47 protein-coding genes (2 of these 47 running past the window's edge) are annotated in these 57,671 nt (G+C 63.0%); 14 read left to right on the forward strand and 33 right to left on the reverse strand.

Features of this window, described 5'->3' with window-relative positions; translation table 11 throughout:
• The 5 genes from AC57B6_RS36150 to AC57B6_RS36170 all read right to left on the reverse strand — a co-directional run.
• On the reverse strand, window positions 1-417 hold the 5' portion of the coding sequence (locus AC57B6_RS36150; protein WP_030102609.1) for an MFS transporter. The gene continues 825 nt to the left of window position 1, outside the view; only the first 417 of its 1,242 coding nucleotides appear in the window; it begins with the start codon at window positions 415-417; its stop codon lies beyond the left edge, outside the window.
• Between the two features lie 458 nt (window positions 418-875).
• Window positions 876-2,090 (reverse strand): alkene reductase, encoded by a 1,215-nt coding sequence (locus tag AC57B6_RS36155; RefSeq protein ID WP_025495877.1) that lies wholly within the window; start codon window positions 2,088-2,090, stop codon window positions 876-878.
• Window positions 2,091-2,463: 373 nt separating this feature from the next.
• A complete protein-coding gene (locus tag AC57B6_RS36160) occupies window positions 2,464-3,291 on the reverse strand; it encodes an AraC family transcriptional regulator (RefSeq protein WP_030102608.1) in 828 nt (275 codons plus the stop codon).
• A gap of 163 nt (window positions 3,292-3,454) precedes the next feature.
• Complete coding sequence (locus AC57B6_RS36165; protein ID WP_127837912.1) at window positions 3,455-3,652, reverse strand: hypothetical protein; 198 nt, start codon at window positions 3,650-3,652, stop codon at window positions 3,455-3,457.
• A gap of 215 nt (window positions 3,653-3,867) precedes the next feature.
• On the reverse strand, window positions 3,868-4,302 hold the full coding sequence (locus AC57B6_RS36170) for a PRC-barrel domain-containing protein (RefSeq protein WP_496423120.1): 435 nt from the start codon (window positions 4,300-4,302) through the stop codon (window positions 3,868-3,870).
• Window positions 4,303-4,597: 295 nt separating this feature from the next.
• On the opposite strand from AC57B6_RS36170, the gene AC57B6_RS36175 reads away from it, so the two are divergent.
• The 3 genes from AC57B6_RS36175 (at window position 4,598) to AC57B6_RS36185 (ending at window position 9,012) form a co-directional block, all read left to right on the forward strand.
• Window positions 4,598-5,173 carry an HdeD family acid-resistance protein gene (locus AC57B6_RS36175; RefSeq protein ID WP_025495873.1) on the forward strand — a complete coding sequence of 192 codons (576 nt, stop codon included), beginning with the start codon at window positions 4,598-4,600 and terminating at the stop codon, window positions 5,171-5,173.
• A 150-nt stretch (window positions 5,174-5,323) separates the two neighbouring features.
• Entirely contained in the window at window positions 5,324-5,956 is a 633-nt protein-coding gene (locus tag AC57B6_RS36180; RefSeq protein WP_025495872.1) for an Hsp20/alpha crystallin family protein, read from the forward strand.
• A gap of 224 nt (window positions 5,957-6,180) precedes the next feature.
• The gene (locus tag AC57B6_RS36185; protein WP_496423121.1) at window positions 6,181-9,012 is read left to right on the forward strand and encodes an ATP-dependent Clp protease ATP-binding subunit; all 2,832 of its coding nucleotides are present in this window, start codon (window positions 6,181-6,183) and stop codon (window positions 9,010-9,012) included.
• A gap of 51 nt (window positions 9,013-9,063) precedes the next feature.
• On the opposite strand, the gene AC57B6_RS36190 is transcribed toward AC57B6_RS36185, so the two are convergent.
• The 3 genes from AC57B6_RS36190 to AC57B6_RS36200 form a co-directional block, all read right to left on the reverse strand.
• Window positions 9,064-9,336, reverse strand: coding sequence for a UBP-type zinc finger domain-containing protein (locus AC57B6_RS36190; protein WP_025495870.1), 273 nt, complete (start codon window positions 9,334-9,336; stop codon window positions 9,064-9,066).
• Between the two features lie 58 nt (window positions 9,337-9,394).
• Window positions 9,395-10,630 carry an NAD(P)/FAD-dependent oxidoreductase gene (locus tag AC57B6_RS36195; RefSeq protein ID WP_102857488.1) on the reverse strand — a complete coding sequence of 412 codons (1,236 nt, stop codon included), beginning with the start codon at window positions 10,628-10,630 and terminating at the stop codon, window positions 9,395-9,397.
• A gap of 187 nt (window positions 10,631-10,817) precedes the next feature.
• Window positions 10,818-11,060 (reverse strand): hypothetical protein, encoded by a 243-nt coding sequence (locus tag AC57B6_RS36200; protein WP_030102603.1) that lies wholly within the window; start codon window positions 11,058-11,060, stop codon window positions 10,818-10,820.
• A gap of 473 nt (window positions 11,061-11,533) precedes the next feature.
• On the opposite strand from AC57B6_RS36200, the gene AC57B6_RS36205 reads away from it, so the two are divergent.
• The 6 genes from AC57B6_RS36205 to AC57B6_RS36230 all read left to right on the forward strand — a co-directional run bounded on the left by AC57B6_RS36205 (window position 11,534) and on the right by AC57B6_RS36230 (window position 22,586).
• Entirely contained in the window at window positions 11,534-12,100 is a 567-nt protein-coding gene (locus AC57B6_RS36205; protein ID WP_025495867.1) for a phosphate-starvation-inducible PsiE family protein, read from the forward strand.
• Window positions 12,101-12,346: 246 nt separating this feature from the next.
• Window positions 12,347-13,000 (forward strand): BON domain-containing protein, encoded by a 654-nt coding sequence (locus tag AC57B6_RS36210; protein WP_102857402.1) that lies wholly within the window; start codon window positions 12,347-12,349, stop codon window positions 12,998-13,000.
• 496 nt (window positions 13,001-13,496) lie between these two features.
• Window positions 13,497-14,345, forward strand: a complete 849-nt coding sequence (locus AC57B6_RS36215; protein ID WP_046565819.1) for an IclR family transcriptional regulator — start codon at window positions 13,497-13,499, stop codon at window positions 14,343-14,345.
• 375 nt (window positions 14,346-14,720) lie between these two features.
• Window positions 14,721-16,130, forward strand: a complete 1,410-nt coding sequence (locus AC57B6_RS36220) for an MdtA/MuxA family multidrug efflux RND transporter periplasmic adaptor subunit (RefSeq protein ID WP_252888970.1) — start codon at window positions 14,721-14,723, stop codon at window positions 16,128-16,130.
• 18 nt (window positions 16,131-16,148) lie between these two features.
• Entirely contained in the window at window positions 16,149-19,271 is a 3,123-nt protein-coding gene (locus AC57B6_RS36225; protein WP_144193605.1) for an MdtB/MuxB family multidrug efflux RND transporter permease subunit, read from the forward strand.
• A gap of 3 nt (window positions 19,272-19,274) precedes the next feature.
• Window positions 19,275-22,586, forward strand: coding sequence for an efflux RND transporter permease subunit (locus AC57B6_RS36230; protein WP_496423122.1), 3,312 nt, complete (start codon window positions 19,275-19,277; stop codon window positions 22,584-22,586).
• 943 nt (window positions 22,587-23,529) lie between these two features.
• On the opposite strand, the gene AC57B6_RS36235 is transcribed toward AC57B6_RS36230, so the two are convergent.
• The 3 genes from AC57B6_RS36235 to AC57B6_RS36245 form a co-directional block, all read right to left on the reverse strand.
• On the reverse strand, window positions 23,530-23,994 hold the full coding sequence (locus AC57B6_RS36235; RefSeq protein ID WP_252888969.1) for a hypothetical protein: 465 nt from the start codon (window positions 23,992-23,994) through the stop codon (window positions 23,530-23,532).
• Window positions 23,995-24,131: 137 nt separating this feature from the next.
• A complete protein-coding gene (locus AC57B6_RS36240) occupies window positions 24,132-24,695 on the reverse strand; it encodes a peroxiredoxin (RefSeq protein WP_030102597.1) in 564 nt (187 codons plus the stop codon).
• A 146-nt stretch (window positions 24,696-24,841) separates the two neighbouring features.
• Window positions 24,842-26,176: an EAL and HDOD domain-containing protein gene (locus tag AC57B6_RS36245; RefSeq protein ID WP_030102596.1), complete on the reverse strand. Its 1,335-nt coding sequence runs from the start codon at window positions 26,174-26,176 to the stop codon at window positions 24,842-24,844.
• Between the two features lie 297 nt (window positions 26,177-26,473).
• On the opposite strand from AC57B6_RS36245, the gene AC57B6_RS36250 reads away from it, so the two are divergent.
• Window positions 26,474-28,288 carry a putative bifunctional diguanylate cyclase/phosphodiesterase gene (locus tag AC57B6_RS36250; RefSeq protein WP_216752813.1) on the forward strand — a complete coding sequence of 605 codons (1,815 nt, stop codon included), beginning with the start codon at window positions 26,474-26,476 and terminating at the stop codon, window positions 28,286-28,288.
• A gap of 91 nt (window positions 28,289-28,379) precedes the next feature.
• Entirely contained in the window at window positions 28,380-29,837 is a 1,458-nt protein-coding gene (locus tag AC57B6_RS36255; RefSeq protein WP_030102594.1) for an HDOD domain-containing protein, read from the forward strand.
• A 155-nt stretch (window positions 29,838-29,992) separates the two neighbouring features.
• Here the strand turns inward: AC57B6_RS36255 and AC57B6_RS36260 are convergent, their stop codons facing one another.
• A complete protein-coding gene (locus AC57B6_RS36260; protein WP_106353511.1) occupies window positions 29,993-31,369 on the reverse strand; it encodes an EAL and HDOD domain-containing protein in 1,377 nt (458 codons plus the stop codon).
• A gap of 298 nt (window positions 31,370-31,667) precedes the next feature.
• On the opposite strand from AC57B6_RS36260, the gene AC57B6_RS36265 reads away from it, so the two are divergent.
• Window positions 31,668-32,426 carry an acetoacetate decarboxylase gene (locus AC57B6_RS36265; protein ID WP_496423123.1) on the forward strand — a complete coding sequence of 253 codons (759 nt, stop codon included), beginning with the start codon at window positions 31,668-31,670 and terminating at the stop codon, window positions 32,424-32,426.
• 112 nt (window positions 32,427-32,538) lie between these two features.
• Here the strand turns inward: AC57B6_RS36265 and AC57B6_RS36270 are convergent, their stop codons facing one another.
• On the reverse strand, window positions 32,539-33,333 hold the full coding sequence (locus AC57B6_RS36270) for an ABC transporter substrate-binding protein (RefSeq protein ID WP_046565831.1): 795 nt from the start codon (window positions 33,331-33,333) through the stop codon (window positions 32,539-32,541).
• 257 nt (window positions 33,334-33,590) lie between these two features.
• Window positions 33,591-34,499, reverse strand: coding sequence for a LysR family transcriptional regulator (locus AC57B6_RS36275; protein WP_496423124.1), 909 nt, complete (start codon window positions 34,497-34,499; stop codon window positions 33,591-33,593).
• 126 nt (window positions 34,500-34,625) lie between these two features.
• On the opposite strand from AC57B6_RS36275, the gene gstA reads away from it, so the two are divergent.
• Complete coding sequence (gene gstA, locus AC57B6_RS36280) at window positions 34,626-35,246, forward strand: glutathione transferase GstA (protein ID WP_496423125.1); 621 nt, start codon at window positions 34,626-34,628, stop codon at window positions 35,244-35,246.
• Between the two features lie 69 nt (window positions 35,247-35,315).
• Here the strand turns inward: gstA and astE are convergent, their stop codons facing one another.
• The 14 genes from astE to AC57B6_RS36350 all read right to left on the reverse strand — a co-directional run bounded on the left by astE (window position 35,316) and on the right by AC57B6_RS36350 (window position 51,357).
• Window positions 35,316-36,380: a succinylglutamate desuccinylase gene (gene astE / locus AC57B6_RS36285; RefSeq protein ID WP_496423126.1), complete on the reverse strand. Its 1,065-nt coding sequence runs from the start codon at window positions 36,378-36,380 to the stop codon at window positions 35,316-35,318.
• On the reverse strand, window positions 36,364-37,704 hold the full coding sequence (gene astB, locus AC57B6_RS36290; protein WP_496423127.1) for an N-succinylarginine dihydrolase: 1,341 nt from the start codon (window positions 37,702-37,704) through the stop codon (window positions 36,364-36,366). The genes astE and astB overlap by 17 nt, the downstream gene beginning before the upstream one ends.
• 9 nt (window positions 37,705-37,713) lie before the next feature.
• The gene (gene astD / locus AC57B6_RS36295; protein WP_496423128.1) at window positions 37,714-39,177 is read right to left on the reverse strand and encodes a succinylglutamate-semialdehyde dehydrogenase; all 1,464 of its coding nucleotides are present in this window, start codon (window positions 39,175-39,177) and stop codon (window positions 37,714-37,716) included.
• A gap of 2 nt (window positions 39,178-39,179) precedes the next feature.
• Window positions 39,180-40,217 carry an arginine N-succinyltransferase gene (astA, locus tag AC57B6_RS36300; RefSeq protein WP_030102585.1) on the reverse strand — a complete coding sequence of 346 codons (1,038 nt, stop codon included), beginning with the start codon at window positions 40,215-40,217 and terminating at the stop codon, window positions 39,180-39,182.
• Window positions 40,214-41,272 (reverse strand): arginine/ornithine succinyltransferase subunit alpha, encoded by a 1,059-nt coding sequence (aruF, locus tag AC57B6_RS36305; protein ID WP_030102584.1) that lies wholly within the window; start codon window positions 41,270-41,272, stop codon window positions 40,214-40,216. Before aruF ends, astA begins: the two co-directional genes overlap by 4 nt.
• 28 nt (window positions 41,273-41,300) lie before the next feature.
• On the reverse strand, window positions 41,301-42,536 hold the full coding sequence (locus tag AC57B6_RS36310) for an aspartate aminotransferase family protein (protein WP_496423129.1): 1,236 nt from the start codon (window positions 42,534-42,536) through the stop codon (window positions 41,301-41,303).
• Between the two features lie 155 nt (window positions 42,537-42,691).
• Window positions 42,692-43,741, reverse strand: coding sequence for a GlxA family transcriptional regulator (locus AC57B6_RS36315; RefSeq protein ID WP_178368716.1), 1,050 nt, complete (start codon window positions 43,739-43,741; stop codon window positions 42,692-42,694).
• 37 nt (window positions 43,742-43,778) lie between these two features.
• The gene (locus AC57B6_RS36320; protein ID WP_046565842.1) at window positions 43,779-44,570 is read right to left on the reverse strand and encodes an ABC transporter ATP-binding protein; all 792 of its coding nucleotides are present in this window, start codon (window positions 44,568-44,570) and stop codon (window positions 43,779-43,781) included.
• Between the two features lie 80 nt (window positions 44,571-44,650).
• Window positions 44,651-45,364 (reverse strand): ABC transporter permease, encoded by a 714-nt coding sequence (locus AC57B6_RS36325; protein ID WP_030102580.1) that lies wholly within the window; start codon window positions 45,362-45,364, stop codon window positions 44,651-44,653.
• 4 nt (window positions 45,365-45,368) lie between these two features.
• A complete protein-coding gene (locus AC57B6_RS36330; RefSeq protein WP_496423130.1) occupies window positions 45,369-46,058 on the reverse strand; it encodes an ABC transporter permease in 690 nt (229 codons plus the stop codon).
• A gap of 1,101 nt (window positions 46,059-47,159) precedes the next feature.
• On the reverse strand, window positions 47,160-48,113 hold the full coding sequence (locus AC57B6_RS36335) for a patatin-like phospholipase family protein (RefSeq protein ID WP_030102578.1): 954 nt from the start codon (window positions 48,111-48,113) through the stop codon (window positions 47,160-47,162).
• A gap of 21 nt (window positions 48,114-48,134) precedes the next feature.
• Window positions 48,135-48,686: an outer membrane protein assembly factor BamE domain-containing protein gene (gene bamE / locus AC57B6_RS36340; RefSeq protein WP_496423131.1), complete on the reverse strand. Its 552-nt coding sequence runs from the start codon at window positions 48,684-48,686 to the stop codon at window positions 48,135-48,137.
• A gap of 540 nt (window positions 48,687-49,226) precedes the next feature.
• Entirely contained in the window at window positions 49,227-50,417 is a 1,191-nt protein-coding gene (locus AC57B6_RS36345) for an acyl-CoA dehydrogenase family protein (RefSeq protein WP_496423132.1), read from the reverse strand.
• Between the two features lie 28 nt (window positions 50,418-50,445).
• Window positions 50,446-51,357: an ABC transporter substrate-binding protein gene (locus AC57B6_RS36350; protein WP_253959034.1), complete on the reverse strand. Its 912-nt coding sequence runs from the start codon at window positions 51,355-51,357 to the stop codon at window positions 50,446-50,448.
• Between the two features lie 271 nt (window positions 51,358-51,628).
• On the opposite strand from AC57B6_RS36350, the gene AC57B6_RS36355 reads away from it, so the two are divergent.
• Window positions 51,629-52,540, forward strand: coding sequence for a LysR family transcriptional regulator (locus AC57B6_RS36355; protein WP_496423133.1), 912 nt, complete (start codon window positions 51,629-51,631; stop codon window positions 52,538-52,540).
• Window positions 52,541-52,549: 9 nt separating this feature from the next.
• Here the strand turns inward: AC57B6_RS36355 and AC57B6_RS36360 are convergent, their stop codons facing one another.
• The 5 genes in view from AC57B6_RS36360 to AC57B6_RS36380 are tightly spaced (at most 33 nt apart) and all read right to left on the reverse strand, a layout consistent with a single transcriptional unit that may run on beyond the window.
• The gene (locus AC57B6_RS36360; RefSeq protein ID WP_178368720.1) at window positions 52,550-54,151 is read right to left on the reverse strand and encodes a rhodanese-related sulfurtransferase; all 1,602 of its coding nucleotides are present in this window, start codon (window positions 54,149-54,151) and stop codon (window positions 52,550-52,552) included.
• Window positions 54,148-54,756 carry a cysteine dioxygenase family protein gene (locus AC57B6_RS36365; protein WP_030102572.1) on the reverse strand — a complete coding sequence of 203 codons (609 nt, stop codon included), beginning with the start codon at window positions 54,754-54,756 and terminating at the stop codon, window positions 54,148-54,150. Before AC57B6_RS36365 ends, AC57B6_RS36360 begins: the two co-directional genes overlap by 4 nt.
• A 33-nt stretch (window positions 54,757-54,789) precedes the next feature.
• Window positions 54,790-55,842 carry an ABC transporter substrate-binding protein gene (locus tag AC57B6_RS36370; protein ID WP_496423134.1) on the reverse strand — a complete coding sequence of 351 codons (1,053 nt, stop codon included), beginning with the start codon at window positions 55,840-55,842 and terminating at the stop codon, window positions 54,790-54,792.
• Between the two features lie 14 nt (window positions 55,843-55,856).
• A complete protein-coding gene (locus tag AC57B6_RS36375) occupies window positions 55,857-56,720 on the reverse strand; it encodes a class II aldolase/adducin family protein (RefSeq protein WP_256737765.1) in 864 nt (287 codons plus the stop codon).
• Between the two features lie 11 nt (window positions 56,721-56,731).
• Window positions 56,732-57,671, reverse strand: the 3' portion of a protein-coding gene (locus AC57B6_RS36380) for an LLM class flavin-dependent oxidoreductase (protein ID WP_106353533.1). 140 nt of this gene lie beyond the right edge of the window; only the last 940 of its 1,080 coding nucleotides appear in the window; its start codon lies off the right edge, out of view — the gene reads right to left on this strand; it ends in the stop codon at window positions 56,732-56,734.

Consider the following 57,671-nt stretch of genomic DNA (forward strand, 5'->3'; position numbering starts at 1 on the left):
GAGATTCAAACCGCGTCTGCGTGGGTGCGATGCATCGGCAGTGGCCGCGAAACTCGTGGGGCAGAAGGAACCTTCGGCGACCCCCATCAAGCCGCGAATCGCTATCAGGCTGAACAACCCGCCAGCGAGCCCCGAGAAGCCGGAGAGGAGCGAGAACGCGAGGATTGCCGGGATGAGTACCTTCCGGCGCCCTATCTTGTCCGAGATGCCGCCCATCAATGCGGCGAAGACACCCCACGAAAGACCAAGCACGCCAATGCAGTTACCGACGTCCTGGGCATTCAGATTGAGGTCCTTCATGATGGATGGAAAAAGTGGCGCGATAAGCCAGCGGTCCAGTCCAACCAGGCCGAAGCCGAGCGCGAGTAGCGTGACCGCTTTCCATTCGTAGGAAGTATCCCACTTGTCTGCATTCATTTCCGTCTCCGTTGACGTTGGCTCACCTGTGCGCGCCGAAGCGTTAGCGCACGGTCCAACTCCAATCTTTTTGTGCGACCTCGGTCGCGAAGGATGGGGGCATCGCTTTGATTCGCGACATTCTTTCGAATGTCACCCGGCGACGCCCCAAAGATAGGTGCAAGAAGCACAACTCGGTATTGGGGAACGGGCGAACGCCTCATTCGCGAAAGACGAATAATCAGCGTCGGCAAGCGGGAAGCGTCTACGGGAAAGCGCAGCGCGATATGGAAGGCAAGGGAACCACGCGGTATGGGCAGTCCCAGGGGATTCCCTCGTAGACGCGCGCGCGGCTGCCGTCTGCAACGACACGGCAGGTACTGACAACCATCGTGATCCTCACAGCGCGATCGGCCGCCGGCGCGGCGGCCATCGCAAACCGTCGTGTGACGCCAGCGAGCGCGCCGGCCGGCGACAGGCTATCTCCAACGCCCGTCGATGACGGACCGTGGCGCCTCCCCGCGCTCCTGTGCGAGCGACGGATAGTCGGTATATCCTCGCTCGCCGCCTCCATAGAACGTGGACGGATCCGGCGAATTGAGCGGAGCGTGCGACCGGAAGCGTTCCGGCAGGTCGGGATTGGCGATGAACAGGCGTCCGAAGGCGATCAGGTCCGCGTTGCCGTCCTCGAGCCATCTTTCGGCACTGCCGGCGTCGAAGCCCCCCGCGACCATCAGCACACCGCGATAAGTGCGCCGTATCATCTCGTTCATGCGTGTCGCGCGCTCCATGAAAGCGACATCCTCACCGGTCGCCGCGAGCGTGGGATTGACGATGTGCAAATAAGCCAGCCCGTATTGGTTGAGCTTCTCGATGACGTAAGAAAAGGTCGCCTCGGCATCGTCGTCATGCATGTCGTTGAAGGTGCCGAGAGGCGAGAGCCGTACGCCGACCTTTTCCGGCCCCCACACTTCGCAAACCGTTTCGATCACCTCGAACAGCAGCTTGGCCCGACGCTCGCTCGATCCGCCGTATTCGTCCGTGCGGCGGTTCGTGCCGGACAACAGAAACTGATCGAGCAGATACCCGTTTGCTCCGTGCACTTCGACGCCGTCCATACCGGCAGCCTTCGCGTTTCGCGCACCCCGGAAGTATTGGCGCACGAGATACGGCATCTCTTCACCCTGCAGCGCACGAGGCGCGATGCAGGGCGCGAGGACGCCTTCGCCGCGCTCGTTCTCGATGAAGGCCTCCGCTTCTGGCCGGATCGCGGACGGCGCAACGGGCAGCATTTCGTCGGGTTGCAAGGAGGGATGCGATATACGTCCGACGTGCCATAGCTGCATGAACATCAAGCCACCCGCCTCGTGCACGGTGTCCGCCACGAGCCGCCAGCCCTGGACCTGCTCGCGACTATGAATTCCAGGCGTCCATGCGTAGCCCTGCCCTTGCATCGACACCTGCGTCGCCTCGCTGATGATGAGCGCGGCCGCTGCGCGCTGCGCGTAATAGCAGGCGTTGAGCTGCGACGGTATGTTGCCTGGCTGGCTCGCACGCGAACGCGTCAGCGGCGCCATCACGACACGATGACGCAGGTTGTACGGTCCCACCTTCAGGGGTTCGAAGAGCTTGCGCAGCGGGCTTTGTTCCTCGTGCTGCCCGGCTTCCCCGGGCGCGATTTCCGTATCAGGCATAAATTCCCTCCTTATGGTTTCGACCGGGACCGAAAAGCATCGCATAGCCGCTTAGCCGCGTCGGTGTCGATCGCATCGGCAGAATCCCGGTTTCCGCCCAGTCTAGCCAAGACCCGGTTGCGCTTCTTTCCGGTTTCTGCCCGGACATGTCAGGATCCTGCGCTCACCCGGCGCATCGCTCCATCGGCTTCGATGCGGCCCGTCATGCCCTTGGCTCCGGGATTCGTCAAACGGGGGCAAAGTCAAAGTGTCGGAATCATTGTTCTGATCAACCCCCGGCAGTATCAACTTCGCGATACTCGTATCGCTCTGATCTGATCGCGTGCGCGCCAGTCCCGCGGTCATTGTTTTGCTCGCAGTTTCGCCAAATGAATCAGCTACCGACGTTCCGGTGGGCAAGCCGGAATGCGCGCGGCGTCGCACCGGTGTACCGATGAAACACTTCGGTGAAGTGCTGCTGGGTCTGAAACCCCGCGCGTGCGCCAACGTCGACGAGCGGAATGGTCTCCTCGCACAACATCGTCCTCGCAAATTTCACCCGTTCGAGGGTCACGTACAGATGGGGCGGCGTACCTGTCGCCGTTTTGAAAACACGCGCGAAGTTTGATGCACTCATGTGCACCAGCACTGCGAGTTGCTCGACCAGAATGGTTTCGGCTATGTGCTCATGAACGAAAGCTTCAATGCGAGTCAGCAGTTGACGCGTAAGAGGCATGTCCGGCTCGGCCGCACCAGCACAGTGCCCGCGGCGCAGAGCGATGTGCACCGAGATGACATCTGCAAAAGCGTCGGCGCAGGCCGCGTCGATCAGATCCGCATGATGCAAGGCAGCCAGGGTGTCCGCCGCCTCGCGCAGGAATGGATCCCAGGACCTGGACCATTTCGGGACCGCGTCAAACGCTTCTTGCGAGACTTGCCCAAGTACGCCCGCTTTGAGTGCGATAACCCATCCTGAGGGATCGCCGTCAGCGACTGTGGCCAACTGCGCCCCCGCCGGAATAACTGCGACGAATGGTGCACCTATCAGGATGACATGACTCGTTCCGAGGTCGTCGCAGCCCGCAGCCTGCACAACGGTGCCACCTGTCGGCATGACGAGCCGAAGTCCCTGCACCAGATGCAGGCCGCCATCGGCGACAGCAGCGTTCATTGCCTGGCAGCGTAACCCGTGTTTCGGGGTCGATCCTGTTTCTTGCTTCATGGTGAGCAGAGGTTTCCTCGTCTCGTCGCATGCCTAAGTTTACGTCGAATTCAGGGCTGCTTAAGGCGGATTCGTAATATGGGCCCAGGCAATTCCGACCACGTTGACGGCGTTGCTGCCAAGCTAAATTGCCGGACAACCTGGGGCGACGCTCGACACGCTATTAGCCGGGACTCAACGCAACCCAGGGTTCCTGAAGGCTTTCTGCAAGCTGACGCTTACGCCGGATATTGCGCAGCGTCAGCAAGCAGTCAGGTTCGTCGTATGCACCGCACTCGTGTCCGCGATCCGGGAACATCGACTGGACGTTGCTGCGGTAAAGCTTCGCGCTCGAATGGAGCCTGCCGATCATCGCGATCACGACCCGGTATGCGGGCTCAGAGATGAATTGCCGCTTCAACCTGTCGCACGCGACGTGCGTTGCACCGGCGCTGGTTAAGAACGTCGCCCGAAGAGCAGGCGGCAAGCGTGCGACATGAAGAATAGTCACGCGCGGTGGCGCACTAAACGGCGCTGCCCGTGGAGTGAACGTGCCGCGCGTCAAATGCATCGATCACGGACGATCGAGGACAGATATCAGTGATGCTCGCTGTAGTCGGACCTCGGCTTAGGTGTCGCGCGCACCTTTGTGTATTGAAACTCGGGCAGCGCCTTGATCGCATCTTTCGTCGCACCGGCAAGCACCAGTTTGCCCTCGGAAAAATCGAGCTGCTCGATCGGGATGGCCACGTCGTGATGTGACACCCCCAAAAACTGATTTGCGGCGACGATTGCAAACGATACCGATCGGTCCGGTGCCACGATAATGTCATGAATGACGCCGACACGTTCACCCTTCTCGTTGAAGACCGGCTTGTCCATGATCGACTTTCTCACGCTCCAGCCCGCCACGATCGCGGCCGACTCTTCCACGCTGACACCAAGCGGCTGGGCGCCGGCCACCTGGGCGCGCGCGTCTGGAGCAAGTGCGAGCGACGACGCAAGCAAGCATACAAGCAGATTCGCTTTCATGAGATTCCCTTCGTTCTGACGTTGACGGTACGACACCGGGCCAGCAATGATCGGGCTAACGCCAGACCGTGCGCGGCGTAAATTCATGTTAGAACGCCTCACGGCGAGGCGCTATAAAAAAGCGGCGATGGATCGGGTTATTTTGATGCGTCTGGAATGCCAGTCTGGATGCCATTCAGCACGCGCACTGAATGAACGCAGAATCGCGAAACGCATGGCAGAAACGCGAAAGAATCGCAGATGCGTAGTGCCTAGACTATAGCTGATCACCTGACGGTACAGCTTGGAGTCCCACATGGATGAACTGCTTGGACGCGCTTGGTGGATGCTCATTCTGCGCGGCACGGTTGCGCTGCTGTTCGGCATTCTGGCGCTATTCTGGCCTGGTCTCACTCTGCTACTGCTTATCACCCTCTTCAGCGCCTACGCAATCGCCGGCGGCATTGTCGCGATCGGTGCGGCCATCCGCTACCGCGCAACGCACGGCGGCTGGTGGGTGCCCTTGCTGCTCGGGATCTGCAGCATCGGCGCCGGTGCGATAGCCATCCTGGTGCCGGGCATTACCGCGCTCGTGCTGGTCGCCGTGATCGGCGCAAACGCGATTCTCACCGGCGTTTTCGATCTGATCGCAGCAACGCGGCTGCACAGGCGCCTGCGCAATGCGTGGATGCTGGTGCTGACCGGAGTGCTGTCCGTCATGTTCGGTATTTTCGTGCTGCTCTTTCCGGGCGCCGGCGCATTAGCGCTCGTGTGGCTGATCGGCGTGTACGCGTTGTTCACGGGAGCACTGCTGTTCGTACTCGGCATCACTGCGCGTGCCTGGCACCACGGCGGCCCGATCGACGAGCCACACGCGCCGCTGCATCCGTAAGCACACCGCTCACGGGCACTCGCGGGTTACAGGATCAAGCCCGCGGCCAGACCCGCGCCGCTCGCATCCGGAGGTCGAATGGACCACCCGTCAACTCAAGTGGTCAAACCTCAGGTCTGGCACTGGCGTATCTCACGTAAGGAGAATCACATGCCTCTGGATCTCGACAAATGGAATCCGTTCCGGTTCTTACGCTCGCACCCCGCGCAACAAAGCGCATCCAGCCGCGCCGATGCGTCGCGCACCGGTCAGCAAAACGCCCCGAAAAACGGGCAGCCGTCGGGCGGCACGCAAACGGGTAACGGGGCACCGATGGCGGCGGCTGCACCGGTACCCCTTGCGCCCGCCAGTTGGCCGCTACCTGATCCGATTCATCTGTTCGCCGAATTGATCCGCGATCCGTTCGGCGGCCGCGGGCCACTTGGAAGCTGGTTCGGCGACTTCAGCGCGAGCGAGTTTCAACCGCGAATCGACGTCACGGACGAAGGTGATGCGCTGCGTATCGTCGCCGAATTGCCGGGCATGACCCGCGACGACATCGAACTCGAAGTGATTGACGACATGCTGATCGTCAGCGGCGACAAGCGCTTCGAATCGACCAGCGAAGAACAGGGATGCTATCGGGTCGAGCGGTCGTTTGGACACTTTCAGCGCGCGGTGCCGCTGCCCGCGGGCATCGATCTCGACCGGGCAGAAGCCAGATTTGAAAACGGCATGCTGACGCTGCGCGTGCCCAAAGCGGCCGGAGAACCGTCAGCGAAGCGGCGCATCGAGATCAAATAGCACCGTCCTAACTCCGCGCTCGAGCCTACCGTGAAACAACTCGTCCGCTTCCGCAGTCCGGGTGATTAGGCTCACGCCGCAAGCGGACGTTATGCCACGTTTCGAGTGCAGCGAGCCCAGCGCGCAAACACGGCGACCTCGGCATAAGCAGCGGAACAGATATTTCCACCCACCCATTACCCGCCCCGGGAAGCAATGCCCTCGCGGACGAAAAGGAGTTCATCATGGCCGAGTGCAGTGTTTGTGGAAGGCCCGCAACCTCGCAGATCACGATCACCGAAAACGGCCAACGCCGTCAGCTCATGCTGTGCGATGAGCACTACATGGAGTTCATGGCGCGCAATCAGCGCCGCCTGTCGCCGCTCGAGTCCCTCTTTCACGGGGGACTGTTCGACAGTCTGTTCGATGACATGTGGCCACAGATGGAAAGCGGCCGCGGCAGCCGGTCACGCATCGGACGCACGCCTGGACAACCAGGCGGCGCGAGTCAGGGCACAGGCGCCGGTAACGGGCAAATGGGCGAATCAGCGGGCGGACAGCCAGGCGGCCGCCCACGCCGGCATCGCCGGGCCCGTGAAGCGGTGGACCTGCAGACGTACCTGAGCCAGAGCGGTCTGGACCGCCTGCAGGCCGCGGCGCAGGCAGCGGTCGAATATGGCAAGAACGAAGTCGATACGGAACACCTGTTGCTAGCGCTCACCGATAACAACGTGGTGCAGGAAATCCTGCGTGAATTCAAGCTCGATCCCGAAGAGATCAGGAAAACCATCGATCAGACCGCGCCGCGCGGCACCCGCAAGGGGCCGGCTGACAACGAGCAGATCGGCGTGTCGCCACGCGCCAAGAGTACGCTGGAAAATGCGTTGAAGTCGTCGCTCGAACTGGGTCACAGCTATGTCGGACCAGAGCACATTCTGATTGGGCTCGTCGAGGAAGAAGACGGCTTTGCCGGCGAATTGCTGCGCAAGCTCGGACTGTCGCCGCAATCGCTGCGGCAAAAGGCCGTCAAGGTGGTCGGCAAGGGCGCCGAAGACGGCAAGATGGAGGACCGCTCCACCACGCCCACGCTCGATAAGTACGCGCGCGATCTCAGCGCGCTTGCGCGTCAAAGCAAGCTCGACCCGGTGATCGGCCGTGACAGGGAAATCGAAACCACCATTGAAGTGCTCGCGCGGCGGCGCAAGAACAATCCGGTGCTGATTGGCGAACCCGGTGTCGGCAAGACCGCTATCGTCGAGGGCCTCGCGCAACGCATTGCTCAGGACCAGGTGCCGGAAGTGCTGCGCGGCAAGCGCGTGGTCGAACTGAATATCAATAGCGTCGTGGCAGGTGCGAAGTATCGTGGCGAGTTCGAGGAACGCGTCAAGCAGGTGCTGGATGAGATCATCGAAAACCAGGACCGTCTGGTGGTGTTCATCGATGAACTGCATACGATTGTCGGCGCAGGCCAGGGCGGCGGCGAAGGCGGCCTCGATATCGGCAATGTCTTCAAGCCCGCGCTCGCTCGCGGTGAACTGCACCTCGTGGGTGCGACCACGTTGAACGAATACCAGAAGTACATTGAAAAAGACTCGGCATTGGAGCGGCGTTTTCAGCCCGTCATGGTGCCTGAACCCAGCGTCGAGGAAACGATCGAGATTCTGCGTGGCCTGCGTGACCGGCTGGAAGCGCATCACAAGGTGAAAATCAGTGAAGAGGCGATCGCTGCCGCGGCAAGACTATCGGACCGCTACATCGCCGCGCGTTTTTTACCCGATAAGGCAATCGACTTGCTCGATCAGGCCGCCGCCCGCGTGCGCATTTCATCGAATTCGCGTCCGCAGCCATTGCACGACATCGAGGCGAGCATCCGCCGCATCAGGCAGGAACAGGACTCAGCCAGCGCTGCAAAGCAATTCGATAAAGCCAAGGAGCTGGAAGAGCGGCTCGTCGCGGAACAGAAACGGTTGCATGAAACGACTGAAACGTGGAAGAAGGAACGCGGCACCCACTCGCAGGAAGTGACGGCGGAAGATATTGCGCAGATCGTTTCGTCGCTCACGGGCGTACCGGTATCCGAACTGACTGCCGAAGACCGGGAAAAACTGTTGCGGCTGGAAGACCGCCTGAAGGAGCGCGTGGTCGGCCAGGATGCGGCCGTCTCCGCGGTCGCCAAAGCGGTGCGGCTTTCGCGCGCCGGTTTGACGGAGGCCGGCAAGCCGACCGCGAGTTTCCTCTTTCTGGGACCTACGGGTGTGGGGAAAACCGAACTCGCGAAGGCGCTGGCCGCTTCGGTGTTCGGCGACGAAAACGCGCTGGTACGCATCGACATGAGCGAGTATTCCGAGCGTCATACGGTGGCGCGGCTGGTTGGCGCGCCACCCGGATATGTCGGCTACGAAGAAGGCGGACAACTCACCGAGCGCGTGCGGCGCAGGCCATATTGCGTGGTGCTGCTCGACGAAATCGAAAAGGCGCACTCGGAAGTGCACAACCTCTTGCTGCAGCTGTTCGACGAAGGGCGGCTCACCGACGGCAAGGGGCGCCTGGTGGATTTCACCAATACGATCATCATCGCGACCAGCAACATCGGCTCACAACTGATCCAGGACAACATGAAAGCCGACTCGAAGCAGCTCGACTATCCTGAGTTGCGCGACCGGTTGATGGAGATCCTGCGGCACCATTTCAGGCCGGAGTTTCTCAATCGCGTCGACGAGGTGGTCGTGTTTCGTGCGCTCGGCAAGGAGCAGATTCGCACCATCGTCGATCTGCAACTTGCGCGCGTACGGCGTACGGCGCTGGCCCAAGGCATTGACCTTTCGTTCGACGACGGGTTGCGCGATCACCTGGCGCAGATCGGCTATGACCCCGAGTTCGGCGCGCGGATGCTCAAGCGCAAGATCCGCCTCGAAGTGGAATCGCAACTCGCCGACGCGCTGTTGGGAGGCGACGTGCGCGACGGCGACAAGGTCACAATGACCTACGACCCGGGTACGCACTCTGTGCGCGTGCAGAAAGGAGCATCGCTGACAACAGAGGCGCCCAGCGAGGCATCGGAGCCGGCGCATGCGTGACGCCGGCATGGTGAAGAACGCGGCGCCGCCCGCACGTGCGGGGCGGCGCCGTCAGGATTCGAGTTCACCGGCGACGATCTCGTCGCGATAGCACCAGATCCACGTTTCGCCGGGCTCGATTGAACGCACCAGCGGATGGCCGGTCGCGTGAAAATGCCTGCTTGCATGCCGGTTGGGCGACGAATCGCAACAGCCGACGTATCCACACGAAAGACAGAGCCTCAAATGCACCCACGGCTGGCCAAGCTTCACGCAGTCCTCGCAATAGTTTATGGACGTGTGGAGAATGCGGGCCGCGCCCAGGTGCGTGCAACCAGGGGTCATCATCGTACTCCTCGGACAGGTGCGCGCAGACGTGCGCGGATCAAGATTGCGCTTGCGCTCAAGCGCTAGTCAGATAGCGATGCACCAGCGCCACAGCCATCGCACCCTCGCCGACCGCCGACGCCACGCGTTTGATCGACGCGTGGCGCACATCGCCCGCGGCGAATACGCCAGGCACACAGGTTTCCAGATGCAGCGGCGCGCGTTCGAGCGGCCACTTCAGGTTCGCCCGATAATCCTGCAGGTCGGGACCGGTCACGAGATAGCCGCCTTCATCGCGCACGATGCCAACCTCCTGCGCCCATTCGGTCTGCGGCACACCGCCAATGCAGACGAAAAGCCAGTTCGTTCCTATTGTGCGTTGCCGGCCGGTGCGCAGATCGGTCAGCGTGATCTCCTGCAACACGTCACTGCCTGCGAGCGCGGTAACTTCCGTGCACGTGCGCACTTCAATGTTCGGCGCCGACGTGATGCGATCCACCAGGTATTGGGACAACGTGTTCTTAAGCGATGCGTCACGCACCAGCATATAGACGCGGTTGGCGGACTGCGAAAAATGCATGGCTGCCTGTCCCGCCGAATTGCCGCCGCCCACCACATAGACGTCTTCGCCATGGATCAGCGCGGCCTCGCTCGCGCCGGCGCCGTAATAGAGGCCGGCGCCGAGAAAACGCTCTTCATCCGCCAGGCCTAGCGTGCGATAAGCCACGCCGGTCGCGCAGATAGACGTGCGCGCCGTGATACGTGTGCCGTCTTCCAGATACACGATGCCCTGCCCGGGCAGAAATTCCGCGCGCACGCCGGCGCGAGCCAGCAGGATTTCGGCGCCGAACTTGACTGCCTGGGCGCGCGCCCGTTCAGCGAGCTCCGCGCCGCTCACGCCCTGCGGAAAGCCCAGATAGTTCTCGATTTTCGAACTGCTGCCGGCCTGGCCGCCCAGTGCCAAACGCTCCACCAGTACGGTGTGCAGCCCCTCCGACGCACCGTACACCGCCGCGCTCAGCCCTGCCGGTCCAGCGCCGTAAATCGCCAGATCGTAGGCCTCACGGGATGGGCTCGCAAACCAGCCGAGCTTCTCTGTGATTTGCCGGACGGTGGGACATTCGAGCCGCGTTCCGTCGTGGAAAACGCAGACCGGCAGGCGCGAATCGGAAAGATGCTGCACGTGCGCCAGTTCCTTCGCTTCCTTATCGCTGCCCAGCTCGATCCATTCGAACGGTATGTCGCAGCGATGCAGGAAGTCGCGTATCGCATAGCCATTCGCGCTGCGCATGCGTCCATAGATCCTGACCATGAATATGCTATCCGCCATTGAGGAGGTTCAGAACAGTCTTTCGTTTCTCGCGCTTCACAAGCAGACGGCCCCGCCAGGATAACGGCGGCAGGCCGTCTGCGTTCTGCGCAGGCTGTACCACGATCTCGTAGCCTCGATGTTCAAACACGTGCGTTTGCATGACCCGCTCCGGTTTCGTATCAAGGCGTCAATCGGGAAGCACGAACTCGGTACGCATGTCTTCGATCACCTTCTGGAGATGATGTGCGCAATCCGCGCCGGGGTCATTGAGCGGCACTATGTTCCAGTTGCGGCCGGATGCGTCCGGCGGGTGCCGCTCCGGCAGCGGTATGCGCATGCGCAGAACGCCCGGCGTGTCAGCGGCGATTTTCGCCATGCGGTTCTGCAGTTCATCGCGAATCTGCTCAGCGCTTCGAACGGTCTTCGGCATCGGTCTGCCTCCCTCGGTCGCTCGTCCGGATCGTGACTGAACGGCGCATGCGTTCCTCTTGCACAAGCATGCGCCAACGATGCTTTAAGTCTAGTCGCTAATCCGGATTTGTTTGGACAATCGGTCGCTTCCGCGGACTGCATCACGGGAGGGCGAGCCGCGAGGCATCGGTCGTATGAACGATTGATGACCGTGACCGGTCGGCGCGTCCTGTGCGGGCCTGGGTGCGAGCGGTTAGTGACGTTGTCCCCGATGAGCGCTGCCCAAATGGCGTCTTCCATATTGCGCTCGTCGGGGTACAGTGCATGGAACTGCTGCTTCGGGCAACTTGCCGCGAAGAACCCGCGCAAACGCATAGGGCCGTAGCGTGTGTGCGTCACGCGCCCGTCGAATGAACTGGGCACGGTGCATGTGCAATCGATGCACACGCACGGTGCGTACGCGGCGCAGCAACGGCCGCCCGGGAGCTAATCATGGAAACGAAGAAAAGCTGGCTGCGCAAGGACCTCGATGCATTGCGTCTGCAGTGGGACATGCTCACCTTTTATGAACGATTCGAGCAGCTTGTCGCGCATGTGCTGAGCGTCGTGATTTCCGTCATCACCCTGGTGTCGCTCTGGCAATTGATCCGCGCGGTGATTGCATTGCTGGTTGCGGACGCGCTGAACCCGCTGGATCACGCGGTGTATCAGACCATCTTCGGCATGGTCATGACGCTGCTGATCGCTATGGAATTCAAACATTCGATTACGCGCGTGATGGCGCGGCGCGATCACATCGTGCAGGTCAAAACGGTGCTTCTGGTTGCACTGCTGGCTATTGCCCGCAAATTCATCATTCTCGACCCCGCCAGTGCGCCCGCCCAGATCGCGGCGCTTGCGTTTGCGCTGGTGGCGCTAGGGAGCGTCTACTGGCTGATGCGGCAGCGTGATGACCCGGCCGACGCGACAGCCGCCGAGCGAGCGGAGCGCGATCGCGTGGCCCTGGCGCAGCGACAGCAAGGGGTACGGCCCGGCGAAGGCGGGCAGCGCGACACGTGACCCGACTCGCCATGCCCGTCACGTAATGACAGCGTACGCGTCGGGGTAGCGGACGGCGAAAACGTGTCGGATCTCTGCGCCCCCGCTGCGCGGCTTTCAGATGTGAAGGCATCGCAGCATTGCGCAAAAACCGCGCAGACCCAGGGAAGAAAATCCTCCCCCGCGTGCCCTACCGTGGACGGACGCGTGCGGTGCAAGGCATAGCCCGCGCGCGTTAGTCCGTCAACGAACCGCCAAGGAGCAGCGATGAGAACCGACGAAGGCATCAAACGCGATGTGGAGTACGAACTGAAGTGGGATCCAGACATCGATGCATCAGATATCGGAGTTGCGGTCAAGGACGGCGCGGTCACCTTGTCCGGTTTCGCGCGCAGCTTCCGGCAAAGGCGAAAGGCCGAGGAGGACGCGACGCGTGTGCGCGGCGTGAAGGGAGTCGCAAACGATATCGAGGTTCGCTTGCCTCTGATCAACAAGCGGCCCGATCCGGAGATCGTGCGCGAGATCATTGCCCAACTGAAGGCCGAGCTGCCTTATGCGTCGGACGACATCAAGGCAATCGTGAGGGACGGACTTGTGACGCTGAAGGGCGAAGTCGAATGGGACTACCAGCGCCGCCGCGCCGCCGACACGGCGCTGCGGGTGAGCGGCGTAACCGGCCTCGCGAACGAGATCGAGGTCAAGCCGAAGATCAAGCCCGACGACCTCAAGCGCAAGATCGACGACGCGTTCAAGCGCAACGCGGAGGTCGACGCACAGCACATCACGGTCGAGGCCGAAGGCAATAAGGTCGTCCTGCGCGGCAAGGTCCGCTCATGGGCCGAGCGCGAGGAGGCCGAGCGGGTGGCATGGCTTGCCCCCGGTGTGATGCAGGTCGACAACCGGATCACCGTCGATTACTGACGGGCTGGGGCTGCAGACTTTCGTGTCCGCCCGTAGCGCAAAAAAAAAAGGCGTCACGTTTCCGTGACGCCTTGAAAAGTTCTAGCCATTCCGAGGGCCGTGCTAGAACCTGAGAGACGGTATTCGAAAGTTGGACGGGCGCGCGACTAAAGACGCTGGTCTCTAAGCTCGAGACAGGCAACTGCGTGGACTGTTACGGGGGGCTATTAAGGCACTCGGCCAGACACTCCGCGAGCCACGGCTGGTTCAAAACTTCAAAATGCAGAACCTGAAACCGTCTTTCGAAATGAGATTCCATTTTTTATGGTTATGCTGACTAAGTCAAGCAAAATCTAAAGAGCTTTCATGCGCCTCGGAAAAATATTCCGATACAATGAATGTTCTGATGAAAAATGGGTGTACATGCCCCATTTTGGGGCTCCGAGCAGGTCCTTTCGCCAGCCTTGCCGACAGGTAAGTCGAACAAAAAACTGAAATATAGTTCCACAAAAATGATATGAACCGACCCACGCCTTCCCGAACTGCCCCGGCCCAGACCCCGGCCCCAGCCAAAGACAAAGACGGCTCGGGCGACGAAGTCACGGCGCTGGCACGCGGCCTGACCGTGCTGCGATCGGTCGCCGCGGCCGACGCGCCGCTCAGCAATCGCGAACTGGCCGAGGTAACCGGCATTCCGAAGCCCACTGTCTCGCGAATCACCGCCACGCTCGTCAGCGCCGGTTTTCTGTTCCGCCTGCCCGATAGCGAGCGATTCGTCCTGACCTCGTCGGTACTGGAATTGAGCAACGGCTTTCTGCGCAACTTCGACATCCGGGCAAGAGCGCGCCCCTTTCTCATCGAACTCGCCGAACGCACGGCGTTGTCCGTGCATCTGGCCGTGCGCGACCGGCTCGACATGGTAGTGATCGACGCAATCCGGCCGCGCTCGGCAGTGCTGGTATCGCGTCTCGAAATCGGCTCGCGCATGAGCCTCGCGCGCACCGCGGTTGGTCGCGCCTACTTGTCGGCGCTCGCGGAACCTGAGCGGGAAAAGTTATTGATTGGCTTGCAGGCCGCCGAGGGCGACGACTGGGGCCATATCGGCAGCCGTCTGACCACCGCCCTACGGGAGACCGCGGAGCAAGGTTTCGCGATCGCCACCGGCGAATGGTACGACGGTCTAAACGCCATCGCCCTGGGATTCATCGGCCCCTCGGGCGAGCGCTATGCGGTCAATTGCGGTGGCTCGGCGGATCAATGCCCGCGCGACTGGCTGATCTCGCGCGCGGCGCCGGCGTTGATCGAGTGCATCGGCAAGATCGTTCTCGAGATCGGCGGCACGCCCGGCCGCCGCCTGGATAATTGAGATACGCCGACGCTCGCGCGGCGGCGGCCACGGCATTTGCAACCGCCCGCCGCGTACTGTAACTTTCGTAATCAATCGAAAAATAGACGGGTGGACTGTTACAGCGCCCGCAACGTAGGATCACGCATTCCCGTCGCGGGCGCGCACGCCCGGCTTACCGCTATCACCCTTTCGATAACGTCCCGCCGACCTGCCATGATGGCCCTTTGCGTTAACATCTCTGTCCCGCGCCTCGGGTAGCATCGCGCTGAACATTTGTGGCGCGTCCGCTGTCGAAACCGCCTGTCATGCCGCCTGCGTGCCGGCCCGCCGAACTGTCGCGGCGGCGCAATCGCATGAGCGGCTCACATCAAAGCCAGTCACCAGACCGAACCGATGGACGAACAACAAAAGTTTTCGGAAACCACACGCCCTGCCGCTCCGGCCTCCCAAGCCGGTTCCCAACCGTCCTCCACCGGCAAGCCTGCTGGCGCTCCGGGCCCGCTGCCGGCTTCAGCCAGAAGTCATCGCGGCCGCAATATCGCGCTGATCGTGGCGGCGCTGGTTATCCTCGGGGTCGTGTTGTGGCGCTGGCATCCGTGGGGTGCGCCCGGCGGCACGACCGCGGCGGGTGCAAGCGGTGCCCGTGGGGGACGCGGCGGCGCCGGTTTCGCCAACATGGCGCAGCCGGTGCACGTGGCAACCGCCACACAAGGTGAGATGCCGGTCGTACTGACCGCGCTCGGCACGGTCACGCCGCTCGCCAACGTCACGGTGCTGCCGCAGTTGAGCGGCGTGCTGCAGGACGTGTATTTCAAGGAAGGCCAGATGGTCAGGAAAGGCGACGTGCTCGCCCAGATCGACCCGCGCCCCTACCAGATCTCGCTGGAAAACGCGCAAGGCACCCTCGCGCGCGACCAGGCGCTGCTGCAAACCGCCCGCCTCGACCTGAAGCGCTATCAGACGCTGCTCTCGCAAGACTCCATCGCGAGCCAGCAGGTCGATACGCAAGCCTCGCTGGTGCGGCAGTACGAAGGTACGGTGAAGTCCGACCAGGCGAACGTCGATACCTATAAGCTCGACCTCGTCTACGCGCGCATCACCGCGCCGGTGTCGGGGCGCGTCGGCTTGCGCCAGGTCGACCCGGGCAATTATGTAACGCCGAGCCTGACCAACGGCATCGTCGTCATTACGCAGTTGCAGCCGATCAGCGTGATCTTCACGACTTCCGAAGACAACCTGCAGCAGATTCTCCAGCAGACCCAGAACGGCGCGAAGCTCTCGGTCACCGCGTACGACCGCAGCAATACGACGTCGCTTGAAGGCGGTCAGCTCGAGACCCTGGATAACCAGATCGACACCACCACCGGCACGGTCAAGCTGCGCGCGATCTTCGCGAACGAGAAGAACCTGTTGTTCCCGAATCAGTTCGTCAACACCCGCCTGCTGGTGAATACGATCAAGGACGCAGTGATCGTGCCGACGCCGGCCGTGCTGAACGGCTCGATGGGCCAGTTCGTGTACGTCGTGAAGCCGGACAACACGGTGACCGTGCGCCCGGTCAAGATAGGACCGGTGGACGGCGAGCGCACCAGCATCAAATCCGGCCTGCAAGTGGGCGAGCGCGTCGTGATCGACGGCTCGGACCGGCTGAAGGAAGGCGCGAAGATCACCATCCCGGCCGACCGGCCGCGCGGCGCGTCGGGTGCCCGCGGCGCCAGCGGCGCCAACGGAGCCGCGGCGGCATCGGGCGCCTCCGGCGCACGCGGGCATCATCGCAAACACGCGGCGCAAGCCTCGGAATAAAGGCACGACGACTCCTGCATGAATCCATCCCGCGCCTTTATTCTGCGCCCCGTCGGCACCGCGCTGCTGATGGCGGCAATCATGCTGGTCGGTCTCGTCGCGCTGCGCTTTTTGCCGCTCTCCGCGCTGCCCGAGGTCGACTATCCGACGATCCAGGTGCAGACCTTCTATCCGGGCGCGAGCCCGGACGTGATGACCTCGTCGGTCACCGCGCCGCTCGAACGGCAGTTCGGGCAGATGCCGTCGTTGAATCAGATGTCCTCGCAAAGCTCGGCCGGCTCGTCGATCATCACGCTGCAGTTCAGCCTCGATCTGCCGCTCGACATCGCCGAGCAGGAAGTCCAGGCGGCGATCAATGCCGCGGGCAACCTGCTGCCGTCCGACCTGCCCGCGCCGCCGATCTACGCGAAGGTCAATCCGGCCGACGCGCCGATCATCACGCTCGCGATCACCTCGAAGACGATGCCGCTCACGCAGGTGCAGGACCTGGCCGACACGCGTCTCGCGCAAAAGATTTCGCAGGTGGCGGGTGTGGGTCTGGTGAGCCTGTCGGGCGGTCAACGCCCGGCCGTGCGGATTCAGGCGAACCCGCGCGCGCTTGCCGCGTACGGTCTGAATCTGGACGATTTACGCACCACGATTTCAAACCTGAACGTCAACACGCCGAAGGGCAACTTCGACGGTCCGACGCGCAACTACACGATCAACGCGAACGATCAACTCACCGATGCCGACGCTTATAAGAGCGCCGTGGTTGCGTACAAGAACGGCCGCCCGGTCATGTTGACGGACGTCGCCAATATCGTGCAGGGCGCGGAGAACACCAAGCTCGGCGCATGGGTCGACAACACGCCGGCGATCATCCTGAACGTGCAGCGCCAGCCGGGCGCGAACGTGATCCAGGTGGTCGACAGCATCAAGGCGCTGCTGCCGCAACTGCAACAGTCGCTGCCCACCGCGCTCGAGGTGCAGATCGTCACCGACCGCACCACCACGATCCGCGCTTCCGTGCGCGACGTGCAGTTCGAATTGCTGATGTCGGTCGTGCTGGTGGTGCTGGTGATGTACCTGTTCCTCGCCAACATCTACGCCACCATCATCCCGAGCCTGTCGGTACCGCTGTCGCTGATCGGCACGCTTGCCGTGATGTATCTGTGCGGCTTCTCGCTCGACAACCTGTCGCTGATGGCGCTGACCATCGCCACGGGTTTCGTGGTCGACGACGCGATCGTGATGATCGAGAACATCGCGCGCTATGTCGAAGAAGGCGAGTCGCCGCTGGAGGCCGCGCTCAAGGGCTCGAAACAGATCGGCTTCACGATCATTTCGCTGACGGTTTCGCTGATCGCCGTGCTGATTCCGCTGCTCTTCATGGGCGACGTGGTCGGGCGCCTGTTCCACGAATTCGCGATTACGCTCGCCGTGACGATCGTGATTTCGGCCGTGGTCTCGCTCACGCTCGTGCCGATGATGTGCGCGAAACTCCTGCGCCACACGCCGCCACCTGAAAGCCACCGCTTCGAAGCCAAGGCCCATCAGTTTATCGACTGGGTGATCGCCCGCTACGCGGTCGCGCTGACCTGGGTGCTGAACCGGCAACGCTCCACCCTGTTCGTCGCGTTGCTCACGCTGGTGCTGACCGGCGTGCTGTACGTGTTCATTCCGAAGGGCTTCTTCCCGGTGCAGGACACCGGTGTGATCCAGGCGATCACGCAGGCGCCCCAATCGGTGTCGTATGCATCGATGGCCGAGCGCCAGCAGGAACTCGCCACACAGATCCTGAAGAATCCGGACGTCGAAAGCCTCACCTCGTTTATCGGTGTGGACGGCAGCAACATCACGTTGAACAGCGGCCGCATGCTGATCAACCTGAAACCGCGCGACGACCGCAGCAACACCGCAAGCGAGGTGATCCGCCAGTTGCAGCAGGACGTCGCGCATATTCCGGGCGCCTCGCTGTACATGCAGCCGGTGCAGGATCTGACGATCGACTCCACGGTCAGCCCAACGCAGTACCAGTTCATGCTGACCGACCCGAACATCGGCGAATTCACCACGTGGGTGCCGAAGCTGATCGACCGGTTAAAGCAGTCGCCCGAACTGGCCGACGTAGCCACCGACCTGCAGGACAACGGCCAGTCGGTCTACATCGAAATCGACCGCGCCACCGCGTCGCGTTACGGCATCACGCCCGCTACCGTGGACAGCGCGTTGTACGACGCGTTCGGCCAGCGCATCATCTCGACCATCTTCACGCAGTCGAACCAATACCGCGTGATTCTCGAAGCGCAGCCGTCGATGCAGCACTACACAGAATCGCTGAATTCGATCTACCTGCCCTCTTCCACCTCGACGGGCGGCCAGGTGCCGTTGTCGTCGATCGCGAAGTTCATCGAGAAGCCCGCGCCGCTTCTGGTCACGCATCTGAGCCAGTTCCCGGCCACGACCGTGTCGTTCAACCTCGCGCCCGGCTCCTCGCTTGGCGCGGCGGTCAAGGCGATTAGCCAGGCGGAGAAGGATATCGGCTTGCCGGCATCGTTCCAGACGCGTTTCCAGGGCGCGGCACTGGCGTTCCAGGCGTCGCTGTCGAACGAACTGTTCCTGATCCTCGCGGCAATCGTCACGATGTATATCGTGCTCGGCGTGCTGTACGAAAGCTTCATTCACCCGATCACGATTCTCTCGACGCTGCCCTCGGCGGGCGTCGGCGCGCTGCTCGCGCTGCTGATCACCGGGCACGATCTGGACATCATCGGCATTATCGGTATCGTGCTGCTGATCGGTATCGTGAAGAAGAACGCCATCATGATGATCGACTTCGCGCTCTACGCCGAGCGCGAGGAAGGCAAGTCGCCGCGCGAAGCCATCTATCAGGCCTGTCTGCTGCGCTTCCGGCCGATCCTGATGACCACGCTCGCCGCCCTGCTCGGCGCCCTGCCGCTGATGCTCGGCACCGGCGCGGGCTCGGAGCTGCGCCGCCCGCTCGGTATCGCGATTGCCGGCGGTCTGATCGTCAGCCAGCTGCTCACGCTGTTCACCACGCCGGTGATCTATCTCGGCTTCGACGCACTCGCTCGGCGTGTGCGCGAGCGCTTCAATCGCGGCAACCCGGTGCCGCCCGCCACCGATTCGGGGAACTGAGCGATGAACCTGTCGCGTCCGTTTATCTCCCGGCCGGTCGCCACCACGCTGCTGGCGATCGGCATTGCGATGGCCGGCATTTTTGCGTTCACCAGGCTGCCGGTGGCGCCGCTGCCGCAGGTCGACTTCCCGACCATTTCGGTGCAGGCCAGCTTGCCGGGCGCGAGCCCGGACACGGTGGCGACCAGCGTCGCCAGTCCGCTCGAACGGCATCTCGGCTCGATCGCCGACGTCACCGAAATGACCTCGCAGAGCTCGGTCGGCTCCACGCGCATCACGTTGCAGTTCGGGCTGAACCGCGACATCGACGGCGCCGCGCGCGACGTGCAAGCGGCCATCAACGCCGCGCGCGCCGATCTGCCGGCGAGCCTGCGCAGCAATCCGACGTATCACAAGGTGAATCCGGCCGACGCGCCGATCCTGATTCTCGCGCTCACGTCGAAGACATTGACCGCCGGCCAGTTGTACGATTCGGCGGCCACCGTCTTGCAGCAATCGCTGTCCCAGGTGGACGGTGTCGGCGAAGTGGACGTGAGCGGCTCGGCCAATCCGGCGGTGCGTGTCGAACTGGAACCGAATGCGCTGTCGCACTACGGGATCGGCCTCGAAGACGTGCGCGCGGCGCTCGCCGCCGCCAACGCGAACAGCCCGAAAGGCTCGATCGAGTTCGGCCCGAACCGCGTGCAGATCTACACCAACGACCAGGCGAGCAAGGCCTCGCAATACAAGGATCTGGTCATCGCGTACCGTAACGGCGCGGCGGTGAAGCTGTCCGACGTGGCCGAGGTGGTCGATTCGGTCGAAGATCTGCGCAACCTGGGTCTTTTCAACGGCAAGCGTTCGGTGCTGGTGATTCTGTACCGCCAGCCGGGCGCGAACATAATCGACACGATCGACCGCGTGATGGGCATGCTGCCGCAGTTGCACGCGTCGCTGCCCGCCGACGTCGACATTGCGCCGGCCGCCGACCGCTCCACGACGATCCGCGCGTCGCTGAAGGACACCGAACGCACGCTGATGATCGCGGTGGCGCTGGTGGTGATGGTGGTGTTTCTGTTCCTGCGCAACTGGCGCGCCACGCTGATTCCGAGCGTGGCCGTGCCGATCTCGATCATCGGCACGTTCGGTGCGATGTATTTGCTGGGCTTCTCGATCGACAACCTCTCGCTGATGGCGTTGACGATCGCGACCGGCTTCGTGGTCGACGACGCGATCGTGGTGCTCGAAAACATCTCACGGCATATAGAAAACGGCGTGCCGCGCATGAGGGCCGCTTTCCTCGGCGCGCGCGAAGTCGGCTTCACGGTGCTGTCGATCAGTATCTCGCTGGTGGCCGTGTTCCTGCCGATTCTGCTGATGGGCGGGATTGTCGGGCGGCTGTTCCGCGAGTTCGCGCTGACGCTGTCGCTGGCGATCGGCGTGTCGCTGATCGTCTCGCTCACCTTGACGCCGATGATGTGTTCGCGCTTGCTGCGCGAGCCGCACGAGAAGAAAGAAGAAGGCCGCTTCGGGCGCTGGCTCGAACGCGGTTTCAGCGCGATGCAGCGTGGTTACGAGCGCACGCTTGGCTGGGCGCTGCTGCATCCGCGCCTGATCGTGACGATTCTGCTTGCGACTATCGGCCTGAACATCTGGCTGTACATCATTGTGCCGAAGGGCTTCTTTCCGCAGCAGGACACGGGGCGCCTGATCGGCGGCATCCAGGCTGACCAGAGCACGTCGTTCCAGGCGATGAAGGGCAAATTCTCGGAGATGATGGAGATTGTCGGCAAGAATCCCGCGGTGGACAGCGTGGCCGGTTTCACCGGCGGCCGGCAGACCAACTCCGGCTTCATGTTCGTGTCGCTCAAGCCAAAGAGCGAGCGCAAGTTATCCGCCGACCAGGTGATTCAGCAACTGCGCGCGCCGCTCGGCGACGTCGCCGGTGCGCGGACCTTTCTGCAGGCCGTGCAGGACATTCGCGTGGGCGGACGGCAATCGAACGCGCAGTATCAGTTCACGCTGTTAGCCGATTCCACCCCCGATCTGTACAAGTGGGGGCCGAAGCTCACCGAGGCGTTGCAGGCGCGCCCCGAACTCGCGGATGTGAATTCCGATCAGCAGCAAGGCGGCCTCGAAGCGATGGTGACGATCGACCGCGCCACCGCAGCGCGCCTCGGCATCAAGCCGGCGCAGATCGACAATACCTTGTATGACGCGTTCGGCCAGCGCCAGGTGTCGACGATCTACAACCCGTTGAACCAGTATCACGTGGTGATGGAAGTGGCGCCGAAGTACTGGCAGAGCCCGGACATGCTGAAGCAGATTTACATCAGCACCTCGGGCGGCAGCGCGAGCGGCGCGCAGACCACCAATGCGCCGGCCGGCACGGTGACTGCGCAGCCGACCTCGAGCGCCACGAGCGCGACCACTGGCGGCACCGCGGGCACGACGGCATCGAGCGCGGCGAGCATTGCTGCCGACTCCGCGCGCAACCAGGCGATCAATTCGATTGCGGCGAGCGGGAAATCTAGCGCTTCGTCGGGCGCGGCGGTCTCGACGGCAAAGGAAACGATGGTGCCGTTGTCGGCGATTGCGAGCTTTGGGCCGGGCAATACGCCGTTGTCGGTGAATCACCAGAGCCAGTTCGTGGCCTCGACGATTTCGTTCAATCTGCCGCCGGGGGTGTCCTTATCGACAGCGACGCAGGCGATTTACGACACCATGGCGCAGATCGGCATGCCGGGGACGATTCACGGCAGTTTCCAGGGCACGGCTCAGGCGTTCCAGCAGTCGATGTCCGACCAGCCGATTCTGATTCTGGCCGCGTTGGCGGCGGTGTATATCGTGTTGGGGATGCTGTACGAGAGCTATATCCATCCGTTGACGATTTTGTCGACGCTGCCTTCTGCGGGTGTGGGGGCGTTGCTGGCTTTGTTGCTGTTCAGGACGGAGTTCAGCATCATCGCGTTGATCGGGGTGATCTTGCTGATCGGCATCGTGAAGAAAAACGCCATCATGATGGTGGACTTTGCGATTGAGGCCTCCCGGCAGGGGTTGTCGTCGCGGGATGCGATTCATCAGGCGTGTCTGCTGCGGTTCCGGCCGATCATGATGACGACCTGTGCCGCGTTGCTTGGGGCGTTGCCGTTGGCCTTCGGGCACGGGGAAGGGGCTGAACTGCGGGCGCCGTTGGGGATTGCGATTGTGGGTGGGTTGATTGTTAGTCAGATGCTGACGCTCTATACCACGCCGGTGGTGTATCTCTATATGGATCGGATTCGGGTGCGGTGGGAGAAGAGGAAGGGGCGCCGCGCTGGGATGGCGGCGGGTTAATGGTTTGGTTTTGGGTTTTGCCTGCCCGGCTGGGAGGGGCCTTCGCGGCGCTTTTTTGTTGATCTGGGCTTTGGCGTTGTCTTGCTGTGTTCTTGTGGTCTGGCCTGGTGTTTGTCTTTTGGCCTTTCCTTGTTTTCTTATCGGTCTATTAGCGTTCCCCCTGTGCGGGGGGGCACTTACTTTCTTTGCCGCCGCAAAGAAAGTAAGCAAAGAAAGCGGCTTCACACCGCCAGCTCATAAGCGGGTCCCCCGCACAGCCACGGTAGTGGTGCATCTGGAATCCGTGCCCCCGCACACTCCGCGTTAGCGACAAGGCGCTCATCAGCTCCCACTCCGCACTGCGTGCGTCGCGGACGGGTCCGCCAGGGAAACCAGTGGGGTTAATTCGCGCAGCGGGAGCCATCGGCTTCGCCTCGGCGAGACGCTCCTGCTCTGATTGGTGAACCCACTTCAAATGAGATGGTAGTACGTCGCTTTTGCTCTTGCTTTGCGATCGCTGCCGCGGTGGCGCTTGCAGCCGTGAGGCAGCGACGAGTCAGGAACTGGGTAAATCGGGGGAGCAAAAACCTGGGAGCGGTTTTATGAACCGGGTATCGGCGCGCGCAGCGCCGCCGGAGGTATGACGCCCTTGTCACCAGCGCCGAATGTGCGAGGACACAGATTCCAGATGCACCACTACCGTAACTGTGCGGGGGACCCGCTTATGAGCTGGCGGTGTAAAGCCGCTTTCTTTTGCCTACTTTTCTTTGCGGCCGGCAAAGAAAAGTAGGTGCCGCCCCGCACAGGGGCAACGCTAATAGACCACTAACACAGCAAGGAAAGGCCAACAGACCAACAACAGAACGGACCACTAACAAAGCAAGCAAAGGCCAAAGAGCCAGACCAACAAAAAAAGCGCCGCGAAGGCCCCCAGCCGGGCAGGCAAAAAACCCAACCCTTAATTTCAAAGCCCCTGCCCAACAGCAAGCAAAAAAATCCGCCGCCACTGTTTAGCCTGCCGCTCGCCCGGCATGGGCAAAACCCAAACCTGATGCCTGGCATCTTTAACTGTCAAAGCGACCTGCCACTGAGCACCATGCCGCTGCACCTCGGCCCCCAGCAGATCGGCAAAAATATAGGCCCCCTGCTCGCCGCCAAGGCGAATCTCGCATAGCCGCTTCCCAGCAGCAAGCCGGACCGCCCCCCAGGTCCCTTTAATCTCATGAGTCCAATCGCCGTCGCGAATATTCGGCGCGACTTCCTTCCGACGCCGCCACCAGTAAACAACCGCAGCAATCAGAAGCAAAACAACCAAAGCAGCAACCGCAACAGCCACGGCCAAACCCCAAGCCGCCTGCAAGGCATAAAACGCCCGCACAGCCCCATACACCAGCGCGATCAGCGCAATGAACGCTACAAGAATCGGCATCGCAAACTCGCCAGGCAAAAAAATCAGCCTAGCACAGCCCACCTCAACTCCTCAGGCAAGAAACCATTGCGAAAAACGCACCGCCAAGCCAGGCCAAGTCAAGCCAAAACATCGCCCGACCCGGCCCAGCCCGATCATCAAGGCTGTTTATGCGCCGCCGCCCAGTCCTTCACCGCCTTCAGCGTATTCTCGACATGCTTCTCCGGCGACAAGCTCGTGTACTCGTAAATGATCTTGCCATCCGGTGCGATCACGTACGACACGCGATTAGCCATCGAACTATGCATCGGCATGCCGGCGTCATAGGCGCCAATCACCTTCGCATCGGCGTCGGCCGCCACCGGGAATTTGCTGCGGCATTCGCTCACCGAAAACTTCGTCAACGTATCAATGTTGTCGTGCGACACACCGATCACGGTCGCGCCATACTTCTTGTACTCGTCGACAGCCTCGGCAAACTCGTGCGCTTCGATCGTGCAACCTTTCGTGAAAGCCGCCGGGTAGAAATACAGCACCACCGGCCCTTTCTTCAGTTCGTCAGCCAGCGAATAGCTGTAAGTGTTGCCGCCGAGCGATGCCTGCGCGGTAAATTGCGGCGCGGTATCGCCCGGCTTGAGCGTGGCCGAAGCCGTCAGCGAATGCACTGCGAATCCCACGGACAGGACGGCGGCAAACACCGTCGGTATAAGCTTCCTCTTCATCTGCGATCCCTCGAAATGTTAGTGCACATGGGCGCGTGGCCGACATCATCTGCCGGAGGCCGAGGCGTTTGGCCAGACCCAGCAATCTTCACACGCTATTGGACCACGTACACACTAGGTACGTCAGAATCCCCGAAAAGGATGCATCAGGCCGCTTCGTCAATATGCGCGCCGAACCACGCCGCAGCGGACAGGTTCAGCTCGGCCAGCACCTCGGGCGTGAGCGCCGCAAAACCTGGCGGCGCATCCGGTCCGGCCGCGATCGAGGCGGCATCGCCCCCCTCGCCGGCCGTCTCGGCAATCCGCAACAAGGTGCCCAGCGCGCCGCCGCGCGTGACGATCGCTTCGCGAATCTGCGGCGCGAGGCCGAGTTTCTCGAGAACCGCCGCGGGCGTGCTACCGACCACCACGTGAACCAGCGAAAAAATGCCGGTCATGAAAGCGGCATCGGCAAACTCGTCATCGCCCGGGCGCAGCCAGCCGGCGGCCAACTCCATCAGGCGCGAACGCGTACCGGCCAGTTGCACCAGCGGGTCGGCGCGCCACGGCAGCTCGCCGCTGTCCGCGTACAGCAGCAGTTGCGCCCAGCGGGCAATCTGCCGCGTGCCGGTCGCAAGGATGGCTTCGCGCAGCGAGGCAATATTGCGCCCCAGCCCGAACGCGCTCGAATTGACGAGGCGCAGCAACTGCACCACCACGCTCGGGTTCAGCTTGAGCTCGGCTTCGAGTTCGAGAATCCCGGCATCACGCGACAGCAGCGCCAGCAGACGCAGCAGGCCGGGCCGCGGCGAGCGGTTGCGCGGCGCGCTCAGCACCTGCGGCCGGGCGAAAAAGTACCCCTGGAACAGATCGAAGCCAAGCTCGCGAGCCAGCGCAAAGTCTTCGCGCGTCTCGACCTTTTCCGCGATCAGTGTCTTGCCATGGCTGCGTATCGTCGAGGCCAGCCGGGCCAGCACGGACCGCTCGGCCTGCAGAAAATCGATCTTGACGATGTCGGCGTACGGCAGCGCGGCCAGCAGCTCGTCGGACAGCTCGCAGACATCGTCCAGCGCCACCTGGAAGCCCGCACGGCGCAATTCGGTCAGCCGGCGCCCAAGCTGCGCATCGAACTGGACGGTTTCCAGGATCTCGAGCACAAAGCGCTCGGGCGGCATCAAATGGACAATGTCGTTAAAGAGCAGCGCGCGGTCGATGTTGACGAAGCCGCGGTGCTGGCCCAGCACGGCCGCCACGCCAATGCCGCCGATCGCGCGCGCTACCACCTGCGCGGTTGCCTGAGCGTCGTCGCTGACCTCGGCATAGTTATGCGCGCTGGCTCGAAACAGCAATTCATAAGCGTTGAGCGCGCCATCGCGATCGAGAATCGGCTGGCGGCCCAGATAAACAAACTGTGCGCCGGACGCCGGGTCGGCGTCTTCGGCACCCTGCTCAAGCACCTCGACGTGCCGGGGCATGGCCCCGGCAAAGTGACGTTCAGACATGGCTCATCGGTGCAAGTATTCGGAAAGCTACGCAGCGACGTCTCAGCCGGCACTGCACAACGGGTTTGCCGTATTAACGGACGTCAGGCCGTTGCACTTTAACCGAATCGCTGCCGCCGCGACGGCGCCCGCGCCGCCGCTTCCTTACCGTTTGTTTTTTGTAGCGAGCGCTAAAGATTTCCCGCCGCGGGTCGTTATCTTGTTCTGATGGGGCGGCCTGATACCTCTTGACCGCCCGGACACGGTGGGCGGCGAGCCGCACCGCCTGCAGACGAACACAGGTTGCCAGCGACAAACATGGAAGCGAACAGGATCACCGCGCCCCGCCGGGGCTCCTTGCGAACGGTCATCGACCGGTTTCGCGCGCTCGGCCGACGCGCCTACGGCAAGCCGGAGCCACGCGCAAGCCGCACGGCGCAACTGGAACAGGTGGTCGGCGCCGTCGACCTGCTGGCGCACATCGACGAAGAACTGCGCTTCCTCTACGTTTCCGACGCCAGCCTGCGCTTCATCGGCTATCACCGGGAATACCTCGAGACCATCACGCTGCACGATCTCGTGGCGCCCGCCGACGTGCCGCGCCTCGACGCGCTGCTGACGCGCGCCACGGCCACGGGGAACGTCGAGAAAGCCACGCTCGGCCTGATCAAGTCGCTGACCTATCCGATCACGGTCGAGCTGCGGGTGGTGCGCAGCAACCACGACGGCATCGACGGCTACGCGATCGCCGGTTTCGACGTGTCCGCCTGGCGCGCCACCGAGGAGCGCCTGACCCAGGCATTGCACCTGGACCGCCTGACCAACCTGGCCAATCAGTCGGCGCTGATCCCCGCGCTGCTCGACGCGCAACAGCAGGCCGACGCCCACGGCACACCGGCCGCCCTGCTGCTGCTCGACCTCGACGACTATCAGCGCGTGAACCGCGCGCTCGGCTACGATGCCGGCGACGAGATGCTGCGCGATACGGCGCGGCGCCTATTGAATATGACGAACCCGAACGAGACGGTGGCGCGAGTGGCCAGCGACGAGTTCGCGATCCTCGTGAAGCCGGCCGCGAGCCGCACGGACGCGGCCGCCGCGGCCGAAGCGCTGGCGCGCCGCCTGTTGACCGCGATCCAGCAGCCGTATGTCTTTAGCGGTCAGCAGGTGCATCTGTCGGCGAGCATCGGCATTGCACTCTACCCCGACGTGCGGCACGCCAACGACACCGCCGCGCACGACACGCACCTGCTGCGCTGGGCCGACCATGCGCTGCTGCAGGCCAAGGCCGCCGGCGGCAACACGCTCGCCTTCTACGTACCGGACGACAATCCCGCCGACGCGGAGCGCCTGAAGCTGGAAGCCGACCTTTACGACGGCGTGCGCAACGGCGAGTTCTCGCTGCATTTCCAGCCGATCACGAGCAGCCGCACGCATGGCGTGGTCGGCGTCGAAGCGCTGATCCGCTGGCTGCACCCCGTGCACGGCCTGGTGCCGCCGTCGATGTTCATCCCGCTCGCGGAGTCGATCGGCCTGATCAACTTTCTCGGCAACTGGGTATTGAAGGTCGCCTGCATGCAGTTGATCCAGTGGGATGCACGCGGCATCAGCTTGCAATACGTGGCCGTCAACGTGTCGCCGCAACAGTTCCGCGATCCACGCTTCAAAGACGCCGTGCGCGAAGCGATCGAGCTGACGGGCATCGATCCGCGCCGGCTCGTGTTCGAGATCACCGAAAGCCTGCTGATGCATGACCCTGCTCACGCCAAGGGTTTGCTCGAAGAATTGACGGCGATGGGCATCCGCTTTGCAGTCGACGACTTCGGTACCGGCTATTCGAGTCTGGCTTACCTGCAACGATTCCCCCTGGCCAAACTCAAGATCGACAGGAGTTTTGTCGAGAATCTGCTAACCTCCCGGAACGATCAGGCAATCGTTAGCGCGGTCGTCGGACTCGCACAGACACTCGATCTCGAACTGGTCGCCGAGGGCGTCGAAACGGAAGCCCAGCGCGCGCTGCTCACCGAGATGGGTTGCGACCACATACAGGGGTGGCTCGTGTGCAAGGCGTTGCCGTCCGACGAGCTCGCGCAGCGATTCGAAACGCGCACGCTGCACCTGCACACCGCATAGCGATGCAGACAGCACGCGTGCGCAGCGCAAGATGCCGGCCTGATGCCGGCGTGGCATTCTTTGGAACATGTATGGTTTTTGCGGGACTCACATGGTAAAGGCGGCGGTGCTCGACCGGCTCTGGACGCGAATGAGCGAGCGCGGCGATTTCCCCATGCTGTCGCAGTCGTTGCGCACCACCATGGCGGCGATGAACAACGACGACCTCGACTTCACCGGCCTCGTGCAGGTTGTCTTGTCGGATTTCGCCCTGACGCAAAAAGTGCTGCGGCTCGCCAACTCGGCCATGTACATGGCGTTCGGCGGCAACATCACCACCGTGTCGCGCGCCCTGATGGTGCTCGGCATGGACGCAGTCGGCCATCTGGTGGTCGGTCTGAAAATCGTCGATCACTTTCATCACAGCGCGCCACGCCGCATCGACGCGAAACTCGAATTGAACCGCACGCTGCTGTCGGGCTGCGTCGCGCGCAAGCTGACCGAGCGCGGCGATCTGCGCGCCGGCGAGGAAGCCGTGGTCTGCACGCTGATGCGCCAGATCGGCAAGCTGCTGGTGGTGTTCTACCTCGACGCGGAGTGGGATCAGATCCGCCGCCATATCGACGACGGCGCACTCGAAGCCGATGCCTGCGTGCTGGTGCTCGGCGTCACGTTCGAGGAAATCGGCGCCGAAGCCGCGGTGCGCTGGCGCCTGCCCGACATGATCCGCTCCGGCATGGGCGAGTTCGACCCGCTGGATGTCGAACAGCCGCGCCAGGTGCAGTGGCTGCGCGCCATCACCAACTATTCGACGGCGGTCGCCGACGTGCTGACCCAGCAGAACATGCCGGACTGGGAGCGCGAAGAACGCATCGCCGAACTGGCGCGGCAATACAGCTACGCACTGAATACCGATCCGGACGTGCTGCATCAGATGAGCGTCGCGCTCGCCCGCGAAGAAGGCGGCGACGGCGTGATGCGCGAGATCGTGGAGTTGCGCGCCAATGCGGACGCGATCGCGCGCGAGGCGCTCGATCCGCAAGCGCGCATCGCGGCGGGTGTGGGCGATCTGCGCGGCCTGCCCGACAGCAGCCCGCTCGCGCCGGCGCTGGCCCTGGCCGCGGAAACCGTGCTGGCGGCGCTCGGTTTTGCGCGCACTGTCGTGTTCGTCAAACACAGCAACGGTACGTTCAAGGCGCGCCTCGGGCTCGGTCCGAAGATCGACGCGGCCATGCCGAAGCTGTCGTTCAATACCGCGTTCGAGCCCGACGTGTTTCATCTGGCGATCGCGAACTCGGTGGGCATCTTCATCGAGAACGCGCGCGACCCGAAGATGGTGGCGCGCTTACCCGAATGGTTCCGACGTTCGTTCGACGATGCCCGCGCCTTCGTACTCTTGCCGGTAGTCGACGAAACCGATCAGACAGTGGCGCTGCTTTACGGCGACTGGTCGCATGCTCACGAGCCTCGACGAATATCGCAGAAGGAAATGAGCGCGTTGAATGAGCTGGCGAGGGAGTTAGGACGTTTTTTCGGCCTGGGGCAGATGCAGGAAATGGAGACGATGTGAAGACGTGGCGTGATCGTTGATCACGGTGCTTCACTCTCACCGGTTTTGTATTTGCCCTACGTCGCGACGCTCAGATGTGGGAAGTGTAAAGGCCGGCATGCGCAGCATGCCGGCCTTTGCTTCAAACCCCGGGCCCCTGTTGCCCGCTTCAATCTTCAATCCTCGATCCGCTCCAGACCCTCGGCGCTGTGATCCCCGACGCCGGCCCAGGCTCCGGCCGCGAGACCAAGCACCGCGATCTCTTCCACCGTCAACGGTTGCAAACGCGCGCTCAAGGCTTCGAGCTCGTCCCACGCGCCGCGCTCGAGCGCTTCGACCGCGGTCAGCAACAAGCCCAGCACGCCCTGCCGATGCAGAATGCCCGCCTGGATCGGCCGCGACAGCGTCAACACATTCAGCGTGCTTTCGAGCGAACCGCCGAACACCGCATCGACAAACGAAAACACCCCGGTCAGAAACGCCGCATCGGCTTCGTCGCGCCCGGCTTCGGGCAAGCGCTCGATCGCCAGCTCCATGAACCGCGCACGGGTTGCCGCGAGTTGCAGCAGAGGATCGTCTTCCAACGCCACCTTGCGGCCGTCCGCATACAACAGCAACTGGGTCCAGCGCGCGATCCGGTTCGTGCCGGTTGCGTTGATCGCTTCGCGCAGTGTCGTGACCTTGTGGCCAACTGCCAGTCCGCTCGAATTCGCCAGCTTCATCAGATGCATGACCAGCACCGGGTTCAACTTGAGTTCGGCTTCGAGTTGCGCGACGGTCGGGTCGCCTGACAGTAGCTGCAGCAGATTCAGCAAGGCATGCCGCGGTGCACTGACACGCCGCGTTGTCGAAGTCTGCGCACGCGCGAAGAAGTAGCCCTGAAAACGGTCGAAACCCATACCGTGCGCGGCTTCAAAATCGGCTTGCAAATCGAGGCCCTGCGCGATCAACAACTTGCCCGCCGATTTGAGCACGCTCGTCAATTTGGGCAACAGTGCCGGCGACGCGTGCGTGAAATCGATCTTCACGACTTCCGCGTAGGGCAGCAGTTTGGCAAATGTTTCATCGGGCTGCGTCACTTCGTCGAGTACGAAGCGATAGCGCCGGCCGTGCAACTGGACGATACGCGCAATCAGTTCATCGTCGACGTGCATGGACGGCGACAATTCAAACATGAAGCGCTCAGCGGGCAGGTGCAGAATCGAATCGTCGAACAGCATCTCGCGGCTTACATCCACGTAAGCTGGATGCCCGGTGAGCGCACTACGCACATTGCTGTGCAGCAGACCGCGCAGTACGGCGCGCGCCACGCGTTGCGCCGGCTCGGGCGCGCGGCCTGGCAAGCCATCGGCGGCCGCGGCCGGATCGGCGCCATGGGCCGCCGCCGCGTCGGGTTCGTCGGCTGCGGGCAAATCCGGTGCGCGCACTTTGATTTCATAGCCGCACAGCATGCCGTCACGATTCAGAATCGGCTGCCGCGCGAAGCTGGCGTTCAATTGCGCATCGTCCGAAGCCCTCGCCTGCCTCGGATTCTCGATTGCGATGCTGGTCATTCTGCTCCCCCGCAAAGCGCCGCCCCGGCGCTTACTGCTGTATTTTGGTTTTCGCTGCACCCATTGCGCACATCCACAACCTGAAGCCCTTTGGGTACGCGGTACGCCCGGCGATTTTAGCGCAGGCCATCGCGCGCGGACATGTCAACGCCGCAATATCTCGAAATAATTGGAAGTCATTGAGCGCCCGTCTCGCTGAAGGCCGGGGCAGAATCGACGATACTCTTGTGCAGTGCAAAAGCGTTCGATCACGTGCACCACTTTGCCGCAGTCCCGCCTCTAACCACCAAGGAAAATCATGGACGTCAAAAGCGTGCTGTCAAATGCCTTCGCGATGCCGATCACGAGCCCGGCATTTCCGATGGGGCCATATCGTTTCATCGACCGGGAATTCCTGATCATTACCTACCGTACCGATCCGGACAAACTGCGCGCCGTGGTGCCCGAACCGCTCGAGATCGGCGAGCCGCTGGTGCATTACGAATTCATTCGCATGCCGGATTCGACCGGTTTTGGCGACTACACGGAAAGCGGTCAGGTGATCCCGGTGTCGTACAACGGGGTGGCGGGCAGCTACACGCTGGCCATGTATCTGGACGACCACCCGCCGATCGCCGGTGGCCGCGAACTGTGGGGGTTTCCGAAGAAACTAGCCTCGCCGGTGCTCGAAGTGCACACCGACACACTCGTCGGCACGCTCGATTACGGCCCGGTGCGCATTGCCACCGGCACAATGGGCTACAAGCATCGGCAACTGGATCTCGCGCAACAGCAGAAACGCCTCGAAGCGCCGAACTTCCTGCTGAAGGTGATTCCGCACGTCGACGGCACACCGCGTATTTGCGAACTGGTGCGCTACTACCTGCAGGACATCACCCTGAAGGGTGCATGGACGGGTCCCGCGTCGCTCGAACTGGCGCCGCATGCGCTGGCGCCGGTCGCCGAATTGCCGGTGCTCGAAATCGTCGAGGCCCGGCATCTGCTGGCCGATCTGACGCTCGGACTCGGTGAGGCCGCGTTCGATTATCTCGATCAGCCGAAGGCTAACCTTCGCTGATCGGCTGCGGCGCCACCGCATACGTGGCGCTCCAGATGCAAACGGCCGCATCAGCGGCCGTTTGCATCTCATGTGTGCATCTTAATCACTCAGTTCGCTCGATTCCCACGCTTTACTTCAACACCACCTTCACATCGAAGTACTTGGCGGCGAAGCGGTCGATCGTGCCGTCGGCCTTCAGTTCCTTGAGCGCCTGGTTCAACGCGTCCTTCAACGCCTTGTCGCCCTTGCGGATGCCGAAGCCCACACCCGCGCCGAGCAGCTTCTCATCGGTGACGGGCGGGCCGGCGAATTCGAAGCCCGCGCCTTGCGGCTTCTTCAGGAAGCCCTTCGAGGCCGCTTCCGCGTCCTGGAACGCGGCGTCCAGACGACCCGATGCGAGGTCGGCGTAAATCTGATCCTGCGTCTGATACGGCACGACGTCAACACCCGCCGGCGCCCAGCGCGCCTTCGCGTAGGCTTCCTGAATCGTGCCTTGCAGCACGCCGACGTGCTTACCCTTGAGCGAGGCCGGCGTAGGCAGCAGACCGCTGCCCTTCTTCGCGATCATCTGATTCGGGATCGTGTAGATCGGATCGGTGAAATCGATGGCCTGACGGCGCTGTTCCGTGATCGTCATGTCCGAGTTGATCGCGTTGAACTTGCGCGCTTCCAGTGCCGGAATCAGGCCGTCAAACGAATTCTCGACCCATACGCATTTCGCCTTCAGCTTTGCGCAGACGGCATTGCCGACGTCGATATCGAAACCTTGCAACTCGCCCGACGGCGACTTCGATTCGAACGGCGCATACGACGCCTCGACACCGAAGCGCACTTCCTTGATATCCGCCGCGGATGCGACGCCTGCCGTTACCGTTGCCGTCGCGAACAGCGCGAGCGCGGCCATGTTTCGCCAATTGATCTTCATTACGGGTGTTCCTCTACGGTATTGAATAAGACGAAGCCGAATCCGGGCCAGCATGATTGCCGCGCCAAAAATACGATTCAAACTCCAGCGGCCGCTGTGGTGCAGCGCAACAGCCGCGCGGGCGGGATTGTACAGGCTTCCCAATGCACGCCTGGCGGGCACTTGGGCCCGCGCCTCGTTTGACGGAAGCGTCATGGCGCGCGTAAAGGCGCAATTACGTGTCGCGTTCAGGCAAAAAAATACCCTTGCGCACGCGCTCAGCGCGCCCCGTCGCCGGCAGCGAAATCGTCTTCGAGCCGCCGCGAAAGATGCGTGTAGACCGCCGCGACATGCGGCAGATGACGCGATTCAGGATGCGCGAGCACCCAGACCTGCGATTCGGCTTCGTCGAGTGGCGGCGTCAGTTGCACGAGATCGTCCCGCTCGCGCGCGAGAAAGGTCGGGAAGATGCCGACGCCGAAGCCGCGCACCACCATCTCGAACACCGCCATCACGCTATTGGTCTTGTAACGCGGTTCGACCGTGGGGCAATGACGCTTGCGCCACAGGATCGATGGATGATCGCCGAGCGAGCCGTCCGGGGTCACCCAGTCGCAGCGCGACAGCGCATCGGCGTCGCTTGCGTGAATGCCGCTCGCCTTCGCGGCGAACACCGCGATACGCAGCGGGCCGACATGTTTGCCCACCAGATGATCCGGTGCGCGCCGGGTGGCGCGCACGGCAATGTCGGCATCGCGTTTGGTCAGGCTCGCGAGACTGTTGGTGGCCGTCAACTCGAATGACAACGCCGGATGCATTGCCGCGAAATCGCGCAATGCGGGCAGCACGAGGCCGTAGAGCACGGTGTCGGTAGTCGTGACGTGAACACTGCCGGACACGCGGTCGCTGCTCGCCTGCACGGTCGAGCGCGCCGCCGCCAGTTCGCTTTCGATGCGTTCGGCATGGCGCGCCAGTTGCGCGCCAAGCGGTGTCGCGCGATAGCCGCTGCGCGAACGCTCGAACAAACGCTGACCCAGTCCGCGTTCAATCCGTTGCACGGAGCGAAAAATCGTCGACGCATCGATGCCCAGGCGAAGCGCGGCTTCCGCCAGCGTGCCGGCGCGCACCAGCGCAAGGATGGTCTGGGTATCCGCCGACGTCAGTTCGTATTGCGTTTTTGCACGCATGGTTTGGCAAGCCGCCTGTTTATTCTGAATGCGATCCGCGCTACTTTTACCACATCGACTTGTCGGCCGACGAGCCTTGCCACCGGCGCCTGCCGGCACTTCACTCTCGTTTTTAGCGGTGACACCATGAAACTCTACTATTCGCCGGGCGCCTGCTCGCTGGCCGTTCACATTGCATTGCGCGAAGCCGGGCTCGATTTCGAAACCGTCAAGGTCAACCTGCAAACGCACAAGCTCGCCAACGGCGACGATTACTATGCGATCTCGCCGCGCGGCTATGTGCCCCTCGTCGAATTCGCCGACGGCTCACGCCACACCGAAGGCGCGGCGCTGCTGCAGCACATTGCCGATCTCGCGCCGGAGCGTAGTCTATTGCCGGCCGCGGGCTCGCCGCAACGGCTCGCGGCAGTCGCATGGCTCACCTATATCAGCACGGAATTGCACAAGACGTTCAGCCCGTGGCTATGGCATCAGGAGACCGCCGATTCGACCAAGGCCGAATGCCGCGCGAAGCTCGCCACCCGCTTCGGCGAACTCGAGCGCCTGCTCACCGAACGCGATTATCTGAGCGGACAGTACTCGGTTGCCGACGCGTACGCGTTCACAGTGCTGAGCTGGGCGCGGATGCTCTCCATCGATCTGGGCGCGTATCCGCATCTGAACGCCTATCTGGCGCGCGTCGCAGCGCGGCCGACAGTGCGTGAAGCGATGGTGGCGGAAGGTTTGGTGAAGGCGGACGCGGCTTAAGCGTGCCCTTGCGCATGGGATGAAACGTTGCGCGCCTTCGGTGCGCAACGTTTCATCCACGAAGCGCCGTCAGACAAGACTGGACAGCGTCTCCTGCGTCGTCTCGACCACCATCAAGCCGGCGCGCAAGCCCGGCTTGACCGTCGCGTTCGGAAACACGATGCGTTCCTCGTCGCGACTCACGATATAGCGATAATCGCCGTCGCAGGCGAGTACCGTGCCCTTCGCGAACGGCGTGAAGTTCGGCACGTCCGCGGCCACCCGCAATTCGAACGCGTCGCTCTGCTTGGTAATCTGATCGATTACCGTAAAAGCACGCGGCAGTGCCGCATCCGGATGATTCCTTGCAATGCTGGTGCCCGCGAGCAGATGGCGCAGCGCTTCGTCCGCACCGGCAAAACGCGTCAGATCGTTCTGGCCGAACGGACGCACCTTGCCGAGTTCCAGCGTACACGCCTCGGCGCCGCATGCATGCGCGGTGAAATGCGAGTAAGTGTTGCCCTTGGTCGTATGAAGCAGCACCGCGCTGATGCGCGCCTCGCCGAGCCACTCGAACATGGCACGCGAAAACGGCATGCCCGTGTGCGGCAGCAGCGCGAACTGCTCGAATGCCGACGCGCGGATTGCCGTGTGCATGTCGATATGCCAGCGCGCGCCGCGTTCGGCCGATGCTGCGGCGAAGAACTGCGTCGCCGCGCGTTCCAATGCCGCCGCGCGCGGCGCTTCGTGGCTGTCCGGCAACTGCGCATGCCGTCCGCTGAAGAGGCGGTTCAGGTCGTCGTCGCGATACCGGCACGCGTCGCGCATGGCGTCGACGTTGCCGAGAATCACCAGCAGCCGGCAGGTCAGCGCAGCGCTGCCTCGCGCGATATCGCGCACGAGATACGAAAGTAATTCGATCGGCGCGGTCTCGTCGCCATGCACGCCGGCGGAAGCCAGCACGCTGCGCGCGCCCTTCTCCAGCGCCGTGGGTTCGAGTTGCAGAACGCCGTCGTCGAGCCACGAGCAGCGCACGCCGCCGTTCGCACATACGCCCTGCGTTTCCTGCGCGCCGGGGCGCGTGCCCGCCAGTGTGTAGGCAAGGAAATCGTCGAGCATCGCAAACCGCACGCCGTACTCAGCGCTGGAAGTCATACAGCGAACCCAGGCCGAGAATCTGCGTCAGTTCGTCAAGCGCGGTGCGCGATTCGGCGAGCAGTTGCGGATCGGTCAGATCGGTCGGTGCGAGGCGATCGCGATAGTGCTTCTCGATCCACGTATCGAGCCGGCCGAACAACTTGTCGTTGATCCACACGCCAGGCGTCACCGCCGCGCGTTCCGCCTCGTTCAGCACCACGCGCAGGCGCAGACACGCCGGACCGCCGCCGTTCTTCATGCTTTCACGCAGATCGAACACGAGCACGTCGTCGATCGGACCGGTATGCGAGGTCAGATCGTCGAGATACGCGGCGACACGCGGGTTCTCGCGGCATTCCTGCGGCACGACCAGCACCTGCTTGCCGTCCGGGCGGGTCAGCAACTGGCTGTTGAACAGGTACGACGTCACGGCATCGGATACGCTCACCTGCGCGTCCGGCACTTCGATCACGTTGAACCCGGCCTTCAGTCCGGCGAGTTTGGTGCGCAGTTCGTCGTACACCGCGTTCTGGTCGACGAACGCGAGTTGGTGGCAGAACAGCGTATTGCGATTGCCGACCGCGATCACGTCGTTGTGGAACACGCCCGCGTCGATCACATCGGGATTCTGCTGCGCGTACACCGTGGCCGCTTCTTCCAGACCGTGACGATGCGCGACCGCACGGCTCGCCTCGAAGGTCTGACGCGCCGGGAAACGCTTCGGCTCCGGTCCACGGCGATATTCGCTACGGCCGTACACGAAGAATTCGACACCACGGGTGCCGTATTCCGAGCAAAAACGCGTATGGTTCGCGGCGCCTTCGTCGCCGAGCGCCGGTGTCCCGGGCAGCGCCTCGTGCACCGCGAAACGATCGGAGTCGCTAAAAATCGCGCGCAAAGTGCGGCGGGTCGATTCGTGCTCGATCGCGCGATGCAGCTTGCTGCACAGATTGGCCGGCGTGAGATGCACGCGGCCGTCGTGCGTATCGGCCGACGGGCTCACCGTCGCCGCATTCGCGGTCCACATCGCTGACGCCGAACTCGCCGCGGCCAGCAACTCGGGCGCGTCTTTGGCCACGCGTGCGATCACCGTCGCGTCGTCGCCCGAAAAGCCGAGTTCGCGCAACAGGCGCATCGAAGGACGCTCCTGCGGCGGCAACACGCCTTGATGAAAGCCGAGATCGGCCAATTGCTTCATCTTGCGCAGGCCCTGCTTGGCGGCCGCTTTTGGATTCGCAATCGACTTCTCGTTGTTCTGCGATGCGACATTGCCGAACGAGAGTCCCGCGTAATTGTGGGTCGGGCCGACGAGACCGTCGAAATTGGCTTCAGTGGCTTGCATCGTCGATCCTTAGAATTGAAGACCCGGCGAGACGCTCGCGGGCATTTGCAGTTGCGCGCTTTCGACGGAGGCCATCGGATACGCGCAGTAGTCGGCCGCGTAGAACGCGCTCGGCCGGTGATTGCCCGAACGTCCCGGCCCACCGAACGGCGCGCCCGACGACGCGCCATTGGTCGGACGGTTCCAGTTGACGATGCCCGCGCGGATGGTGCGCTGGAAATGCGTCCACAGCGCTTCGTCGTCGGCGAGCAGCCCGGCGGAGAGGCCGAACTCGGTATCGTTGGCTTTTTCGAGCGCTTCGTTGAACGTGCTGTAGCGAATGATCTGCGCCAACGGTCCGAAATGTTCTTCGTCCGGCAGGTTCTTCACGTTCGTGACGTCCAGAATCGCAGGCGTGACGAAGCCCAGTTTCGGATCGCGCTGCTCCATCTTCAGGAGCGCCTTCGCGCCGTCGGCGAGCAAACGCTCCTGCGCCGCAACCAGACGCGAGGCCGCCCGCGCGGAAATCACCGCACCCATGAACGGCTGTGGATCGGCGTTGTATTCGCCGACGCCGATACGCGAGGTCACTTCGATCAGGCGTTCTACAAAGCGGTCGCCGAACGCGTCATTCGGTACGAAAATGCGGCGCGCGCAGGTGCAGCGCTGCCCTGCCGACAGAAACGCCGATTGAATCGTGTGATGCACGGCGGCGTCGACATCGGCCACGGGTCCGATCACGAGCGGATTGTTGCCACCCATCTCCAACGCCAGGACGATCTCCGGACGGCCGCCGAATTGCTTGTGCAGCAATGTTCCGGTATCCGAACTACCCGTGAAGAACAGGCCGTCGATCTGCCGATGATTGGCAAGCGCAATGCCCGTCTCTTTCTCGCCCTGCACGAGGTTCAGCACGCCGGCGGGCAAGCCCGCGTCGCGCCAGATCTGCACCGTGAGCGCCGCCACGCCTGGCGCCAGTTCCGACGGCTTGAACACCACCGCGTTACCCGCGATCAGTGCCGGGACGATATGCCCGTTCGGCAGGTGCCCGGGGAAGTTATACGGCCCGAACACCGCGACCACCCCGTGCGGACGATGCCGAAGCACGGCGGTACCGTCAGCCATCGGCGAACGTTTTTCACCGGTGCGCTCGTTGTACGACTGAATCGAGATCTCGACCTTCGCCGCCATCGAAGCCGCTTCGGTACGGGCTTCCCACAGCGGCTTACCCGTCTCGCGGCCAATCGCTTCGGCCAACGCTTCCTTGCGTTCCGTCACGAGCGCAGCAAAACGGCGCACCACGCCGCAACGCTCGTCGAGACTCAATGCCGACCATGCCGCGAATGCACGGCGTGCGCTGCGCACAGCACGATCGACGTCGTCCGCCGAGGCGCTATTGCCTTCCCACACCGCCGCGCCCGTACCCGGGTTGCGCGACGCGAATGCGGGTCCTGTGCCGGCGGCCCATTCGCCGTCGATGAAAAGCTCGCTCATGATCATCCCTGTTTATGTTTCAGCGGCAGCACCCGCACCGGGTCGCCTGCCTTGACGTCGAGCGCGGCCGCTTCGGCGGCGCTCATGCGGAACACGCCGTCTTGCGGCACGCCCGCCGCGACGCCCACGCGAAAATCGCCCAGCGACGTGTTCGATACCAGCGAACGCGGCGCATCCTGCGGCGCGCCTGCCGGCACATTGGCAATCTCCACCGGCACCACCACGCTTTCGCGCACGGTGCGCAAGTCGGCGATATGGCATTCGAGCACCGGGCCTGCATCGAAAATATCGACGTGGTTCTCGTAGCGCAGCCCTTCGGATTCGAGCATGCGGCGCGCCGGAATCGTGTCGCTGTGCGTGAGTCCGACGCATTCCTGTGCTTCTTCCGGCAGCAGTTCGACATACACCGGATAGCGCGGCATCAACTCGGCGAGAAACGCCTTGCGGCCGTGCGAGCTCAGATAGTCCGCCGCGTTGAAATCGATCTGGTAGAAATGCGAGCCCACCGCGCGCCAGAACGGCGAGGTGCCGTTCGCATCGAAATGGCCGCGCAATTCCGCGCACAAACGCTGCGGAAAACGTTCGCGGAACTGCGCCAGAAACATGAAGCGCGAACGCGACAGCAGACCGCCGACGCCGCTCGTGCGATACCGCGGGCTCAGGAACAGCGAACACACTTCGGCGTAACCCGTCAGGTCATGCGAAATATTCAGTGCGCGCATGCGCGTCCAGATGCCGAGGTCCTGGCTCGCGTGAACCACGGTGCTCACGCGGTAGTTGTAAAACGGTTGCTGGAGGCCGACCGCGGTTTCGATCCCGCATACGCCTGCCACGTCGCCGGTATCGGTGTCTTCCATCACGAAGAAATAACCGGCTTCGTGCGGCTCGGCCTTGTCTTCCATCGTGCGGCGCGCCCGTTCGACGCGCGCCGCGAGTGCATCACGATCCGGCTTGAAGGTGGTGAGGCCTGGGCCCGTCTCCTGCGCGAGCCGCATGAGCGCGTCCACATCGCCTCGTTGCACAACGCGAACGACGATCATTGTGCGTCTCCCAAAGATTCTTCCTGATGCGGCTGATGCAGCGGCACACAGCGTACCGCGTCGCCCTCCTGCACCCCGAGCGCGGCACGCGCCGCATGCGACAGCGACGCGCCGCTTGCCTGGCCGCCCGGCAAGGTGTCGAGTACGCAGCGGAACTCACCGTCCGCGCCGTTATGCGCGATCAGATACGTCGAGCCTCCAGCCGCCGCGCCCGCTTCCCGCACCACGCGGGTTTCATTGCGCGTCACGCAGGCGCTGCGATCGACCTGCGCGGTCAACACCGGACCCGCGTCGAAAATATCGATAAAGCGATCCGTCTCGAAGCCTTCTTCGAGGTGAATCTCATAAGCGAGCAGCGCCTTCGAATCCGGCTCGCCGAGCACGCGCTGCGCCGCTTCCGGCAGCAAGGGCACGTAAATCGGATAGGTCGGCATCACTTCGGCGATGAACGTGCGGCTGCGTCCACCCGATTCGATTTCGATGTCGGCGAAATTGCGCCCGAAGAACTTGCGCCCCACCGCTTCCCAGAACGGCGACACACCTGAGTCGTCGGTCACGCCGAGCAGCAACGAGAACACTTCCGGCGTGAAGCGCTTGCGATTGGCCGCGATATACATCATCCGGGCCCGCGACATCAGATGCGCGGCCGCATCGCCACGCAGCGATGGATCGATATAAAAACCCGCGAGCCGGCTCTTGCCCGTCAACTCGTGCGACATGGTCAGCGCGTGAATCTTGCGATTCACATGCAACTCGCGCGATGCATGAATCAGCGCGTCGTTGCGAAACGCGTAGAACGGGTCTGAATAACCGGCGGCGGCAACGATGCTCGCCGTACCCATCAGCTTGCCGCTCTGCGCATCTTCGAGCACGAACAGATAGAACTCCTCGCCCGGAAAATCGACGTCCGCGCGAAACGAGTCTTCCGACAACGCGACGCGCGCTTCGAGCGCGTGCCGGTCGTGCGGCAGCGAATGCAGCACCGGTTGCGCGGTGCGCGCCATGTGTTCCAGCGCATCGAGATCGGCGAGGCGACCGGGGCGTACGAAGAGCATCGTCGTTCCTGTTGAGTGTGACGCCTGATTAACGGGCGGCCGCTTCAGCGGTTGCGCCGACCACTTCGTCGATCGCCTTAGCCAGACGCGCGAAACCTTCGTACATGTCGTCGAGCGGAATGATCAGCGACGGGACGAAGCGCAACACGTCCGGACCCGCCATCAGCATGATCACGCCATGCTTGCCGGCAGCCGTGACGAAGTCTTTCGCACGGCCCTTGAATGCTTCGGTCAACTCCGCACCGATCAGAAGACCCTTGCCGCGCACTTCCTTGAAGATGCCGAAGCGATCGTTGAGCTTCGCCAACTGACCTTTCAGCGCTTCGCTGCGCGCATGCACGCCTTCCAGCAGCTTCGGATCGCTGATCAGTTCGACCACCTTCTCCGCGATTGCCGAGCCCAGCGGATTGCCGCCGTAGGTCGTGCCATGCACACCGACCTTGAAGTACGCGGCCAGTTCGCTGGTGGTCAGCATTGCGCCGATCGGGAAACCGTTGCCGAGCGCTTTCGCGGTGGTCAGGATATCCGGCGTCACGCCGGTTTCCTGATAGGCGTAGAAATAGCCGCTGCGGCCCACCCCCGTTTGTACCTCGTCAAAAATCAGCAGTGCGCCGTGCTGATCGCAGGCTTCGCGCAGCGCCTTCAGGAAGGCCGGATCCGCCGGGATCACGCCGCCCTCGCCCTGAATCGGCTCGACGATCACCGCGCAGGTTTGCGCGCCAATTGCCTTCTTCGCCGCTTCGATGTCGTTGTACGGCAGATGGGTGATGCCCGCCGGCACCGGGCCGAAGCCTTCCGAATACTTCGGCTGGCCGCCGACGCTCACGGTGAAGAACGTGCGGCCATGAAACGACTGTGTGAACGAGATGATTTCGGCTTTGTCCGCGCCATGACGATCGAACGCGACACGGCGCGCCAGCTTCAGCGCCGCTTCATTCGCTTCCGCGCCCGAGTTGGCGAAGAATGCGCGGTCGGCGAAGGTCAGCGCTTCGAGGCGTTTGGCGAGACGCAACACCGGTTCGTTGGTGTAGCCGTTACCGATGTGCCACAGCTTGCCGCCCTGCTCGTGCAGGACCTTCAGCAGCTCAGGATGCGCGTGACCGAGCGCGGTCACGGCAATGCCGCCGGCGAAGTCGATATAGTCGCGGCCTTCCGTGTCCCAGACGCGTGAGCCGAGACCGCGATCCGGCACGAACCCGGCGGGCGAAAACACCGGCACCATCACTTCGTCGAAGGTCTGGCGTGTCACAGTCAGGTCGTTCATGGCAAATCCTCGTTACAGGTGAGAGGTAATACACGTAGTGTAGGAAACCGCACGCGATACGTCTTGCGCATACGCGACGCTTTCTATGAGCTTCCGGGCGGATCGGCGTTGCATCAGCCGCAAACCGCGCGTTTTTCGCGTGCTTCCCGGCGCGCCTAATCCGCCTCGCCGGGCGGTTCGATCAGCGCGGCCGGTCGCGGCTCACTGGCCGCGGTGCCGCTCGCGCCCGTCTGCTTATCGATCCAGTTGCGACGATCCTCGCGTGGTGTGACACCAAAGCGTTCGCGGTAAGCATTCGAAAAGTGCGCCGCGGACGAAAATCCGCAAGCCAGGCTGATCTGCACCACCGATTTGCTGGTGCGCTGCAATTGCGTGCGCGCTTTCGAAAGCCGCAGGCCTAGATAGTATTTGGACGGCATCGAGCCGAGATACTGGCGAAACAGCCGTTCCAGCTGCCGCCGCGACACGCCGACGAGACCGGCAATGTCATCGGTGGTCAGCGGGTCTTCGATATTCGCTTCCATCAGCATCAGCGCGTCGTTCAGGCGCGGATGCCGCTCGCCCGGCGCGGTCACAAACGGAATACGTTGCCGCTCTTCGCCCGCGCGCAACACGCCGACGCCCAGCGTATCGGCAATCCGGTCCGCCAGTTCCGGCCCGTGATCGCGGCCGATCATCGCGAGCATGAAGTCGACTGTTGCCTGACCGCCCGCGCAGGTGGCGCGATCGCGGTCGATTTCGAAGATCTGCTGGGTGACGATCGAGCGCTCGAACTGCTCGGAGAACTGCTGATAGGTTTCCCAGTTCACGCTCACGCGGTAGCCGGACAACTGCCCAGCCATCGCGAGCCACCAGACCCCGTGATGAATGCCGGTGACGAGCGGCGTGCGCTGCCCGACCCGCGAAAGACGCGCGAGAAACAGGCGATAGTCGGCGAATTGCTGGAACCGTTCGCTGACGATGATCAGCCAGTCGCACGCGATCGCATCGCCGAAGGCGGCATCGGCCGGCCATTGCGCGCCGCCCGACAGAGGCACCGCGCGGCCGTCCCACGAACACACCTGCACGCGGTACAGCGCGCGGCCGTCGATTTCATTGGCGAGATTGAGGGCGTCGACGATCGGCCCGACGCCCGACATCGACACCGGCGGCAAAGCGACGATCGCGACCTGGGTGGTGCGAGCCGGGTTGGACGTGCGAGCCATCACTTATCGGTAAAACGCGGAACGCGCGAGCGGCGCGTTACTTCAGGCTGCCGGACAGGAACTGCTTGAGCCGTTCGCTGCGCGGCGTGCTCAGCACTTCGGCGGGCAGGCCCTCTTCTTCGGTACGGCCCTGATGCAGGAACATCACGTGGTTCGACACATTGCGCGCAAAACCCATTTCGTGCGTGACGACGATCATGGTGCGGCCTTCTTCGGCGAGCTTCTGCATCACTTTCAGCACTTCGCCGACCAGTTCGGGGTCGAGCGCGGAGGTCGGCTCGTCGAACAGCATCACGTCGGGGTTCATGGCCAGCGCGCGTGCAATGGCCACGCGCTGCTGCTGGCCGCCCGACAGATGCGACGGGTACTGTTTTTCCAGACGCGGCGCGAGGCCGACCTTCTCGAGATATTCGCGGGCCCGGTCTTCGGCTTCGCGACGCGGCAGGCCGAGCACATGAATCGGCGCTTCGACGATGTTCTCGATCACATTCATGTGCGCCCACAAGTTGAAGTGCTGGAACACCATCGCCAGTTTCGTGCGGATGCGTTGCAGTTGCTTGTGATCGGCCACTTCGAGATTGCCGGCGCGATCGGTTTTGGTCTTGACCGTTTCGCCGTCGACGACGATCTGCCCCGCGTTCGGCCGCTCCAGAAAATTGATGCAGCGCAGGAAGGTGCTCTTGCCCGATCCGCTCGCGCCGATGATGCTGATCACGTCGCCCTTGTTCGCGTTCAGCGAGACGCCCTTGAGCACTTCATTGTCGCCGTAGCGTTTGTGGATGTCCTGAACGGCGAGCTTGCAAGCTTCGGTTTGAGTCGTGTGGAGCAAGATGCTCTCCCTTTGAAAATACGGATCAATCTACGTGACAGCGCGCAACCGGCCGCGCCGCTCAATCGAAACAGGCCTGCTCAGTGCGTGCGCACCGCCAGGTATCCCAGCCAGTGACGCTCGGCGCGGCGGAACAGGGCCACCAGGGCGAACGAAACGACGAGGTAAATCAGCGCCGCGAGGCCAAACGCATCGAACGACTGATAGGTGGCCGAATTCGCGTCGCGCGCCACCTTCAGGATGTCCGGCACCGTGGCCGTAAACGCGACCGTGGTGGCATGCAGCATCAGGATTACTTCGTTACTGTACAACGGGAGCGCCCTACGCAGCGCGGACGGTATCACAATGCGGCGGTACATCGTGAACCAGCTCATGCCGTAGGCACGGGCCGCTTCCACTTCGCCGTGCGAAGTCGAGCGGATTGCGCCGGCGAAAATCTCGGTAGTGTACGCGCAGGTGTTCAGCGCGAAGGCGAGAATCGCGCAGTGAAAGCCGCTGCGGAAAAACGCGTCGAGCAACTGATGCGAGCGCACGAATTCCAGGCTGTACATGCCGGTGTAGATCAGCAGCAGTTGCACATACAGGGGCGTGCCGCGAAACACATAGGTATAGAGACGCACCGGCGTCGACAGCCAGCGTTTCTTCGAGACGCGCGCCACTGCGAGCGGAATGGCCATGAAAAAACCGATGCCGATCGACGCCACCAGCAGCCACAGCGTGACGGCCAGACCGGACATGCGCTGACCGTCCCAGTAGAGGAACGCGCGCCAGAATTGATTGAGGATATCGATCATGGTGTTAGAGCTCCGCGTGGCGCACGCCGATCGAATAGCGCTTTTCCAGCCGGATCAGCACGAGGTTCGACGCGGTGGTGATCGCCAGATAGATCAGCGCGGCGATCAGGATGAAGAAGAACATGTTGAAGGTGCTTTTACCGGCGTCCTGGGCGGCTTTGACGACATCGGCGAGACCGATGATCGACACCAGCGCCGTGGCCTTGACCAGCACCTGCCAGTTGTTGCCGATGCCGGGCAGCGCGAAGCGCATCATTTGCGGAAACAGGATGCGTGTGAACACGCGCGCGCCGCTCATGCCGTACGCACTGCCCGCTTCGAGCTGGCCGCGCGGTACGGCGAGGAATGCGCCGCGAAAGGTCTCGGTGAAATACGCGCCGTAGATGAAGCCGAGGGTGAGCACGCCGGCGACGAACGGGTCGATATCGAACTGCGGCAGACCGAGGGCGTCGGTGAGATTGTTGACGGCGATCTGGATGCTGTAGAACAGCAGCAGCATCAGCACGAGGTCGGGCACTGAGCGGATCAGTGTCGTATAGCCGGTTGCGATTGCGCGCAGCGGGCGATTGAACGAGAGTTTCGCCGCCGCGCCCGCGAGGCCGAGCAGCACGGAGGCTGCCAGCGACAGAACAGACAGCTCGATCGTCTGGATCGTACCGGCCAGTAGCACTGGACCAAAGCCGTAAAGGAACACGCGTGTCTCCATCCAGGTTTTATTGACGATGTCATGGATGGGGGGGCGGGTTGTGGGCGTCCGACTCATCCGGCATGGCGCGGAGTCTCGCAAGCGGAAATTAATTTCTCAAAGAAGGTGGAAGGTTGTGCTGCGGTGCAGCAATTGTTGGTTTGGGGTGGGTTGCTGGCTGCGGGGCTTGGTTTTGTGGGGGATATGGTTTTGTAAGGTGCGATGCGCGCTGTCGGCGCTGCTGCGATTTAGCAAGTTTTGAGTCGCTTTTTTGATAGATGTGGGCGGGGGTTTTGCCTGCCCGGCAGGTGGGGGCCTGCGCGGCGCTTTTTTGTTGTTGGTCGGACTCTTTGGCCTTTCCTTGCTGTGTTAGTGGTCCGTTCTCTTGCTGGTCTTTTGGCCTTTCCTTGTTTTGTTAGTGGTCTATTAGCGTTGCCCCTGTGCGGGGCGGCACCTACTTTTCTTTGCCTGCCGCAAAGAAAAGTAGGCAAAAGAAAGCGGCTCAAACCGCCAGCTCATAAGTGGGTCCCCCTGGCTTGGAGGAGGTAGTGGTGCATCTGGAATCTGTCGCCTCGCACACTCCGCCTTAGTGACAAGGCAGTCATACCTCCGGCGGCGCTGCGCGCGCCGATACCCCATTCATAAAACCGTCCCTGCGTTTCCCCCACACGCCCGCTTGGCGTATGGGCCGGTTGTGTCCGGAACCGCTATCGCCGGCATCATTTCATTCGAAGTACGAATATTTAACAGCGCAGGCCTCTGGGCTTGCTCGCTACGCGAATCAAACCCGCGGGTTTCCCTGGCAGACCCGTCCGCGACGCACGCAGTGCGGAGTGGGAGCTGATGAGCGCCTTGTCGCTAACGCGGAGTGTGCGGGGGCACGGATTCCAGATGCACCACTACCGTGGCTGTGCGGGGGACCCGCTTATGAGCTGGCGGGGTGAGCCGCTTTCTTTTGCCTACTTTTCTTTGCGGCAGGCAAAGAAAAGTAGGTGCCGCCCCGCACAGGGGCAACGCTAATAGACCACTAACAAAACAAGGAAAGGCCAAGAGACAAAAACAAAAAAATCATCACAAAGACCCCCACCCGCCGGGCAGGCAAAAAAAACCCTACCCCATCCCCAACCGCGCCCGAATCGCCGGCAACATAACCTCCACCGCCGCCCGGCCTTCTTCCATGGCCGGCCCAGCCCGGTGAAAATCAAAAATCCCCATCCCGCCCAACCGCGGCTGAATCAAAATATCGGCCGGCTCGCCAGCGAGGCGACTCCGCGTAATCCGCACCTGCATGATGTCAATGCTCTGCGCAATCGAACTCAGCATCGAAGGCACCCGCGCACTCGGCGGCGGCGGCACCCGCACATCGTCGGAAGCACGCGCCTCGGCAGGGGCCAGCCACTTCGGCCACGGCTTGCCGTTACGCCGCAATGACCCCGGCGGCGGCGCATCCGGATCGAGCGCGGGCGTATCCACCACCGCGCCGCCAAAATCGCGCCCATTCAGAATGTCATTGTTCAAATCGACAGCAATCACGCAGTCCGCCCGCATGCCGCGCGCCACCGAAACCGGCACCGGATTGCTCAAGCCACCATCCACCAGCCAGACACCGTTGTGAAACACCGGCGTGAAAATCCCCGGAATCGCAATCGAAGCGCGCACCGCGTCGACCACACTGCCATCCTGCAACCAGCTCTCGCGCCCCGAATCGAGTTCGGTGGCCACCGCCGCAAACGGCATGTTCAACTGGGCAATCGAGCAACCGTTGAACTTGTCCGCGAATATCTTGATCACCTTGCGTCCGCCCAGCAAGCCACCCGACAGCCGCAGATCGAGTAGCCGCACCACCGTCTGCCAGGTCAGCCGCGACACCCACTCCTCCAGCCAGTCGAGGTCGCCGTTCGCGTAGATCGCGCCCACCAGCGCGCCGATCGACGTGCCGCACACCACGTCCGGCTTGATGCCCGCATCGTGCAACGCGCGAATCGCACCGATATGCGCCCAGCCGCGCGCGGCACCGCCCCCCAACACCAGCCCGATCCGGTTATATCGACGTCGATGGATCATGTGTTCCCCGCTTTTTATCGACTAGCGCCCACGTATCACATCCGAACGCGATGTCGTGTACACCTTCTGATATTGATCGAAGTGCACGTTGAAAATACCCTCTTCAGTCACGCCCCGCTCGCGCCATTTCCAGCTCCAGACGGTTTCCGGCTTGAGCGGAAACACCGCGACCTGGCCTGGCTTGCCGAGCAGGCGGCGCACCTCGTCCTCGGTCATGCCGATGCGAATCTTCGCGAAGTTCTCGGCGGTCAGCACCTGCGTGATCGCCTGCAATTTCCCGTCACGGTCGATGTCGACCATGTACGTGTTCAGCCCTTGCGGCCCACGCGGATATTCGAAACGCTTCGAGCCGTCGGTAAACGTCCGTTCGGTTTCCGGTTTGCCCATCTGGTCGCGAATCTGCGCCTCGGTGGTCATGCCCGGCGTCATATTCTTGAGCAGTAACGCGTCCGGCTTGACGGCGTTGAAGAAGTCCTTGAGTTTTCGCACGGCGCGGTCGCTCTGTTGGTCGTCGCAGCCGGTCAGCGCAACGCACCCGGCCAGCATGACGACAGTCAGCAATTTGAGGCTCACAGCGAGTTTCCTGTAGGGACGCGAAGCGCTCAGCCCACCCGCATCCCGTTGTGTAGAGGTTGCTACATAATAAACAGGATAACCGGCCACGGAAAAAACCGCGAGCGGGCGGCACGCGGCCATAAGCGGTCGTGCGGTGCGGTATGGCGACAGGGAGAGCAAAACCCGTGAAAACGGGCGCCCCAAGCAAAAAGGCGACGCTGTGCAAAGCGTCGCCGGAATCGGCCGGTCTGGTCGATTGGGTCAATCGGGAATGTGATGGCGGCCAGCCGGCCGCCTGAAGCGAAGCACCGTGGACGGCGCGCAGCGGTCCGGTCCCGGGCAAGGCGGCGAGAGACCTTGGCCTCTAACCTTGCGCCATCGCCGGAATAACAGACCGCTGCTTGTCTGGCCGCCCTGGTCCCTCGATAAGCCTTCCAGGTGCAGTTAATCTAAACGGATTGGCGGATTTAGACGAGTGCGCGTTTACACCAAATCGGCAGAGGATTCGCCGTGCGCCGCGCGGGCGTTGCCGATCCTTTGCCGATCAGGCATGCCTGTTCACGCATGAAGCCAGGCTGCGAAACCCGCGCGCCCGGCTCCCTGCAATACCGAATCGTTCTGTGGCGTATGAATCCGCGCGCACAACACATCGCGATAATGACGCTCGAGCGGATTGTCACGACTCAAGCCGGGATTGCCGCTCGCCTCGACGGCCAGTTGCACCGCCTCGATGGCCTGATTCGTCACCGTGTATTTGATCAGCGGCGCTTCGTCGAGCGTCACGCGTTCGGCATGCGCGCCTGCGTCGAGCAACACGCGATTGCTGAACAGCAGCGCGTCGATGCGGCCGAGCGTCTGCTGGAACGCGGGCAGACTCGCGAGCGGCGCGCCGAGGTTGCCGGGTGTGCGTCCGGCCGCCCATTGCGCGAACCAGTCGCGCGCGGCCCGTGCGATGCCGTCGTATACAGCGGACAACAGCACGCTCATCCACGCAAAGCCGAGTGGATCGAGTCCGGCACTCGGCTCGCCAGGTAGATGAACGTCAACCGCGTGACTGGCCGGCACGAACACGTTGTCGAATACAAGCTCGTGACTGCCCGTGGCGCGCATGCCCAGATGATTCCATTCGCTGCCGACCCGCACGCCAGGCGTATCGCGATGCACCAGCCATACGCCGACCCGCGGCGGCGTCTCGTCGCTGCGCGCCCATACCGCGAGCCACGTGAGGCCGGGGCTGCCGGTCGAGTACAGCTTGCTGCCGTCGATGATCCAGCCATCGGCGCTGCGCTTCGCGATAGTCGACGGTAAGCCGCCGCGTGCGGGCGTACCCAGTTCGGGTTCGACGCGCAGCGAGTTGATCAGCGCGCCGTCGCGCACCGCTTCACGCGCCACGCGTTCGCGCAGTTCGACAGGCCAATGCGGATTGCCCTGCAAGCGATGATGAAACAGGTACTGCATCACCAGCACCAGCGCCGTGGACGGCTCGCCGCGCGCCACCGCGCGCACCACCTTCAACGCCTGCGGCAGGCTCGCCCCGGCGCCGCCGAGCGATGCGGGCACCGTCAACGAAAGCAGATCGAATTCGTGCAGGCGCGCCAGGTTGGCGTGCGGAAATTCCGCCGTGCGGTCATAGTGGGCCGCGCTGACCGCAAACTCGCTCGTGAGCTGCGCGAGCAAGGCGTCGAACATATCGCTATCGAGCGGTGGATGACGGCGCGTCACCGCGCTTTCGGCAATCGGGGCATTCATGCGGGGACTCCAGGAAACCGCATCGCCATCAAGGCAAAGCGAAGCTGCGATCGAAGCTCGTGCGCACATCGAGATGGGCGCGGATCACATTGGCGGCTTCGTAAGTATCGGCGGTACGCTGCTGCGCGGCGACGACGCTGTCGTCGATCGCTACCGGGTGCACCTGGCCGCGCTGATAGACGGTTTTCAGCACATCGGTCGGCAGACCCGTGACTTTCGATTGCATCGCCGCCACTTCGTCGGGATGCGAAAGCGCCCAACGCTGACCGATCGCCACGCGTCGCAGGAAGTCGGCGAGTTGTGGGCGCTTGTCCGCAATCGCGCGTTCGGTCGCGACCTGATAGCTGAGTCCTTCGGAAAGACCGACGCCGTTGGCGATGATGCGATCGTGATCGCGCGCTTCGCCAAGCGCGGTGTACGGGTCCCACACCGACCATGCGTCGACGCTGCCTGACGCAAGCGCCGCCTTCGCATCGGCGGGTGCGAGGAAGACGAACGAGACGTCGGTCAGCGGCACGTTGGCCTTCTTCAGTGCGGCGAGCGCGAGATAGTGGCCAATCGAACCGCGCGTGGTAGCGATGCGTTTGCCCCTCAGGCTCGCCGCATCGTTCAACGGCGAATGCGCGCCGACGACGATCGCGAGATCCAGCGGATTCGACCGGGTCGCTGCGACGGCCCGCACGCGCGCGCCGGCCGCGAGCGCGAACACGAGCGGCGCGTCGCCCAAGCCGCCGACATCCACGGCGCCGGCATTCAGCGCTTCGCCGAGCGGTTGCGCCGCGGGGAAGTTGAACCACTCGATCTTGTACGGCAGGTCTTTCAGTTGGCCGGAGGCTTCGAGAATGCCGCGTGTTTGCAAGGATTGATCGCCGACCTTGAGCACCGGTAAATCGGCGGCATGAGACTGCGTTGCGCTCACAGTTGCACACAGGGCGAACATTGCCGCGCCGAGCGGTTTGAACAACGCGCGCTGCAGAACGGATGAGGCGGACAAAGAGAAGCGGAAGGTCGGCATGGGGGCGATCGTGTCGTGGCATTCGGATGATGTGCCATCGACGATAAGGCACTCATCTGTATAAGACAAACGCATTATTCTGCTAAGCAAATATGCGAATTTTCTTGGCCGGCAACGCGTGCGCGCGCATCGATCCGGGTATCATCGGACGCACAAAACCTGCGCATCTGCCGAACTCACCGAGTCACCGCTCACCATGAAGATCGACGAAATCGACGCCTACGTCACCGTCATTCGCTGTCAGTCGTTGCAGCAGGCGGCGCTGTCGCTCGGCCTCACGCAACCGGCAATCACGCGCCGTCTGCAGAATTTCGAAGAGGCGCTCGGCGTCGAACTGCTTGACCGCAATACACGCCCGCTCAAGGCGACCGCAACGGGCCGCATCGTCTACGAACAATGCCGCGTGATCCAGCGCGAACTCGACGTGTTGCGCGAGATCGTCGCCACCGATACGCCGCCGGTCGGCATGCTGCGCCTCGGCGTCGCGCAGACGATTGCCGATATCGCGCTCACCGATGCGATGCGCGGCCTCAAGACCGCCTACCCCGATCTGCAAGCGCGGGCGTCGACCGGTTGGGGCAGCCAGTTACTGCAACGCGTCGAGCAGGGCGAACTCGACGCCGCCGCGATCCTGCTGCCCAGCAACAAGACCTTCGACGAATCCTTGTCGGCGCGCTCGCTCGGCCGCGTCAAGCTGGCCGTGGTCGCGCAGAAAGGCTTGTTGAAGAAACGCGCGCATACGCTGGCGGAATGCCAGTCGATCGGGTGGGTATTGAATCCGGACGGTTGCGGCTTTCGCGACGGCCTGCAACGCGCGCTGACGGGCCTGGGGCTCGCGCTTAAGCTCAATCTGGAAACACTCGGCACCGAACTGCAATTGCAACTGGTGGCCGACGGCAACGGTTTGGGACTCGTACCCCTACCGTTGCTGCAGACCAGCGCTCATGCGGACGCGCTCGACATCGTCCCGATGAGCGACTTCAAGCCGCTCATCGATATCTGGCTCGTGCATCCGCGCGTGCTGGGCAAGCTGCAACAGCCGGTCGAGCAGTTCGGCGCCGCGATCGAACGGCAGTTCAAGGAGGCGCGCGCGCAGCGCGCCGCCTGAACCCTTCTCTCAGAGCACGCGGAAGCCATGCGTCCCATCGCGTCCAAGCTGAGCGACTAACCCGTACTCCCACTCCAGATACGCGTTCATCGCTTCGCGTGCGTTGTCGGTTCCCTCATACGGGCGTCGATAACGATCGATGCGAGGCGATGCCAGACGCGTCTCGCCACTTTCCACGGCGAGACCCGCTTCGATCCACGCGTTTGTGCCGCCGCTTAGCACCTGCACCGGTTTGCCCGTCAACGCCGCCAGCTCGGGCGCGGCGAAGCGCGCAAGCAGACTGCTGCCGCAGGTCGCCACATAGCGTTGCGCATCCGGCAGCTTGCGCAACGCTTCTTCGAGTTGCCCACGAATCGCGAACCACGCGCCCGGAATATGCCGCTTCACGTAGTTCGCGCTGGTGGTGAAATCCAGCACGATGGTGCCGGGCGACTGCAGGAGCGCTACCAGTTGAGCCGGCGAAATTTCATCGACCTCGGGCGGCGCGGGTGCATAACGCGCCGCGGGCGCTGGGCCTTTTTCAGCGAAGTCCGCATTGCTCAGGCCGTCTACGACGTACACCTCGATATTCATCTGCGCGAGCCACGACGCGGTCATGTTCGCGCGCACGCCGTCGTTGTCGGCGAGGATCACACGCGCGCCTCGCACCGGGGCGAACATATCGGTCTCCTGCACAAGCTGGCCGCCTGGCGCATTGCGAAAACCCGGCACGTGCCCCGCTTCGTATTCTTCCGGCGTGCGCACGTCGAAGCGGTAGACGGTGCGTACCGCTTCGTCGGCCCAGCGGCGTGCTTCGTCGCGCGAGGTGCGCCCTACCCTCGCACGATCGGCCACCTCGCGCGCGGAATCGGCGGCGGCAAGACGAAGTGTGTCGTCGACAATCGGATCGAAGCGGCGCGAACTGCCATGCGCGAGCGCCTGGCCGGCCAGAGTCCAGCCGATGGTGCCGTTGCGCAGCGCCGCCACCGGATTCGGCACGCCCGCATTGATCAGCGACTGCGCGCCGATGATGCTGCGCGTACGCCCCGCGCAGTTCACGATAATCCGCGTGGCAGGGTTCGGTGCAAGCTGCCGTGCACGCAGCACCAGTTCGGCGCCCGGCACGCTGATGCTGCCCGGAATATTCATGGTCTGGTATTCGTCGAAACGGCGTGCGTCGAGCACCACCACATCCGCGCCGTGATCGAGCAGTGCCTGCACCTGCGGCGCGCCGAGCGACGGCGTATGGCGCTCGCTTTCGACCAGTTCGCCAAAAGCCTTGCTCGGCACGTTGACGTCCTGGAACAGTTCGCCGCCCGCCTCGCGCCAGCCTTGCAAACCATTCTCGAGCAATGCCACGTCGGTATAACCCAGCTCGCTCAGACGGCTCGCGGCGCGCTCGGCGAGCCCTTCGCCGTCGTCGAATACGACGAGCGGCACGTCGCGGCGCGGCAGACGCACCGGCGCGTCCAGTTCGAGCCGGGACAGCGGCAGATTGGCCGCGAACAGCGGATGACTGCGTGCGTGCGGATCTTCCTCGCGCACGTCGACGAGCGCGATTTCCTCGCGTTCGAGCAGCGCACGGCGCACGTCCTTGAATGATCGGATACGGAACTCTTTAGCGAAACTCATGAGATCAGGGACTCCCTCGCAACATTCCAGATATTCGGCAACACGTCGTTCGAGTAACCGGAGATAAAAGTTTTGCGCCCACCGCCGGCAGGATAGACAGAACGTGTCACCGCGCCAATATTTGCACCGTACACGTGAATGCTGATCGACGTACGGTCACGAAAAGCATTACTCACACGATGGATATCGCCAATGGCAGGTGACACGGCATCCACTGCTCCGGTGTCGAGGCGCTTTGGCAGCCCCTCTTCTTCAAGTGTGCCGCCTGACGTGATGCGATATCCCTGAGCAATTTCCGCACCACGCAACACGCCGATCAAACCCCATACGGTGTGATCGTGCACCGGCGTCGACTGGCCCGGCCCCCATACAAAACTGACGATTGAAAAACGCTGCTGCGAATCGGCATGCAGCAGAAATTGCTGATAGCGCTCGGGATCGGGCTGCGCGAAGGCGTCGGGCAACCAGTCGTCGTGCGCGATCAGTTCGCGCAATGCGGCACCGCCCGCGTCGAGCAACTGTGCTTCGGGCGCACGTTCGTCGACGAGCGACGCAATCCGGCCGACGAATGCGCGCAGCCGGTCCGGCCTCAAGGTTTGAGTCATCGAATGATCAGAAGATAAGTTGAGCTGAACCGCTTAGACGCCGTGGGCGAGCGCGGCGTTGAAGGTTTCGGTCCACAAGGGCGCGACGTCGACGTGGCGATCGATCACCGCCGCCCGCGTGAAGGTATCGGCAACCTGCTGCTCGCTCGCGATATCCGCCGCCGTGACGCCGGTGACGCGGCGTGGCTGGCTCTGATTGCGATACAACGAGCGGATTGCCTCCTCGGGTACGCGCAACTCCGCGGACAGCACCTTCGCGTACACATCCTGATGCTGTCCGAACCACGCGCAGGCACGTTGCAGCCGCACCAGCAGATCCGCCGATGCTGCCCGCCGCTGCGGATCGGCAAGCACCGACGGATGGCCGTAATACAGGTAATTGCCGGATAGATAGCCGTTGGCGTTTTTCAGCACGCGCGCGCCCGCTTGCGAGATCGCCAGCGGCACGTTGTAGCCGTAGATCGCCCAGGCATCGAGCGATCCCGCGTTGAACGCCGCGAAGCCGTCGCGTGGCGCGAGCGAGGTGGCCTGAATGTCGTTGAACGAAAGCCCGGCCTCTTCGAGCATGCGCAGCAGGTAGTAATGCGTCGTGGTGGCGCGCAGATAGCCGACGCGCTTGCCCTTCAGATCGGCGATCGAGCGGATCGTCGAGCCCTTCGGGACCAGCACGACCTGGTTGTTGACGTCGTCCTTGTAGACGGCGATCACACGCACCTGGGCGTTCTGCAGACGCGCGAAGATCGGGGGGATCTCGCTGCCCGAGGCGATGTCGAGCGAGCCGCCGTTCATTGCTTCGACCATCGCGTTGCCCGACTGGAACTCGGACCAGTCGATGGTGTACGGCGTATCCGCCAGGCCGGCGGTTTTCAGCAGCGTAGCGTCGCCGCCTTTGTAGGTCGCAACACGCAAACGGACCTTGCTGAGATCGACGTGCGGATCGGTTTTCTCGCTGGCCGCGGGCGTGTTGGCGGCGGCCATTGCCGACATCGCGCCGGTGCCCGCGGCGGCGAGCAACGAAGCCGCCGGCAGCGCGGACACGAGCCGGCGGCGCCGGAGCGAAACCGGCGAATCAAAACGTTGGGTCATCTTATGGGGGCTGTTCAGTTGAGGACGTCGGGCTCGGCTTCGACCAGCCCTTCCAGCAAGCTCTGGAACGCGAACAATGCGCCGCCCGGGCGGCCTACCTGCTCGTGTGTGAGCGCGGCGACATCGGGCGGGATGGGCTGCGGCGTGCCGGCGGCTTCAGCGAGCAATTGTGCATGGCAGGCGTTATCGAGCGCGATGTACCACCAGGCCGCCGCCTCGACTGTCGGACCCGCGGTGAGGATGCCGTGATTCTTCAGGATTACCGCTTTTCGTTCGCCCAGCGCCGCGGCGATACGCGCGCCTTCATCGGTATCGAGCACGACGCCGCGGAAGTCGTCGAACAGCGCGTGGTCCTGATAGAACGCGCACGAATCCTGAGTGAGCGGATCGAGCGTGCGGCCGAGCGTCGACCACGCCTTGCCGTAGAGCGAATGCGTGTGGGCGGCGGCGACCACGTCGGGGCGCGCCTCGTGAATTGCCGCATGAATCGCGAAGGCCGCCTGATTCAGTGGGCCTTCGCCGACCACGATCTCCCCTTGTGCATTCACCAGCAGCAGATCGGACACGCGGATGCGGCTGAAGTGCTTGCCGAACGGATTGACCCAGAAGTGGTCGGGCCACTCCGGATCGCGCGCGGTGATATGGCCGGCGAGCCCCTGGTCGAAGCCATAGCGCGCGAACAGGCGGAACGCTACAGCGAGCCGCTCCTGCCGATAGCGCCGCTCCGCCGCGATGCTTTCGCGCGGCGCGACGTCGTCGAACCAGAATTTGCGGATTGGCGCGTGACGCTGGAGCGGCGCCGTATCCGGGGCGCGATACGGCGCGGGTGCACTTTGCGGCGCCGGGGCGTTTTGCAGCGCGGTGGACAGATCGGTCATCGTGACTCCGTTCAGGCGGCCACGCGCTCGACGCGCGCGATGCGTTCGCGGGTGGCCGGAATCAGCTCACGGCCGTAGTCGATGGCGTCTTCGAGCGGATCGAAGCCGCGCACGAGGAAGGTGGAGACGCCGAGCGCGTAATACTCCGCGAGCGTGTCCGCGACCTGTTCGGGCGTGCCGACCAGCGCGGTCGAATTCGAGCGTCCGCCGATTTCCTTGGCCACGCCGGTCCACAGACGTTCATCGACGCGATCCGATTCGCCGGATGCCGCGAGCAGCCGCCGCGCGCCTTCGCTTTGTGCCGGGCCGCCCACACCGAGTCCCTGCGCCGCGCGCAGGCGTTTCGTTTCTTCGAGGATGTGTTCCGCGCGTTCCCACGCGGCCGCTTCGGTCGCGGCGAGAATCGGCCGGAACGACACAGAGAAGCGCACGGTACGACCGTGTTTGGCTGCTTCCGCGCGCACGCGGGCGACCTGCTCGCGGACTTGCGCTTTCGATTCGCCCCATAGTGCGTAGACGTCCGCATGACGTCCGGCGATTTCGAGTGCGGGCGCCGATGCGCCGCCGAAGTAGACGGGGATATGCGGTTGCTGCACGGGTTTCACTTCGGAGAAGCCTTGTTCGAAGCGATAGTACTGGCCGTTGTGATCGAAGGGTTTGGCCTCGGTCCAGATGCGGCGCAGGATGTGCAGGTATTCGTCGGTGCGGGCGTAGCGTTCGTCATGCGACAGGTAGTCGCCGTCGCGGCGTTGTTCGGCGTCGTCACCGCCGGAGATGATGTGGACGGCGAGGCGTCCGCCCGAATAGTGGTCGAGGGTTGCCAACTGGCGCGCGGCGAGCGTGGGGGCGACGAAGCCTGGGCGATGCGCGAGCATGAAGTGCACTTTGCTGGTGACGCTGGCCGCGTGGGCGACGGTGAGCAGCGCGTCGGGGCTGGTCGAATGATGCGGC

It is taken from the genome of Paraburkholderia sp. BGA-UO-ETr-F12, from assembly GCF_059567945.1.

Coding starts and splice junctions, on each gene's coding strand:
- AC57B6_RS36155 (WP_025495877.1), bottom strand. CDS start 2,090: ATGCCTGATACGGAAATCGCGCCCGGGGAAGCCGGGCAGCACGAGGAA.
- AC57B6_RS36160 (WP_030102608.1), bottom strand. CDS start 3,291: ATGAAGCAAGAAACAGGATCGACCCCGAAACACGGGTTACGCTGCCAG.
- AC57B6_RS36170 (WP_496423120.1), bottom strand. CDS start 4,302: ATGAAAGCGAATCTGCTTGTATGCTTGCTTGCGTCGTCGCTCGCACTT.
- AC57B6_RS36175 (WP_025495873.1), top strand. CDS start 4,598: ATGGATGAACTGCTTGGACGCGCTTGGTGGATGCTCATTCTGCGCGGC.
- AC57B6_RS36180 (WP_025495872.1), top strand. CDS start 5,324: ATGCCTCTGGATCTCGACAAATGGAATCCGTTCCGGTTCTTACGCTCG.
- AC57B6_RS36185 (WP_496423121.1), top strand. CDS start 6,181: ATGGCCGAGTGCAGTGTTTGTGGAAGGCCCGCAACCTCGCAGATCACG.
- AC57B6_RS36190 (WP_025495870.1), bottom strand. CDS start 9,336: ATGACCCCTGGTTGCACGCACCTGGGCGCGGCCCGCATTCTCCACACG.
- AC57B6_RS36195 (WP_102857488.1), bottom strand. CDS start 10,630: ATGGTCAGGATCTATGGACGCATGCGCAGCGCGAATGGCTATGCGATA.
- AC57B6_RS36200 (WP_030102603.1), bottom strand. CDS start 11,060: ATGCCGAAGACCGTTCGAAGCGCTGAGCAGATTCGCGATGAACTGCAG.
- AC57B6_RS36205 (WP_025495867.1), top strand. CDS start 11,534: ATGGAAACGAAGAAAAGCTGGCTGCGCAAGGACCTCGATGCATTGCGT.
- AC57B6_RS36210 (WP_102857402.1), top strand. CDS start 12,347: ATGAGAACCGACGAAGGCATCAAACGCGATGTGGAGTACGAACTGAAG.
- AC57B6_RS36215 (WP_046565819.1), top strand. CDS start 13,497: ATGAACCGACCCACGCCTTCCCGAACTGCCCCGGCCCAGACCCCGGCC.
- AC57B6_RS36220 (WP_252888970.1), top strand. CDS start 14,721: ATGGACGAACAACAAAAGTTTTCGGAAACCACACGCCCTGCCGCTCCG.
- AC57B6_RS36225 (WP_144193605.1), top strand. CDS start 16,149: ATGAATCCATCCCGCGCCTTTATTCTGCGCCCCGTCGGCACCGCGCTG.
- AC57B6_RS36230 (WP_496423122.1), top strand. CDS start 19,275: ATGAACCTGTCGCGTCCGTTTATCTCCCGGCCGGTCGCCACCACGCTG.
- AC57B6_RS36235 (WP_252888969.1), bottom strand. CDS start 23,994: ATGCCGATTCTTGTAGCGTTCATTGCGCTGATCGCGCTGGTGTATGGG.
- AC57B6_RS36240 (WP_030102597.1), bottom strand. CDS start 24,695: ATGAAGAGGAAGCTTATACCGACGGTGTTTGCCGCCGTCCTGTCCGTG.
- AC57B6_RS36245 (WP_030102596.1), bottom strand. CDS start 26,176: ATGTCTGAACGTCACTTTGCCGGGGCCATGCCCCGGCACGTCGAGGTG.
- AC57B6_RS36250 (WP_216752813.1), top strand. CDS start 26,474: ATGGAAGCGAACAGGATCACCGCGCCCCGCCGGGGCTCCTTGCGAACG.
- AC57B6_RS36255 (WP_030102594.1), top strand. CDS start 28,380: ATGGTAAAGGCGGCGGTGCTCGACCGGCTCTGGACGCGAATGAGCGAG.
- AC57B6_RS36260 (WP_106353511.1), bottom strand. CDS start 31,369: ATGACCAGCATCGCAATCGAGAATCCGAGGCAGGCGAGGGCTTCGGAC.
- AC57B6_RS36265 (WP_496423123.1), top strand. CDS start 31,668: ATGGACGTCAAAAGCGTGCTGTCAAATGCCTTCGCGATGCCGATCACG.
- AC57B6_RS36270 (WP_046565831.1), bottom strand. CDS start 33,333: ATGAAGATCAATTGGCGAAACATGGCCGCGCTCGCGCTGTTCGCGACG.
- AC57B6_RS36275 (WP_496423124.1), bottom strand. CDS start 34,499: ATGCGTGCAAAAACGCAATACGAACTGACGTCGGCGGATACCCAGACC.
- gstA (WP_496423125.1), top strand. CDS start 34,626: ATGAAACTCTACTATTCGCCGGGCGCCTGCTCGCTGGCCGTTCACATT.
- astE (WP_496423126.1), bottom strand. CDS start 36,380: ATGACTTCCAGCGCTGAGTACGGCGTGCGGTTTGCGATGCTCGACGAT.
- astB (WP_496423127.1), bottom strand. CDS start 37,704: ATGCAAGCCACTGAAGCCAATTTCGACGGTCTCGTCGGCCCGACCCAC.
- astD (WP_496423128.1), bottom strand. CDS start 39,177: ATGAGCGAGCTTTTCATCGACGGCGAATGGGCCGCCGGCACAGGACCC.
- astA (WP_030102585.1), bottom strand. CDS start 40,217: ATGATCGTCGTTCGCGTTGTGCAACGAGGCGATGTGGACGCGCTCATG.
- aruF (WP_030102584.1), bottom strand. CDS start 41,272: ATGCTCTTCGTACGCCCCGGTCGCCTCGCCGATCTCGATGCGCTGGAA.
- AC57B6_RS36310 (WP_496423129.1), bottom strand. CDS start 42,536: ATGAACGACCTGACTGTGACACGCCAGACCTTCGACGAAGTGATGGTG.
- AC57B6_RS36315 (WP_178368716.1), bottom strand. CDS start 43,741: ATGGCTCGCACGTCCAACCCGGCTCGCACCACCCAGGTCGCGATCGTC.
- AC57B6_RS36325 (WP_030102580.1), bottom strand. CDS start 45,364: ATGATCGATATCCTCAATCAATTCTGGCGCGCGTTCCTCTACTGGGAC.
- AC57B6_RS36335 (WP_030102578.1), bottom strand. CDS start 48,113: ATGATCCATCGACGTCGATATAACCGGATCGGGCTGGTGTTGGGGGGC.
- AC57B6_RS36345 (WP_496423132.1), bottom strand. CDS start 50,417: ATGAATGCCCCGATTGCCGAAAGCGCGGTGACGCGCCGTCATCCACCG.
- AC57B6_RS36350 (WP_253959034.1), bottom strand. CDS start 51,357: ATGTTCGCCCTGTGTGCAACTGTGAGCGCAACGCAGTCTCATGCCGCC.
- AC57B6_RS36355 (WP_496423133.1), top strand. CDS start 51,629: ATGAAGATCGACGAAATCGACGCCTACGTCACCGTCATTCGCTGTCAG.
- AC57B6_RS36360 (WP_178368720.1), bottom strand. CDS start 54,151: ATGAGTTTCGCTAAAGAGTTCCGTATCCGATCATTCAAGGACGTGCGC.
- AC57B6_RS36365 (WP_030102572.1), bottom strand. CDS start 54,756: ATGACTCAAACCTTGAGGCCGGACCGGCTGCGCGCATTCGTCGGCCGG.
- AC57B6_RS36370 (WP_496423134.1), bottom strand. CDS start 55,842: ATGACCCAACGTTTTGATTCGCCGGTTTCGCTCCGGCGCCGCCGGCTC.
- AC57B6_RS36375 (WP_256737765.1), bottom strand. CDS start 56,720: ATGACCGATCTGTCCACCGCGCTGCAAAACGCCCCGGCGCCGCAAAGT.